Genomic DNA, 57,671 nt, shown 5'->3' with positions numbered 1-57,671 from the left:
CAACAGGGTTTCTGTCGCTGGGAGCAGTTATTATCTAACAAAATGGGTTTAGATGTTAAACCTTTAAATGCTGATCAACTATGGGAAGAGGTCTGGAAAAGATTTAATGAAACACCACCTATACCCATTCCCCAGTTAGTTCATTTAGATGAAAACGGACTATATGAGCAGGTTAATTCAGAGTTAAGCAGTAGTCAATTACTTATAGAAAATATCCACAGTACAACTTTACTGATGGAGTCTGGTGTACCCTGTGCTGACCGTCGTTGGGTAAATGTGAAAAATCGCTATATTGGAGCGTTGACATTTCTAGAAAAACCCGGAGGGTGGCCGAATAAATTCGCTCAGTTGCGTTATTTGTGGGAATTATTAGCCAGAGAAACTGTCACAGATACAGAGATTTTCTGCGAGTTAACCGCAGCCAACCCGGCTTTAGTGAAGACTACATTACAACGGGTGCTGAAGCAGTCGAATATGACAGCACTTATGGCCCAGGAAAAGAGTAAAACTATTGATGTCAGCGCTCAATTAAAGTTAAAGAAATCTGTAGCAGCCCAGGAGCAATTATATGAGGGTGCTATACCAATATACACGAGTATAGCTATTTTTGTACATCGTCCCAGCATAGACAAATTAGATGAAGCCACAAGATATATAGAAAACTGCTTTCAAAGACCCGCCCAGGTAATTAGGGAGGTAGAATATGCTTGGAAAATTTGGCTACAATCTTTACCGATAGTTTGGGAGGGTTTGTTAGTTAAACCGTTTAACCGCCGTCAATTATATTTAACCAGTGAAGTACCGGGATTAATGCCTTTAGTTTTAACCAAAGCTGGGGATAGTCGAGGGTTTGAGTTAATTGCAGAAGAGGGGGGAACACCCATACATCTGGATTTGTTTAACCAACATAAAAATTTAGCTCTGTTTGCGACTACCCGCGCTGGTAAATCGGTTTTGGTGTCGGGAATTTTAACCCAAGCCTTAGCTTATGATATTCCGGTGGTAGCTCTGGACTTTCCTAAACCAGATGGAACCTCTACTTTTACCGACTATACAAGGTTTATGGAGGGGAATGGGGCTTATTTTGATATTGCCAAAGAATCTAATAACTTATTTGAACAGCCTGATTTGCGATCGCTCAGTCCAGAAGCCCAGCGCGATCGCCTGTTAGATTATACTGCTTTTTTAGAGTCAGCATTAATGACCATGGTTTTAGGCTCATCCACCGAAAACCAACTGTTATCCCAAACCGTGCGTTCCCTGCTCAACTTAGCATTAAGAGCATTTTTTGCCGACCCAGGGATTACCCAAAGATATAAACAAGCGATCGCGGGGGGGTTTGGGAGTCAAGAGTGGGAAAAAACCCCCACCTTAAGAGACTTTCTTTATTTCTGTTCACCGGAACATCTGCAATTAAATGCTGTGAGTGGAAGAGTAGATGATGCTCTGAGTCAAATTCAACTGCGGTTAAGATTTTGGCTTTCCAGTCGAGTTGGACAAGCTATTTCTGCACCTTCGAGCTTTCCCACCGACGCGCAGCTGTTAGTATTTGCGCTGCGGAACCTCTCGGACAATGAAGACGCTGCTGTATTATCCTTAAGTGCTTATTCTGCAGCTTTGCGCAGGGCGTTAAGTAGTCCAGCTTCCATCTTTTTTATTGACGAAGCCCCGATTTTATTTGAATTTGACCAAATATCTGATTTAGTGGGGAGAATTTGCGCCAATGGTGCAAAAGCGGGAATCAGAGTTATTTTATCAGCCCAAGACCCTGATACCATCGCCAAATCTAAAGCCGCATCCAAAATTTTACAGAACTTATCTACCAGATTAATCGGGAGGATTCAGCCAGTAGCAGTAGATAGTTTTGTCAACATCTTAAAATATCCCCGCAATATTATTTCTCGTAATGCGACAGAAAGCTTTTTCCCTCGTAAAGAAGGAATTTACAGCCAATGGTTATTAGATGACAACGGGATTTATACCTTTTGTCGTTACTATCCAGGTTATGAACAATTAGCAGTAGTTGCTAACAACCCCCAGGAACAAACCGCACGTCAACAAGTAATGCGACAACATGACAATAAATATGAAGCAATTTCCGTATTTGCGCGACAATTAATAGCTGCTATCCGTGGGGGGTAATCGGCGTAATCATGTCCAATTTATTCAGGTTGAAAGATATGCACAAAACTACTGTTCTCACCTTGGGCTTTTCCTGGTTATTACTCCTCCCAGCAACAGCACAATTAGGCCAAGTTTGGACTGAGTTTCAATTTTATTCTGTAGATATGCAAAATTACCTGAGAAATCATCTGAGCGAAACCTTAACACCTTTAGAAATTAGGGGTCAAACTGCTCTCAATAATGCCACAGGAGCGGCGAATATACCTAACCCAATTGATGCGGGGAATAATTTTAACCAAGATATGATATTTAACCCCACAACAGATAGATTTGAAAATAATCCAGTACTGCGCAGTAATGGTGTGAACCAGGAAATGAATCGCCTAATTACTAGGGGTTCCATAGAAAGTTATATGGGGAGAGATGGACAAATCCGATTAAAATCTAAGTTACAAAATACTGAAACCACCTTAAATAATATTTCCGAACTTTCCCAAAGTTCCAATAACATCTTTCAAAGACTCGCTGATACTCTCGGCGCATCTGGCGATGCTTTTCTCCCACTGATGACGATACAGAAAGACCAAGCGGGTTTACAGTTACAAGGTATTAGAATCCAACAGGAACAAGCAAAAATCAGCGCTGAAACCCTAGCGCAAAGTATCCTCACCCATCAATCTTTACAATACTCCAATTTAAATTTAGTCAACATTTCCCAGCAGATGGAAGAAATGAATCGTACTCACAGGGTAGACACAGCTACGGAAGCAGCGAGATTTATCCGTAATACTTCTCAAACAGATTTGTTTGGTAGATAATTACTATATGGTCAATGAAAATGCAGGTTTATATTGCGCAAATCTTCCCAGAAATTGGGATTAATGAAACTTTTGATAGTGGTGCTGTAACTGCTAGAAGCATGGCTGAAAGTTGGGATAACCAATGGCTAGATTTATTACAAAATAATACAAGTAATAACTTATATGGGGCGTTAACAAACCTGGGTATATTTTTGGCTGTGGGGACGCTATTGTTTTTTATGATGCAATGGCTCAAAGATGTGATCAACAGTGAATATTCCCGTCCTATAAGTGGTTTAATTTGGCCTTTTATAGTGGTGCTGTTTTTGAGTAATACCGGAAATGGTAGCCTACTTTCTAGTTTAACGCTGGGGGTAAGAAACTTGATTAACACAGTCAATCAACAAGTAGTTAGTACAGCAGATGCTGAACAAACTTATCAGCAAGCATTAAATATGAGTTTAGCTGAAGAAGTAGCGGGTTCTTTACTTCGTCCTTGTCAATCCCTCAATGGGGAACAACAAACCCAATGCTTGGCCAGAGCAAGCGACCAAATTGATAACCTGTGGAGGGAATATAGAAACTTATATGGGAATAGAATTTGGATTGAAAGGCTAGAAAATCAAGTCAGTTCCTTGAAATTTAATACAGGAAATATCTCGGATATTACCTTTAACTCTTTATTAGGGAATACCGCCCAAACCAGAATTAAAAATTTCTTAATTTCTTTGCAATATGCGTTTCAAAACCTTATAGAAGCTACTATGTTACTTATAGCAGCTTTAGGACCATTAGCCCTAGGCGCATCTTTATTACCTGTAGGGGGTAAACCGATTTACGCATGGTTTACAGGTTTTTTTGCGGCGGGAATTACTAAGATTTCATTTAATATCATTGCTGCTGTGACTGCAGCAGTAATTATCAATGGACCTGCAGAAAACCCCAATGCTAACCCTGATTTAATGTGGTTTATTATCTTTGTGGGAATTTTAGCGCCAGTATTATCCTTAGCTGTCGCAGGTGCGGGAGGATTTGCGATTTTTAGCGCCATTAATAATAGTACAGCCTTAATCAAAAATAGAATCTAAACATCCCATCGGTGTGCAAATGACGAAACTACTCCGAAAAAGAAAATCTAGTATCAATTTTCTCACAATTTTTGCGATCGCCACTTTCAGCTTACATCTAGCAGTATTATTTCTGTTCATTTTACAAGGGTTAAATATTCGCCAACTTAGTCTGAGAAAACCCCCCAACTTTGTGGAAATGGTTGATGGTCAACCCATAGGCGCTGTGGATGATTTAGCTAGGGACCCCGAAGCGATTCGCCAATTCATCAGTAAAACCATGACATTGATGTTTAATTGGTCAGGAACCCTCCCCCCACAAACCATTACAGAAGCTGCAAAACCCCAACCAGACCCAGGAATACCCATCAGAACCCCCCAAGGAGGTAACCAACGAGTCACTACCAGCAGTTGGGTAGGGAGTTTTGCGATCTCAGAAGATTTTCGTCCGGGTTTTTTAAGTGCGATCGCCCAAATGACTCCACCAGAAGTATTTTCAAACAATCCTAATCAAATTATCTCAGCAGAATTAGTCATTCAGAGAATTTACCCCCCAGAAACAATAGCTCCGGGGAAGTGGCGAGTAGGGATGATAGCTGACCTAATTCAGACCAGAAAAGATGATGGGAGAAAAGCAGTCACACCCTTTAATAAAGATTTTTTAGTGCGTGCGATCGATTATTTTCCTTACCCCCTAAGAGATAGTAGTACGGACATCCAAAAAGCAATTTCTAGCCATCGCGCTGACAAACTAGAGATTTACGAAATTCATGATTTTTGTTTAGTGGACAACTCCATTATTGTCAGGGAGGATAAATCAAACCGTTGTAGAAATTAAAGTAACAAGTGACTATCTATTTTAAGTAAATTATTCTCAAATTTATCAAGGCAAATATTTATGCAATTAGTCAAGCCAGAGAAGAGAAAAAGTAGTATATTACCACTATTAGCGGTGGGAACATTTGGGCTAAATTTATTTAGCTTGCTCTTGATTTTGTTTCATAGTTCCATGATTCAAGATTTAGAACAGCAACTGACACCCCAAAGCTTGGCCCAACTTGCTGATGGTCGAGCGATTACCTTAGACCCTCAACAAAGTGATGAAAGACATCCAGAAACAATTCGCCGATTTGTCGGTGAAACCATGACCTTAATGCTTACCTGGTCACAAAAACAGCCGCCAATCACAGCTTGGGAAATTAGTTCCCAACTTTTAGCTAATAATTTGAAAACCAAGTTTCAGGAGGAAATTACTAAATTAAGTCCGACGGGAAAATTTATCACTAACAAATCTGAATATATATTAGTAGTACAAAGAGTATCTCAACCGGAAAAAATAGGTAATGGTAAATGGAAAGTTGAAATGTTAGCTAATCAATTAAACTTTAGTGGTTCTAATAATCTAGGAACCTCAAATGAGTTCAATAAACAAATTTTAGTCAGAGCCATAGATAAACCTGTAACTTCAATTCCACCCCAAGGGTCATCTTGGGATTTAGCAGCATACCGCTTAGGAGAAGCTAGGCTAGAAATTTACCAGATATGCGACATTACAGACACAAACTGTTCTTGAAATTAAAACCAACTAAAACACCATGAATACTTATTCAATTCACCCAGAAATTTCTCCACAATATACAGTGGAACCAACCCCTGAGCACCATGAACCAGAAATAGACTTGTTAGATTGGGAGTCTAGAATAGCTCAATTGGTGGGTTTTGAAGAAGAGTCACCACAACAAGATTCAATTAGCTTTGAGTTTGACTATTCCCAACCCGAAGAAGTAGAAACCGAGCAGTCACTGTCATCTAATCCCTTTGCTAAGTTAGCCTTAGTAGGTGGTGCTACCTTAGCTGTAGTGGTAGTTGCTGGGGTGTTTTTATCCCAAATTATGAATAGCAGTAATCAAAGACCCAGAAGTAATTTAGTTTCCTCAACGGTTCCATCACCGGCTATTAGTGAAGCTCCTGAAGTAAATTTAGCACAAGAGGTGGAGATACTCAAGACAAAGTTAGCCCTTGCAGAACAAGTACAGACCGTCAGAGCAGCTCAAGAAAATCTCAGAAATAGACCACCTGCGCGGGTGGAAACTCCACAGGTGAGAGCAAGTACACCTACAACACTGGCCACATCTCCACAGAAAATAGTCAGAGTTGAGCGGACTATTCAAGAACCCGCACCTCCTTCAGTTCCTATTATTGAACAACCCGCGTCTCCTTCAGTTTCTATCCCACCAATAGCTATGGACTCTACACCCCCACCGATTGTTATCCCAGCAGTATCGCCACCAGACCCCCTGAAGGAATGGACAAGGTTAGCCAAGTTAGGTAGTTATGGTCAGGTAAATACCACCGGTCAATCAAGAGTAAATACAGCTTTATCTGTACCAGAAGTTAATACTTATGCAACGAAGTCGCAACCGGGACAAACACCACCACAACCAGAGATTTTAGTCAGTCAGGCACAACCACAAAACCCGAAATCTGTCAAGGTAGGAACTAATGCTAAAGCCGTATTAGCAACGGCCATCTTTGGGGAAACTACTAGAGCTAGGAATAATGACGCTCAAGAAGAAGATAATCTATTTGTGGTACAGTTGCAAGAACCACTAAAATCTATAGATGGGGCGATCGCAGTACCTGCTAATACAGAATTATTGGGTGAAGTTCGTTCTATTTCCGAACAAGGTCTACTACAGTTAAATTTAGTCAAAATCATCTCAGAAGAGAACGGTGAGTTGATAGAAAGAACCTTACCCAAGAATGCAATTGTACTTCGCGCTCCTCAAGGTAAACCTTTAATAGCAAATCAATATCCCGATCAAGCAGGATCAATAGCAGGGATGGACACAGGTCTATTCATTTTAGGAGGTATTGGTAAAGCTGCGGAATTATTCAATCGTGCTGAAACCGAAGTTTCTATAGAAGGTGGTAGTACCGTCGTCACCAACACCAATAACAGACGCAACATACCAGCTGGAATATTGGAAGGCGGATTAAGGTCAATAGTACCCCAAATATCTCAACGCAATCAACAAGCGATTTCTCAAATGATGCAAAGAACTAATATTTGGTTTATACCAGCTGGCCAAGAGGTAGAAATATACGTCAATAGAACCGTAAAACTATAATTCGTTATTTCTAATAATAGCAATATTCTGGGTTGGGCATCCTACCGGACTTAATTAACCCCAGTCACCCTAATCGCCGTTTTCCCATTGGTAGCTATGAAACACATTCTCAAATATGCTAATTTTTGGACTCTCACCCCTCTAATTTTCTCAGTTGCCATCTTACTATATGCAGGGCGAACTTTAGCTAATAATGCCGTTTTGCGTTCCCTGTTTTCCTGTCAAGCGCAAGGTTTAGGGGGAGTAGTACCTACTATCAAAGTTTCCTATCAACAAGGGACAAACTTAAGCTTTCTCCCAGCAGGGGAAACAATTAAGAAAGTTTGGTTAAACGACCCATCACAAGTAACAATGGACTTTGATGGTCCGATGTGTATGCAATTGGGAGCAGAACGTAACTTAAATTCCGGAGACTGTAAAAACTCAGCCGCAAATGTCATTCAACTGCGGCGCATTCCCCGGCTCAATATTCCCGGAATACCCAAAACAGATAATACACTTTTAACAGTAATTACCGAAGAAGGAAACAGGAGTAAACTCTATACCTTCAGAATATTATATCAAGACACTGCTCCTGATTATCACACTTTAGCAATTTATCCCGACCCAGCCCCCACGGAAATAGCTTGTGTCAGTACATCCAATGAATTAATTTAACCCTTTGACACACCCCAAGCTTCTTGGGGTTAAGACCTTTGATAAATCTCAAATTAATCGGGACATAAGTGTAACTATTTTGTCCCTTTTATTTTATGTAAATTTATAGCCAGAGTGGTTTAAGTGTAATAATATGCCATCAATAACTACATTGAGTAGTTAGTCGGAAAAATGGTGATTAAAAATATGACATTTATCTTAAATTCCGATAATGCTTTTGATTATTTGCTGACACAAGGGTTATTGGATAAGTCCCAACAACCTCCCACTAAGATAGAACCACTCACAACCAAGAATTTCAACCTATTACTTACCTTTACAGAGCAACACAAATTACTGATTAAGCAAGAGCGACTGAATCAAAAAGGTGTAGCAGCTGGTGAGTTTATCGTTGAGTGGCGCATTCAAGAGTTTTTACAGCGATTTCCAGAACTGGAAAAATACCGTCAATTTTTAGCAGAGGTACTGCACTTTGATGTAGAAAATTCCATTATTGTTTGCAGATATCTGGATGATTACCGGGATTTGATGGATTTCTACAGGACTGAAAAAAGCTTTCCTACTGAAATTGCGATCGCAATTGGTAATCTCTTAGGAACCATCCACCGTGATACTTTTGACCATCAAGAATATCAAGAATTTTTCACTCAAGATTCTGTGAACTTTGATCTGGTATCAAATTTGATTCTGGGATTTGAACGTGTGGAGCCAGAAATTTTTGGTTTAGTACCCGATGATGGGTTAAAATTCTTTGCGCTTTATCAACGTTATGATAGTTTAGGGCAGGCTATAGCAGAATTAGGTAAATCTGTCAAGCCTGCTTGTGTGACTCACAACGACTTGAAACTAAATAATATTTTAGTGCGAAACAACTGGCAAGATGACCATGATCATTTGATCAGGTTAATTGATTGGGAGCGATCGCACTGGGGAGATCCCGCCTTTGACTTAGGGACAATCATCGGGAGTTATGTACAGATTTGGTTAGGTAGTTTAGTTATTAGTAAATCCCTCACCATTGAAGAATCCCTGCGATTAGCGATTACCCCCTTAGAAATGCTGCAACCTTCCATAGCCGCATTAACCCAAGGTTATTTAAGCAGCTTTCCAGAGATTATACAACACCGTCCCGACTACTTACACAGAGTAGTACAATTTGCCGGATTTGCCTTAATTCAACAAATCCAATCCATGATTCAATATGAAAAATCCTTTAGTAATACAGGAATTGCCATGCTGCAAGTAGCTAAAGCATTATTAACCCGCCCTGTACAATCAATACCGACAATTTTTGGTCATACCTTTAATATTACCGCAGTTTAGCTCATACTTTACCCCTCAACTTATGCTAACTAACAACTTACTAGAAACCCTGGAAGACATCGTTAAAAAAATAGAGATTAAAACTGATTTTTCAGTTCATCATCCCGACTATAAACCCTTAGAATTGCCTCTAGAAGTAGTAGAACGGTTTCAAAAAATGCCCAAGCAGATGCAGCAAAAATATTTAAGTTTACAACTGCGAAGTTTTCTGTATGGCATTTATTATAACGGTTCTCTGCGGAGTGTATTGGCGCTAGATAGAGAAGAAAATAACTTACCCCAAGACTTAGAGAATAATACTCTTTTAGGCGTGGATTTAGAATTTTACGAACATTTACATAATAGCAATCAAGGAGATGGGTATTTTGACTATGGTTGGTATGTTATGGGAGAAGAACCAGACGATACATTAGCGGTGACACAAGGCGGTTTAAGGCTACATATTCACCGAGATAAACATCTATCACCAGCCGAACAAAGCGCAAGAGTGGGTGATACTGTTGCTATTCGGTTACCAAAAAATAGAGTACAAAATGGCTTTTACATGGCTGTTGGGAATCAGGGTTTTACTCGTGTGGAGGATGAGCCAAAGAACTCAGTAACCGTGAGAATTTATTTTAATTTCACTCCTGAAGGTGCTGTAGGGGTAATGGGTAGTTTAACCCAGCAACTAAATGATTTAGGGATTCCCTTTAGTTTTAAAGTTTTGTACAATCCCCAAGATTACGGAAGACATGACTCAGGTGTATTGTACTTTGATAAACCAGATTATCAACAAGTTAAAACTACTCTACAGGATATATATCTGACAAATCAATCCTACTTTCACCGAGAAATTCCCCTATTTACCATGCAATTAGCACCGGGGTTAAGTTTAGCTGAAGAACCAAATCAAAAGTTTGTAGAAAAAGAAAGCTTTGGGATGAATCGTTGTCAGATTATCGCCAATGGATTATTAAAAGCTTGGTATCAGGGGGATAACTCCATTCAGGGGAGGATGCAAGCCATTAATACAGAATTTTCCCAGTTAGGAATAGATTTAGCAAAAGCATATTTAAATGCTGGCTCTGAGGATATTTATCAATCCTGGGAATAAAGCCTTTTTCAGGCTCATGAAGTACACACCAATTCCCTATTCCCTATTCCCTGTTCCCTGTTCCCTCAAACTAAAAAAAAATGTACCTCACGAGCATGGGAAATGCTATAATTATGAACGAGCGCGCTGACTTTGATAGCCCTTGGAAAGAGATACTTACCGAGTATTTTCCCCAAGCCATACAATTCTTTTTCCCAGCCACCGCCACCCTAATTAACTGGGAGCTACCCCATGAATTTCTCAATCAGGAATTTCGGCAAATTGCCCGTGATGCGGAGCAAGGTAAACGTTATGCTGACCAATTAGTCAAGGTTTGGCAACTTAACGGCGAAGAAATCTGGCTATTAATTCATGTAGAAATTCAAGCACAGAAAGAAAATGATTTTAGTCAGCGGATGTTTACCTATAACTTTCGCATCTTTGACCGCTTTGGTAAACCAGCCATTAGCTTGGCAATCTTGTGTGATAATAACCGCAACTGGAGACCGCATAATTACAGTTATAACTACCCCCAGACAAGATTAAACTTTGAATTTGGCATAGTTAAACTGTTAGATTATGAACAACGGTGGCAAGAATTAGAAAATAGTCATAATCCCTTTGCTACAGTGGTGATGGCGCACTTGAAAACCCAGCAGACACGCTCATCACCAGCAGAACGGAAAACCTGGAAATTTAGCTTAATTCGTAGGTTGTACGATTTAGGACTAAAAGAACAAGATATCCGGAATCTCTATCGCTTTATCGACTGGGTTATGATTTTACCAAAAGCACTGGAAAATCAATTGTGGTCAGAATTTAAGCAATTTGAGCAGGAGCGGACTATGAGGTATGTTACCACCGGCGAGCGCATAGGTTATGAACGGGGAATACAAGAGGGTAGACAAGAGGGAATACAAGAGGGAATACAAGAGGGTGAAGTAACCCTGATTCTCAGACTCCTAAAAAAACGATACGGTGAATTATCCCCAGAATTACAGCAACGTATCCAGTCTCTTTCCCTCAACCAATTAGAAGCTCTGGGGGAGGTTTTACTAGATTTGGGTAGTATGGCGGATTTACTGGCTTGGTTGGAATCCCAGTAATTACTGTGGGGTGGGTATCCTACCCCTTTTCAGCCTAAATGGTTTATATCTGCCATTAAGTCATTAATAACATGAACGAGCGCGCTGACTTTGATAGCCCTTGGAAAGAGATACTTACCGAGTATTTTCCCCAAGCCATACAATTCTTTTTCCCAGCCACCGCCACCCTAATTAACTGGGAGCTACCCCATGAATTTCTCAATCAGGAATTTCGGCAAATTGCCCGTGATGCGGAGCAAGGTAAACGTTATGCTGACCAATTAGTCAAGGTTTGGCAACTTAACGGCGAAGAAATCTGGCTATTAATTCATGTAGAAATTCAAGCACAGAAAGAAAATGATTTTAGTCAGCGGATGTTTACCTATAACTTTCGCATCTTTGACCGCTTTGGTAAACCAGCCATTAGCTTGGCAATCTTGTGTGACAATAACCGCAATTGGAGACCGCATAATTACAGTTATAACTATCCCCAGACAAGATTAAACTTTGAATTTGGCATAGTTAAATTGTTAGATTATGAACAACGGTGGCAAGAGTTAGAAAATAGTCATAATCCCTTTGCTACAGTGGTGATGGCGCACTTGAAAACCCAGCAGACACGCTCATCACCAGCAGAAAGGAAAACCTGGAAATTTAGCTTAATTCGTAGGTTGTACGATTTAGGACTAAAAGAACAAGATATCCGGAATCTCTATCGCTTTATCGACTGGGTTATGATTTTACCAAAAGCACTGGAAAATCAATTGTGGTCAGAATTTAAGCAATTTGAACAGGAGCGGACTATGAGGTATGTTACCACCGGCGAGCGCATAGGTTATGAGCGGGGAATACAAGAGGGTAGACAAGAGGGAATACAAGAGGGTAGACAAGAGGGTAGACAAGAGGGTGAACTAACCCTGATTCTCAAACAACTAAAAAAACGATACGGTGAATTATCCCCAGAATTACAGCAGCGCATCCAGTCTCTTTCCCTCAACCAATTAGAAGCTCTGGGGGAGGCTTTACTAGATTTGGGTAGTATGGCGGATTTACTGGCTTGGTTGGAATCCCAGTAATTACTGTGGGGTGGGTATCCTACCCCTTTTCAGCCTAAATGGTTTATATCTGCCATTAAGTCATTAATAACATGAACGAGCGCGCTGACTTTGATAGCCCTTGGAAAGAGATACTTACCGAGTATTTTCCCCAAGCCATACAATTCTTTTTCCCAGCCACCGCGGCCTTGATTAACTGGGAGCTACCCCATGAATTTCTCAATCAGGAATTTCGGCAAATTGCCCGTGATGCGGAGCAAGGTAAACGTTATGCTGACCAATTAGTCAAGGTTTGGCAACTTAACGGCGAAGAAATCTGGCTATTAATTCATGTGGAAATTCAAGCACAGAAAGAATATGGTTTTAGTCAGCGGATGTTTACCTATAACTTTCGCATCTTTGACCGCTTTGGTAAACCAGCCATTAGCTTGGCAATCTTGTGTGACAATAACCGCAACTGGAGACCGCATAATTACAGTTATAACTATCCCCAGACAAGATTAAACTTTGAATTTGGCATAGTTAAATTGTTAGATTATGAACAACGGTGGCAAGAGTTAGAAAATAGTCATAATCCCTTTGCTACAGTGGTGATGGCGCACTTGAAAACCCAGCAGACACGCTCATCACCAGCAGAACGGAAAACCTGGAAATTTAGCTTAATTCGTAGGTTGTACGATTTAGGACTAAAAGAACAAGATATCCGGAACCTCTATCGCTTTATCGACTGGGTTATGATTTTACCAAAAGCACTGGAAAATCAATTGTGGTCAGAATTTAAGCAATTTGAGCAGGAGCGGACTATGAGGTATGTTACCACCGGCGAGCGCATAGGTTATGAACGGGGAATACAAGAGGGTAGACAAGAGGGTGAAGTAACCCTGATTCTCAAACTCCTAAAAAAACGATACGGTGAATTATCCCCAGAATTACAGCAGCGCATCCAGTCTCTTTCCCTCCACCAATTGGAAGCCCTGGGGGAGGCTTTACTAGATTTGGGTAGTATGGCGGATTTACTGGCTTGGTTGGAATCCCAGTAATTACTGTGGGGCGCTCTTGTCTCCCTATTTTCAAATACTAAATAGAATGCAGGGGCGATCGCCACTTACTCCTTCTATGGTTTATGAGGATAGAGATGGGGTATTTACGGTTTATAGGAGAAAAAATCATGACAGTTACAACCCCCAAGAACATGACCTTGGAAGAGTTTCTGCAATTTGATGATGGTACAGATAATTTATATGAATTGGAGAACGGCAAATTAATTTCTATGCCTTTAGAAAGTGAGCTAAATCGTCGGATAGCCATGTTTTTATTGGCATACTTCCTAAAATTAGGTATTCCCTATTACCGCTTGAGTATGAAAACAGAAATGGCCGTATATAGTCGCCAGGTGGGGGTGCGTGTTCCTGATTTGGTCTTGTTTTCTGAAGAATTGGCTCAGGTAATGCAAAGTGCTACACGCTCCCTAATTTTAATGGATATGCCGCAGCCGTTGTTGGTGATTGAGGTAGTCAGTCCAAATCAAGAAAATCGGGATTATCGTTACAAGCGCTCTGAGTATGCAACGCGGGGAATCCCTGAGTATTGGATTGTAGATCCCATACAGCAAAAGGTGACGGTTTTGCAGTGGGTAGAAGGTTTGTATGAGGAGCAGGTTTTTACTGGTGATATGGTGATTTGTTCCCCCTTGTTTTCTGAAATTAAGTTAACGGTAAATGATATTTGGCACTGTTAACTCAAATATTTATAAAGTCGGTGCGCCAGGCGATAACTACAATATAGCATTTCCCATGCTCGTGAGGTACAAAGTTGTTTAGTTTCAGGGAACAGGGAACAGGGAACAGGGAATAGGGAATAGGGAATAGGGAATAGGGAATAGGGAATAGGCAATTGATGTGTACTTCATTAGCCTGAAAAAGGCTATAAGGACTAACAGGATGTTTTAAAAGTTATGATTAAGGTATCAAATATTGTTTTACCCCGCCTTCGGTGTGTTCCCCCGTTCCGGTGTTCCCTAAGATGAAAATTACCTGTTGAAAAGTTATAAACCAACCTCTAACTAATCAGGGAAAGACAAAATCTTCCCCTGATTTTTATATTTAAATCATCAAGTAAATAAACTACACACCTTAATATCATAAATCTTGTGGGGTGGGCAGGAAAGCCCGCCCTTTTGTACCTAACTCAAATCAAAGGCGCTGTAAATCTCAAATTAATTGGGACATAATTGTAACTATTTTGTCCCTTTTTTCTGGGTTGTAATTCCGTATTATGTCTGTTTATTTGTATAATATGTGACTTTTAAGCCATAATTACGGCTGTTTTATGTAATATACCGTTACAATTGCGGAAATTTTAGTGACAAAGCTGTAACTATTTTGTCACTTTTATTTAGTAAAAATATCTAGACATAAGTGTTTTACTTTCATACACTGCTATCAATCGAGGTTTTAAACCTTGGGTTTGATTGTTGAAGATAATAAATGGAGGAACAACTCTCATGGCTGATATTAAGATTAATGACATTCAACCCGCTGGTATGGAATTATTTGGGGGTGATGAAAGCTTTATAGATGATCTAGATGATCAAATGTCTCAAGAAATCTATGGAGGGGGCAGGGCGGTTTTTGTAGTTTGTTTTCAATAGTATGTTCTCGGGCAGCATTAAAAGAAGCTGACCATAAAGTATAATCTCAGACTATACTTTAAGTCGACTATTGTGTAGAGACTATCATCCTTATCTGTGATGGGTCTCTGCATAGTCGTGAGGGAAAATATCAAAAGAATGGAGATAATTGATGCAGGAAAGGTTAACTTATAAAAACTTATTTTATTACCTGTTGAATAATGGAATTTGTACAGAAAAAGATATAGATAATGTGAAAATTGACACTATCTACAGCAGCAATTACCATTGGAAGCTTACCATGCAAAATCAAAATTTAATTGTCAAGAGTGGATATGGTAAATACATGGAGGAATCCGTGGTCAATGAACATTATATTTACGAATATTTAGATAATTATGATAATTTGAAAACTTCACTTCTTACTCCTACTATTTTAAATTTTGATCCAGTTAATTGTACTTTGATATACAAGTACTCAATGGAGTATATTGATCTAGCCAGTTATTACAAAAACAATCCTATTCTTCCAACATCGATTGCCGAAATATTAGGCTGTACTCTGGGTACATTACATCATGAAACTGGCAACTCTATTCACTGCTCCCAATTTTTAGCTAAGTATCAGGATAATTTTGAATTCAGTTTCCCTTATTATGATTATATTATTAGTCGAATGCAACCAGAAAAGCTAAGTATTTTTCCAGCAGAAGGTCTCAGATTTCTCACTTTTTATCAACGCTATGAAAATCTAAGAAGTGCAGTGTTAGAACTTGTAACAAAACGGTGTAACTGCTGCTTAATTCATAACAATCTTGAATGGAGCAGAATATTGATTCACAAAGACTATGAAAAAATACTAGGTTCAAAAAATGATTACTCTAATATAAGTTTAATGAAATTTATTGATTGGGGAAGTTTTAGCTGGGGTGAACCTGCTTGCGACCTAGGAATAGCAGTTAGTAGTTACTTGCTGATATGGCTTAACAGTCTAATAATACATCCTTCAATTGGAGTTAAGGAATCTTTGTGTCTAGCTAAAGTACCACTAGAAAGTGTTTCACCTTTAATTATGGCAATGACAAAAGCTTATATTAAAGCTTATCCGAAAATTTTAGAGCATCATCCTAACTTTCTGATAAAAGTTATTCAGTTTGCTGGCCTTCGTTTAATTTATACAGTTCTCAAGTTATTAGAAAGTCATTTTTACTTTGAAAACAAGTCAATTTTTATAATGGAGGTTGCCAAAAATTTGCTCTGTCAACCAGAAAAATCCTTTAAATCCGTTTTTGGATTAGGAGAATCAGACATAATTTCCGCTACATTACACTCTCATCAATAGGATTAATTATGGAATTAATTAAGATATTAAAACATATTTCTAGTAATCTAAGAATAGATGCTGATTATTTTCAAATAAACTATGATAATTTTTTGGTTGAAGAATTAACACCTGATACTCTAAAACAGATACAAAAACTATCTCCTGAATTTCAGTATCAATATTTGAGTTCACAGTTGTTAGATTTATTATTTAGTATTTACTATACAGGTTCACGAAAGAAACAGGCAAAAAAAGAACTGGATACCAATGAGGTCATCTTAGAAAGAATAGCTTCTCAAGGAGTTGATTGGGAGTTTTACGAAAAACTAGAGAAAAGTAACACAGGAACAGGTTGGCTTCATCCTGATTGCGAAGTTATCCGAGCAGAAACTGATGGCAGTCTTGCTATATATTACGATGGTGTCACTATACACGTTGATCCTAATAAGCATATTGATTCAGTAAAGGAGTCGCCAAAGGTAGGTGATTTTGTATGTATGTGGGCTCCTCCAAGCTTTATTAATAATGGATTTTATTCGGCAGTGGGAAATACAAGTCGCGATTTCCAACAAAATACACAAAATACTTTTAAGCAAGTAGTATTTGTTTACCTCAACTTCAGTTCTCAGGCAGCAATTAAGTCCATGGAATCTATAACTAGAACACTAAACGATATGAGTGTTCCTTTCAAGTTTGAAGTGTTATGTAATCCTTTGAACTACAAACGCTATGACTCAGGTGTTCTTGTTGTATTTAATAATGATAAATATGAATTAATCAGGGAAGTTTTGGCAAATATTTACACAGATAATCAGTCCGAATTTGACTGTAACACTCCTTTATTTACCAAAAGGCTTGCACCTGGAATTGGATTAGCGGAACACCCTAATCTACAATTTACATATCAAGAAACTTTTGGTGTGAACAGATTTAGAATTGTGGCTAATGCCTTATTGGAAGCGCATAAAAATGGTGATGAATCGCCAGAGATTCGTATGAAATATATACTGCAAAACTTTGAAAAGTTGGGAATTGATATAGAACGCCCTTATCTAAATCCTAATTCTGAAGATATTTATACACCAATTTGCTAAACCAAATTACCTATTATAGCAAGGTTAGTGTACGTCATTACCAGTTTATGTAATGACGTACACTGGTTATATTATTTAAGGGTGGAAATTGGTTAACAATTCAACCTTAAGCATTTTGGCATTGAACCACTCAAGAAACAAATCCCTAATTTTTTAAATTCAATCACTCCAGATTAAGATTAATCGCCACTTGATTAACTTTATCCTTTAACCAACTTAATAATAAATCCCTCAAAATTTCTTGCTTTAACTCATCATTCAAATGCGGCTGGATAATCTCCTCCACAAAAATCAAACGCACACCCTTAGCTGTAATAATAGGTTTAAGCAACTGAGGAGGTTTCGCAGCAAATACAGCAGCAGATATTTCTGGCTTTAAATCCCGGCGACGCTGTACCCCCAAATATCCACCCTGACGGCGCAATTCCACATCTTTAATATATTGGTGCGCCACATCATAAAAACTCATCTCCCCTTCTTTAATGGCGTAAAAAAGTTCTATCGCTAAATCTTCATCTTCTAACACCACTTCATACATCACCACACCGGCATAATTTAGCTGGTTTTGCCAGAAATACGGCTCGATTTTATCGGCAAATAAATGCTGTCCTAACTTACCACTAATTAAGTTTGTATATATAATCTCTTCAAAATCATCTACAGATAAACCATGCTTCTCTAACCATTTATAAGTATCCTCAGCACTGGTGAGTTTATTTGTTAAGCGTAAAAAATCTGCTGCTTTTTGTAATTCTTCAACTTCTACTTTGATTCCCGCTTCCTCTGCGGCTGCTAAGATAATCTTGCGGTTGACAATCTGTTCTACTAGCTCAGGAATTTGTAGGGAAAGCTTGACTTGTTGCCAAATATCTGCTTGGGTAATGGTGATGGATTCTAACATGATTTACTCCTGAAATTTGATTGATTTTGGTTGATAAAATTTAAACCCCACCCTAACCCTCCCCTGAATAAGGGGAGGGGACTGGCTCACAGGGGTAGGTTTTTAATATTAACTGTGAAGGCAAGACCACCGAAGACAAGGAGGGAAAGTAGACAAGGAAGATTTTCTACAAAAAATGGTCTGTTGATCGTCAGTTTTTGTTACCAATTGTACATTATTTGTACGGTTTTCCTCCCTTGTCCACTGTCCTTCCTTGTCCCCCAAGTCTTGCCCTGACGACAATGTAAAAAACCTACCCTTGTAAGGAGGGGACTGGACGCACCGACGGGGTTGATGTTGATTTGAGTAGTTATGGTGGGTGGCGCTGTGGGAGAACAGACCCTTACAACTTGACACCCCCCTGCTGTAACTGCTTAAAGGGATCAAGTATAAAATCAATAATCCGGCGCTGGCGCACAATTACCTCCGCCGTTACAGTGTCGCCGGGATTTAAAGGGATACATTTATCCTGACTAGGAATACAATCTTGATTCATGGAAATTTCTAACTCATAGGCTGCTACCCTCCCATTAGGTGTATCTATTTCTGTAGTTGTGGGAGAAATCTTGAATAATTCACCACTAATTATCCCGTAGTCTTGGAAAGGATAGGCATCAAATTTCAGCTTAACCGGTAAACCCTGACTCAGGGAACCGCTCTCAGTTGTGGCCATTTGTCCCCGGACAATTAACGGTGAACCTGTGGGAGCAATTTCGGCAATTAAGGTACCTGGTTGCACCACAGAACCAGCTTTTTCAATAGGTAACTGAAATAAGGTTCCGCTGACGTTGGCTTTTAACACTCGTTGATTAAGTTGAAATTCCCAGGACTGAATTTGGCTTTTAGTTTGAGCAATTTCTGCATTTAGGGTAGAAATTTCGCTCTCTATATTTTTCAGTTGTTCTTCGCTTCTGAGTACCGCCAGTTTACCAGCATTAGTGACTATTTTGTAACTATTTTCTTGTTCATTGACTCTTAATTGGGCTTGTTTAATATCAGCATCAAATTGCTTAATGGTGCGCTGATAACTACTTTGTTGTTCTCCTAACCGTAACTGGGCTTGTTGAATATCTGATTTACTCTGTTCATATAATCTTTGTTGTTCTTGGGCTATATCTTGCTTTTCTACCAGTGTGATTTCTGGTATAACTCCTGATTCCCGGAGTTGACCATAGCGTTTAACTTCTCGTTGACTGCTAGCTAAACGGGAAGCCATTAATTTATTAGCAGTTTGACTATGTTCTAGGCTTTGTTTAGCTTGATTAACTTGGGATAATTTTTCCTCTTTTTGTAAATTAGATAAACTCTGTATGGCGTTTAAATTTTGTCTAGCTTGGTCAATTTGAGATTGTTTTTCTAACTCTTGAAATTGATTTTGTTGGCGCTGGGTTGCCAAAACTACAACTAACTGATTTTTTAACAGGTTTAACTGAGATAACCGGTTTAATTGACCTTCTAATCTATCTTTGGTTTGTCGTAATTCGCCTTTGACTAGTTCTGATTCTAGTACCAATAAAGTCTGTCCAGCTGTAACTACATCACCTACTTTGACTTGAATTTCCGCCACGGTTCCAGCAACGGGTGCATCTAGTCTGACTGTTTTACCTTGGGGTTCTAATCTTCCCCTAGCTGTACCTGTTTCATCGACGCGGGAAAACATCGCCCAGGGTAAAACTATGGATACAAATATAATCAGGAAGTATAGTAATCCCCTTGTCCACACTTGGGGTAAACTATCTAGTAGGTCTTTGGTGACATGAGACCAATCATCTATTAAGTTGGCTGGTTGTAGTGGTTCATGTTGCTCATGATTGATGCTATTTGGCATAATTCCCCTGGATATAGTTGTGAAATTTAAATGATTTGGCAAAAAAATTGATTATGGTAGTTATATCCCCGACTTCTATGATAAATGTTGAAGGGATGAGAAGATGGTGTTCAGAAGTCGGGGATATTACCTGCATTATCTAACTGTTGTTGATTGAGATAGTAATAATGTCCCCGTTTAGCCATTAACTCGTTGTGGGTACCACTTTCAATTAATACGCCTTTATCGAGTACCAAAATTAAATCCGCATTGCGCACTGTGGAAAGACGATGAGCAATTACTAATGTGGTTCTACCTTTGAGGATGGTGTTTAAGTTGTTTTGAATTATGCGTTCTGATTCAGCATCTAAATGGGAAGTGGCTTCATCTAAAATCAGCAGTGAGGGATTACCTAATAAAGCTCTTGCTATGGCAATTCGTTGTCGTTGTCCACCAGATAACATTCCCCCACCTTCACCGATTTGGCTTTCATAACCCATGGGTAACTTTTTGATAAACTCATCAATCCCTGCTAACTCTGCCGCTTCTATAATTGTTTGTAAACTTGCCCCTGGGTGTGCTAAACTAATATTTTCGCGAATCGTACCGCCAAACAGAAAAGTATCTTGGTCAACTACCCCCACCTGTTCCCGTAGGGAACGTAAGGACAGACTGGTAATATCATGTCCATCAATTAACACCTGACCATCTGTAGGGGGATACAAGCCTAAAACTAACTTAGAAATAGTTGTCTTTCCTGAACCACTGCGACCTACTAAAGCTACCATTTGCCCTGGTTTAACGGTAAAACTGAGATTTTCTAAAACGTTAATATCACTTTCTGGGTGATAACGAAAGGTGACATGATCAAAACAGATATGACCTTGAATTGGTGGTAAAGATTGCCGGACTTGATGCTGTAAATCCTCTTCTGGTTCTGTATCCAAAACATCGTTAATCCGCTCTACAGCGATGGTTACTTCTTGTAACTCATTCCACAAAACAGTTAATCTTTGAAATGGGGCAATCACATTACCCAAGAGCATATTAAATGCTACTAATTGCCCAATAGTTAACTGATTTTGAATTACTAGATATGCCCCATACCATAGTAACCCAGTAGTAACAACCGCGTCAATCAAATTACTAAAAATTTGCAGGCGATTACCGATAACTTGCCCAGAAAAGCTGGTTTTCACTCTTTTATTTAGTAAGTCTTCCCAATGCCAACGTACCGTTTGCTCCACTGCTGTAGATTTAACGGTTCTCACCCCAGTTAAAGCTTCGATTAAATAACTACTTTCAGTAGCATAGGCGTTAAAAATCTCCCGAGATATCCGGCGTAAAAACGGGGTAGCAATCAAGGCTAATAGGAAAAAAGGCGGCACAATTACTAAAGCTAAAAGTGCCATTTTCCAGCTATACCAAAACATCAACCCGACATAAATAAATACGGTGATTAAATCTAGTACAATAGATAAAGCCTCACCGGAAAGAAAGCGTTGAATCTTGGTATTTTCCTGAACACGGGAAATAATATCCCCTACATAACGAGACTCAAAGAAATTGAGGGGGAGACGCAGGGTATGGCGAATAAAAGCCACAATTAAAGCCACATCTAATTTATGGGCTGTGTGGTCTAATAAATATTGCCGTAACCCCATCATAGCCACACGGAATAAACTAAAAATTAGCAGCCCTAAACCCACAGCAAATAAAGTTAATTCCGAACGTTGAACTACGACCCTATCTAAGATTAACTGAGTGAATAAAGGGGTAACTAAACCAAAGATTTGAATAAATATAGAAGCAGCAAATACTTCCAACATCACCAAGCCATGGGGCTTGATTAATTCAAAGAATTGCCAGAAGGGTGTGACGGTTTCGGGGGTATCTTTGAAAAATGCTGTGGGTTGTAGCAGCAGTGTGTAACCCGTCCAATTGTCTTTAAATTCGGCGTAGGTGAGGGTACGTTGACCAATGGCGGGGTCGGCGACAATGACGGATTTGCGGGTAATTTCATAAACAACAATGTAATGTTTACCTTCCCAGTGGACAATGGCGGGTAATTTTTGCTTGGCTAGTTGATCTAAACTAGCTTTTACTGGTCTGGTACTAAAGCCTATACTTTCAGCAGCGGTGGATAAACCCCGTAAAGATGAGCCATTGCGGTCAACATTAGCGATATCTCGTAAACGATTGACACTAAAGCGTTTACCCCAATAACGAGATACCATGACTAAACAAGCAGCACCACAATCTGAAGCACTTTGTTGAGCAAAAAACGGGTAACGGCGAATAGTTTTCTGTAGTAAATGTCCGACGCGCTGTGTAGGACTGGGGAGGTAAGCTTTACCGATCTTTTTTGATGTCTGGGTTGGTGTGACAGGTGGGGGGGTGATTTCCTCTTGGGGATATGTAGGTGGTGAATCTGAAGTTACCAGTAAAGAATTAACTGCACGGGCTTGGGTGAATAAATGGTTTTGAATGTGGGGATATTTCTGCATCAAGGCTGACAAAACTGTAGCCGGAATGAAGCATAGTTGTAAATTAACACTAGCTCTAGCTCCATAGGGGTAAAAGTCAGCTTCTGGGAATAGGGTAAATTCCCCAAATGATGCTCCTGGTTCTAAGGTAGTAATTAACTCATCTGCGTGATTCAACAGCCTGACTTTACCAGTGATGATAATGTATACACCAGCATCTACATCTTTTCCTTGCCAAAACTTACCGACCCTGGGGCTTTTGAATTTAAACTGTGAGTAGTAGTTGTGAAATTCTGCTGGGGAGAAAGAATGACCTAGAACCTGGTTGAACTGTTCTAGAGACAGCACAGAAACCGGTAGATTTTGCACCATAAGTTTTTAAATGAGTATCTAAAGTGGGTGAAATATAGGAAATTACGGGATCTTCTAGAGGGGTATCTGACTTCAAATCTTGAATCAAGATGCTAGGATTCCCAGTATTTACCTTAGTTGTTTGTTGGTGATGATTGATTTGGTGACAAGTGGATAATCCCAATTGTTTGAGTAGTCGCTTAATGTGTCTATGGCTCAATTCCACACCAAATTCCTGAGCTAAATGTTCACCCAGCCATTTAACAGTCCACCGTGTAAAAGCATAACCATAGTCACGGGGACTACTAACCACCAATTCTTGCAAACGCTGTAAATAGTCGTTATTGACCACTTTAGGACGACCCACGGGACAATCACCCCATTGATGCGCCATACCACTCCTGGCCATGTGCATCCAGTGTCTAACCATTGCGGGACTACAGCCCAAAATGTGACAAATAACTCCTTGAGATTTCCCCTCATCTGCAAGTAGCATAATTTGAATCCGTAGCCGATATAAATCAGGTAAATCTGTTTGTAAACTTTTTTGTAATAGGTCTCGTTGAAATGGTGTCAAAAACTTACCTGTATTAATGTCTTGAATTTGCTCCTCTCTCTTATATTTATGGACAGACATAAACAGAAATAGTGATAAAGAAACCCATTATATTATACAGAGTAATTTGGGCATCAACTCGAAATTATACAAATAATAATTTTGTGATAAAAAGATTATGAAAATATAAAAAAATTGAAAAATATTCAACCTGCTCCGGTGCTCCCCTGCATTCTTTATGATGATCTCACAAAATCGCGTTGCTCCCCTCTGTTAAGCCTGTGGGTCTGTGGGTGAGACGAATAACTTGATGGAATAACCCAGCCAACCCCAATAACAGAACCGTCAACCAATCACCCCAACGCACGTATAAAGTGCGAGTTTCCCGCTTGTAGATAGTTTCAGCATGAGTTGCATAAGTGTTATGTCCAGATATCCATAAGGTGTGACCGTGGGGGTCAACAAAGGCGGAATATCCGGTATTAGTCGCCCGCACTGACCATCTATCGGTTTCAATAGCCCGCATCATATCCAAGGCGTGATGTTGAAATGGCATAGAGGGGCTGTAATGAGCATCGTTAGAAGCACTGAGAATAAATTGCCCCCCGGTAGCAGCTTGACGGCGAAATATTTCGGGGAAAGCGGAGTCATAACATATACCAACTATAGCCCGACCAAAGGGGGTATCAAATATCTGGTTGGTTTTCCCTGGTACTTGGTGAGCATCCAGAGGTGATAAGCGCCCAATTATACCGCCTAAAATATCCTCAAAGGGTATATACTCCCCCAGTGGGACTAATTTAGTTTTGTCGTAACGGCTGAAAATTTCACCTTTCCCAGTGAAGGTAAATAAACTATTTGTATAACTGGTTCCCTGTTCTCCAAAAGCCCCAACCCAAGCAACTACGCCCTTTTCTTTCACTGCTTGCACTAAGCTAGTGTTGGGGAGGTCGCGCTGGAAATAGGGTAAAGCTGCTTCTGGGGTCAGGACTGCATCAACACCTTGGTCTACTAGATTGTAATATCCGGTGGTGTAACCTGCTAAAGCCCGCCGCAAACCTTGGGGTATAAGTTTTATTTCGTTGGGGATATTACCTTGGATGATTCCCACCTGCAAAGCTGCTGCTGGTGGTTGGGCGATGGGACGGCTATATAAATAAAATCCCAACAGGTGTAAAGTCATGAATAGTGAGATGGCGATCGCCAAGTGTTGCTTGACCACCCGACCAGGGGAGGAACTTCTACTGTGGCGGTTAATCCATGCTTCTGCAATTAAACCATTGACTGCAACTATGGCGGCGGTAACAGTGTTGGGTCCTGATAGTTGACCCAGGTGTAAAATTACGAGGTTGTGGGGACTTTGTGTATAAACCAAGGAACTCCACCACAGGGGTCCAGCACTCCAAAGACTTTCTAATCCGCACCAAATAGCCGTACCAAATAGAACACGTAGCCCCGATTTTTTCCCCCCCCAACGAGCCATAAGCGCCCCCCACAGGGTGAGGAGCAACCCCCCAAGTAGGCTAATAAATGACCAACAAAACAGGGTAATTGCTAAACTTGGTAACCAAGGAACGCCCAACCAGTTCATGGGATGAATCCCAGTAATCCAGGATAGGGCGACACCATGATAGCCAACACCCCAGGCGAGTCCCAGGAGGGGGGGAGATGCAGGAGAGGTAAAAACTAACACCCACAGGGGGGCGAGGGCAACCCAGGCGAAAAACCATGCACCCACGGGGGCTACGGTTAGCCCCATTAATACACCACTGGCGCAGGCGATCGCATAGGGGAGTAAGTTTTTTACCCTTTCCCTATATTTTTTACTCAGCTGCTTCCACATCTTCACCGGTATCAGGAGGAACTATAGCTACACCATTAATGGCATCATCTTCATCCAGACGCTGCACTCTCACCCCAGTGGCTGATCGCGATTGTATGGAAATGGCATTCACCGCTTGACGGATGATTATACCACGATTAGTCACCATCATAATTTCATCGTTATCATTGTTAACAATGCGTAAGGTGGCTAATTGGTCTTTAATCTTACGGTTTTTGAATTTGGTAGCCATTAAACCCTGACCAGCGCGGTTTTGCAGTCGGAATTGGGCGACTGGTACGCGCTTACCATATCCGCCCATGGTAATCACTAACACCCAAGGACCAATAATACCGTTACTTGGTACTTCTAGGGATTCCTCCTGGATGTCTATGTCTGCGTTGTCTATGTCTGCGGTTTCCTCTGTATTCAGGGTGTCCAGAATGGCGGCTGGGAGTATATCCATCCCTACGAGTTCATCGCCATTTTTTAGTTTCATGGCTCTGACTCCCCGAGTGGCTCTACCCAGAGGGCGTAGCTGTTCATGGGTACATCGAAAATGAATCGCCATCCCTTGACGAGAACCCACTAATATGCTGTCCTCTACTCTAGCTCGGCGTACCCAGCGCAGTTGGTCGCCTTCTTCCAGAGAAATAGCAATTAAGCCGTTAGCTCTGATGTTACTAAATGCAGCTAGTTCGGTTTTCTTAATATTGCCGCCTTTGGTGAGCATAACTAGATATTCTTCACTGCTAAACTCATCTACGGGGACAATTGAGGTAATTTTTTCTTCCTTGGGAATGGGTAGCATTTGCACAATGGGTGTGCCGCGACTGGTACGGGAACCTACAGGAATTTGATAAGCTTTTAAACAGTAGACGACACCGCGATCGCTAAAGAATAAAACACTGTCATGATCGCAGCAAGTTAAGAAATGCTCAATGGTATCATCATCTTTGACCTTAGCGGCGGCTTTCCCTCTGGTAGCGCGGCTTTGGGCTTCAAAGGTGTTGACAGGCATCCGTTTGATGTAGCCTTGTTCTGTGACTAAAATGATCGCTTTTTCGTTAGCAATCAGGTCACGCTCATCTATATCGCCTTCACCGGGTAAAATTACTGTACGCCGGGGTGTTGCAAAGCTGGTTTTTAGCTGAGTGACTTCGGTTTCAATGATTTCTAGTATCCGTTCTCGTCGGGCTAAAATATCCTGTAAATCGGCAATTTGGGTTTGTAAATCTGCGTGTTCTTGACGGATTTTATCTGCTTCTAAGGCTGTTAAACGCCGCAGCTGCATCTGTAGGATAGCATCGGCTTGGACTTCTGACAGGCCGTAATTTGTCATTAACTCGGCTTTGGCTGTGGGTGCGTCGGGTGCATGACGAATTAAAACAATAATTGCATCTAATTGAGATAAGGCAATTAATAACCCCTGGAGGAGATGATCACGAGCTTCGGCTTTTCGCAGTTCGTAGCGGGTGCGTCTGGTAATTGATTCAACGCGGAAATCTAGGAAGACTTCTAAGAACTTCTTCAGGGTGAGGATTTCCGGTTTACCATTGACCAGGGCCAGCATATTCGCCCCAAAGTTAGCTTGGAGGGGGGTTTGCTTGTAAAGGTTATTGAGGACTACACGGGGGTAAGCATCCCGCTTCAATTCAATCACGATTCTCATCCCATCGCGATCGCTTTCGTCCCGAATATCTGCAATTCCTTCCAGACGCTTTTCATTCACCATGTCGGCGATTTTTTCAATCAACCCCGCCTTATTAGTTTGGTAGGGTAACTCAGTGATAATAATTGCTTCTCTATCCGGTCGTCCTCGTTGTTCTACGGTTTCAATGGTAGCCACACCCCGCATAGTAATAGAACCGCGTCCAGTGGTGTAGGCTTCCCGAATCGCTGCTGTTCCCAACACCTGGGCCCTGTGGGGAAATCTGGACCGGGAATATACTCCATTAATTCCAGGTCAGTGATTTCAGTGTTGTGAATCAGCGCCACCAAACCATCAATTAATTCTCCCAAGTTGTGCGGGGGGATATTGGTAGCCATACCCACAGCTATACCGGAGGAACCATTGAGCAATAATTGGGGGATGCGTGATGGTAATACTGTCGGTTCTTGTTGGGAACCGTCGAAGTTATCGATAAAATCTACAGTTTCTGATTCAATATCTTGGAGGAGGGACAGACTAGTTAAAGCTTGTAACCGACACTCTGTGTATCGCATGGCCGCCGGTGGGTCATTATCTACCGAACCAAAGTTACCATGTCCGTTAATCAGGGGCGATCGCATGGAGAAGTCCTGGGCCATGCGTACCAAAGCATCATAGACCGCTGTATCACCGTGGGGGTGATATTTACCCAAAACTTCCCCAACTACACGGGCGCATTTACGAAATGGGCGATCGTGAGTCAGTCCCAGCTCGTGCATTGCGTAGAGGATGCGACGATGCACAGGTTTGAGACCATCCCTTGCATCTGGGAGCGCCCGACCCACAATCACACTCATGGCGTATTCCAGATAAGACTGGGACATTTCATTGCGCAGGTCTGTGGGGATAATCCTCTCCTGTGAGGTTGTCATAATCTAAAAAACTCCAAAAAATGTAGATTTTAGCCCTTACGCTTGTTGCCAGCGTCAAATTATTCTGAATTAATCTTGAATAATTTCCATATTTTTGTTAACATTATAACATATAATCTCATCTTTTGCACCTAAATTAACCAGCTAAAATATCGAGAAATAAACTGGAAAACTAGACTTTTTGCCTATGGTAATATAAAAAACATTATGAATGTGTTTTTAGTAACTATTTTATAGGAAAAAATAACTAGAAACATCTCATTTATAACTAATAGTTTATATTCAAATTAATTGCCAAAAAAAAGTTATTTTAGCCAGAAGATAGTCCTTCGATCCTAAGCAGTCTTACATCTGTAGTTAATCAACTTTTTCCCATACTGGAAATAAGACAGAACAGCCATAGATTAGAAACAATAATAGTAAATAAAGCCTTTTTCAGGCTCATGAAGTACACACCAATTCCCTATTCCCTGTTCCCTGTTCCCTCTTCCCTGTTCCCTCAAACTAAAAAAAATTGTACCTCACGAGCATGGGAAATGCTATATATTACCATTGAGGTATGGGGAAAATAGGAATTTAACTCCCACTGATAGTACCCCCTAACTACCACATATCTTAAGGTGAAGAGTAGGAGTTAAAATAAATTGCCATGAATCACCAAAAAGTTTTCAACTCAGGGGAAAAAGCTCACCCAGAAGATGCTGCATCTCAATTAAGTCCGGAGGTGCTAGACATGATCAAACATCCTCCCAAAATGGATGATGTCATCCGCGCCCAATCGCCAGCGGAACGGAGGGGGAACCCTGCTTTAGTACCGGAGATGCTAGAGCAACCAATTGATGAAACTCTTGAGGAGCATGAAGGCTAGAGCAACAATCAGGATAGAATAACCCAGAGTATTCTGCTGTGTCTCCTTATGCTATCAGTCATTTATTCTGATGAGTTTCTAGACCACAAAACTGGAAGATATCATCCCGAAAAGCCGGAACGCTTGACGGTAATAGTCAATGCTCTCAACTCAGCCACCTTTGGGGAAAAAATTACTTGGCTTACCCCTACGCCAGCATTAGAAAGGCCATCGCTTATACCCACACTGCTCAAAGCCCATGATCTAGCCTACATCAACAAAGTTAAAGAAATTGCCGCCAGTGGAGGGGGTTATTTAGACGGTGATACACCAGTTTCTCCCCGCAGTTATGATGTAGCATTATTAGCAGTAAGTGCCTGGTTGGATGGGGTGGATACTGTACTCACCTGTGCTAACCCGGCTTTTGTCTTAGCACGTCCACCGGGACACCATGCTGAACGTAATACTGGTATGGGCTTTTGTTTATTTTCCCATGCGGCGATCGCCGCTTTATATGCCCTGGAACAACCAGGAGTTAACCGCGTCGCCATTCTCGACTGGGATGTACATCATGGCAATGGTACCCAGGCGATCGTCGAAACTCACCCGCAAATTGCATACTGTTCTTTACATCAGCATCCGTGTTATCCCGGTACTGGGAGAGCTTCTGAGAAGGGATTATATGATCATGTCTTGAATTTACCGATACCCCCTGGTAGTAATATCACTGTATATCAGCCACTCATAGAAACTAGGGTAATACCGTTTTTAGCTGAGTTTCAGGCAGATTTACTGATTGTCAGTGCTGGTTATGATGCTAATCAGTCAGATCCTTTAGCCAATATTAATTTACAGCCTCAAGACTATGCCTTATTTACAAATGCTTGTCTGGGACTAACTCGGAAAATTCTCTTTGGTTTAGAAGGTGGTTATGATTTTACCTCCCTTTCCCAATCTGTATTAGCCACTATTGAAACCTGCTTAATTTAACTTAATATATCTTCTAGGGTGCGTCAGACCCTGTGAATTGTGGAAATCAAGAGATTTTTGATATCTGACGCACCTAAATATTAATTTATATATATTTCTGTATTCTAGGTCACAAAAAATGCATTAAATTCATCTCATGTCCAGAAAAAAAAAATCTCTTTACCCCTATAAACTGTCTAAAGTTTTGTTAAGATGCTAATGAAAGTCATTGTTCCATGAGAACTGTTAAATCAGGAAATGGAAACATGAACACTAACAACAGCACAGAGTTGAAAAGGTGAAATAATGAGCACCTATATGTTTTTTGAAGATGCCCTGAGAATGTTTGCTAATATCTATTTGCTATCAGCAGTCATGCTCATAGCAGCTTCTGGTGTTGGTTTAGCAGTGATAGAAACCATTGAAAAAACAGGAGAACGCTAAATAAACCCTCAAAAATGCAAGTTTTACAGACAGACCACATCTACTGGGAAATCACTGTAAAGCTACAGTAACTTAATTTTTACTAGCGATCGCCTTGCAAAACCCCACTTCATGGAATTGAAAACTATAATTCTCTGCGACCCTCCAAGGCTCTAGCTAGTGTCACCTCATCTGCATACTCCAAATCGCCCCCCACGGGTAGACCAAAAGCAATACGTGTCACCTTGGTAAATGGTTTAAGTAGCTGACCGATATACAGGGTTGTTGTCTCCCCTTCTATAGTCGGACTAATAGCCACAATCACCTCTTGGATTTTTTGTTGACTCACCCGCTGCACCAAAGCTTGAATAGTTAGCTGTTCTGCTCCAATACCATCCATAGGGGAAATCACCCCACCTAAAACGTGATACTTACCTTTATATTCGCGGGTTTTTTCCAAAGCAATCACATCACGAGAATCAGCTACCACACAAATAGAGGTATTATCGCGGTTAGGATGACGACAAATTTCACAAACAGGATCAGCAGATAGGTGAAAGCAAACAGAACACAAGCCTATCTGCTTTTTTGCATCAATCAAGGCTTGTGCTAAGGCTTCTACTTCGGCTTCGGGACGTTTTAAGATGTGCAACGCCAATCTTTGGGCTGATTTGGGACCAACTCCTGGTAGGCGTTGCAACTGCTCGATTAACCGTGCTAAAGGACGTGCGTAAACCGTGGTTTTATCTCCTGTATTTTCTCATCATCAACTATGATGACATTTTTCCGGTCATGTTTTTAGATTGTGCGATCGCTTCGTCAGCTGGAGTAATTAGGTTAAAAAACAAAAAAAGCCCCCTATCTCTAGGAGGCTTTTTTCGATTCAGCTAAAGTTTATGATTAGCCGTTGATTGCAGGAGCAGTCAAAGCAACAGGAGCAACTTCACCAGCAGCCAAGTCTAAGGGGAAGTTGTGAGCGTTACGCTCGTGCATTACTTCCATACCCAGGTTAGCGCGGTTGATGACATCAGCCCAGGTAGCGATGACGCGACCTTGAGAGTCAATTACTGATTGGTTGAAGTTGAAACCGTTCAAGTTGAACGCCATGGTGCTTACACCCAAAGCGGTGAACCAGATACCGATTACAGGCCAAGCAGCTAAGAAGAAGTGTAGTGAACGGCTGTTGTTGAAGGAAGCGTATTGGAAGATTAAGCGACCGAAGTAACCGTGAGCAGCTACAATGTTGTAGGTTTCTTCTTCTTGACCGAACTTGTAACCGTAGTTTTGAGATTCGGTTTCGGTTGTTTCACGTACCAAGGAGGAAGTTACCAAGGAACCGTGCATTGCAGAGAACAAAGAACCACCAAATACACCAGCTACACCCAACATGTGGAAGGGGTGCATCAAGATGTTGTGTTCTGCTTGGAACACGATCATGAAGTTGAAGGTTCCAGAGATACCTAAAGGCATACCATCAGAGAAAGAACCTTGACCGATGGGGTAGATCAAGAATACTGCGGTAGCAGATGCCAAAGGCGCAGAGTAAGCTACACAGATCCAAGGACGCATACCCAAGCGGTAAGATAGTTCCCACTGACGACCTAGGTAGCAAGCGCAACCAATCAGGAAGTGGAAAATTACCAACTGGTAGGGACGACCGTTGTACAACCACTCATCTAAGGAAGCTGCTTCCCAGATTGGGTAGAAGTGCAAGCCGATGGCGTTGGAGGAAGGAACAACAGCACCAGAGATGATGTTGTTTCCGTAGATTAAGGAGCCAGCTACTGGTTCGCGGATACCATCGATGTCTACAGGAGGAGCAGCGATGAACGCGATGATGAAGCAGGTGGTAGCAGCTAGGAGGGTGGGGATCATGAGTACGCCGAACCAACCGATGTAAATCCGGTTATCGGTGCTGGTGATCCACTCGCAGAAGCGATCCCATACGTTGGCGCTTTGGCGCTGTTGTAAGGTTGTGGTCATTTGTTTATGATTGCTTTTGTTTTAATGAGTTGAGTAGGTAAGCTTGCCTACTTGAATACTACCTTAGAGCAAAAGTTTTGATTTGTAAAGGGATTTTAATTAAAGTTTTCTGATGAACAAGATTTGTATTTCTAATGAATCGCATCCCAGACACGATTCAATCAGGTTTCATCAACCAGGGGCCACTCCATGGGTCTTCCTCCCAGGATATGTAAATGTAAATGGTAGACAGTTTGACCACCATCAGCGCCGTTATTGATGACCACACGATAACCGTTGGTTAATCCAGCTTCTGCGGCCACTTGTTGGACGGTTAATAGAAGATGTCCTAAAAGAGCTTGATCCTGAGGTTCAGCATCGGCTAATTTAACAATGGGTTTTTTGGGAATCACCAGAATATGAACTGGTGCTTGAGGGTTGATGTCTTTGAATGCTAGGGCTAATTCATCTTCGTAAACAATATCTACGGGAATTTCCCGGCGAATTATTTTGCTGAAAATTGTGTCGGTGGTTTCGGTCATAGGGATTTAGCTACTCATCTGCTAAAGATTTTAGTCGATCGCTTGAATTTTCCGCTCATATAAAATTGTCTATGTGGTTTCACTCATGGCAATATACTGAGTAATGTGCTAAAAGGTGAAAATACTGAATATATATAGAAAAAATGCTTGCTAGAGTCTGGAGTGCATCTATTGTAGGCATTGATGCCGTCAAAGTAGGCGTGGAAGTCGATGTCTCAGGGGGTTTACCGGGGATTGTCGTTTTGGGACTACCAGATTCGGCTGTGCAAGAATCTCGAGAAAGAGTCAAGGCGACATTAAAGAATGCTGGTTTTGCGTTCCCCATGCGGAAAATTGTGATTAACTTGACTCCCGCAGATTTACGCAAAGAAGGGCCTTGTTTTGATTTACCCATTAGTATAGGGATTTTGGCGGCTTCAGAACAGGTGAGTCCTGATTTATTGGGAGATTATCTTTTCCTGGGTGAAGTCTCTCTAGATGGTAGTTTACGCCCTGTGGCTGGGGTTCTACCCATTGCAGCTGCAGCACAAAAAATGGGAATTGCCGGTTTAGTGGTTCCGGCGGATAATGCCCAAGAGGCAGCAGTAGTAGAAGAATTGGCTGTTTACGGTTGCACAAATCTCGCCGATGTGGTACAACTATTAAATAATCCGGAAGGATATAAACCTGTAAAGCCAGAAAATTTACAGGGGTTACCAAAAACGCCTTACGCCGGACCAGATTTAAAGGATGTCAAAGGACAGGCTCATGCTCGTCGGGCTTTGGAAATTGCGGCGGCTGGTGGTCATAATTTAATCTTTGTCGGACCGCCGGGGAGTGGTAAAACTATGTTAGCCAGACGGTTACCAGGAATTTTACCACCTTTGCAGTTTGCCGAGTCCCTAGAAGTGACTCGGATTCACTCTGTAGCGGGGTTATTAAAAAACCGCGGCTCCTTAGTGCGCGATCGCCCCTTCCGCAGTCCTCACCATTCAGCATCGGGACCTTCTCTAGTTGGAGGTGGGAGCTTTCCCCGTCCAGGAGAAATTTCTTTATCCCATAGAGGGATTTTATTTTTAGATGAGTTAACGGAATTTAAACGGGATGTTTTAGAATTTCTGCGCCAACCCCTAGAGGATGGCTATGTGACAATTTCCCGCACCAGACAATCTGTAATGTTTCCGGCGCAGTTTACCTTAGTAGCTAGCACTAATCCCTGTCCCTGTGGTTACTATGGCGATACTATTCAACCATGTACCTGTTCACCGAGACAAAGGGAAAACTATTGGGCGAAGCTTTCGGGTCCGTTAATGGATCGCATTGACTTACAAGTGGCAGTGAATCGCTTAAAACCGGAAGAAATTACCCAAGAACCCACAGGAGAGGCTTCGGCTGCAGTTTTAGAAAGAGTCAAACAAGCGCGAGAAATCGCTAATACCCGTTTCCAATCCGAAGCAAATCTGCGTTGTAATGCTCAAATGCAAAGTCAGCATCTGCAAAAATGGTGTAAGTTAGATGATTCTAGTCGCGGCTTATTAGAAGCAGCAATTAGAAAACTGGGGTTATCAGCCAGAGCCAGCGATCGCATCCTGAAAGTAGCGCGGACAATTGCAGATTTAGCCGCAGAAGATGAAATTAAAGCCAATCATATCGCCGAAGCAATTCAGTATCGGACTATCGACAGAATGCAGTGAAATTTTTTGCCTATTAAACTGTAGAATATGACAGTTGTATTCTGCCGCGAACGTTGATTGAGCGTTATACTTTGCCCGAAATGGGCAACCTGTGGACTGAATCTTACAAATTAAAAACCTGGCTACAGGTAGAGATTGCAGTTTGTGAAGCCCAAGCTGAACTGGGTTATATCCCTGCTCAGGCAGTGGAGGAAATTAAAGCTAAGGCGAATTTTGACCCGAAGCGAGTGTTAGAAATTGAAGCTGAAGTCCGTCATGATGTCATTGCCTTTTTAACTAATGTCAATGAATATGTAGGTGATGCGGGACGCTATATTCATCTAGGGTTAACTAGCTCCGATGTCTTAGACACAGCTTTAGGACTGCAATTAGTTGCTAGCCTGGATGTAATATCCCAACATCTGGAAAATTTGATTCAGGCAATTCGCCAAAAGGCGCGAGAACACCGTAATACAGTCATGATTGGCCGTTCTCACGGTATTCACGCTGAACCCATGACCTTTGGTTTTAAGTTAGCTGGATGGTTAGCAGAAGTGCTGCGCCATCAACAAAGGCTCAAAGTCCTACGGGAAACCATCGCCGTGGGTAAAATTTCCGGTGCAGTGGGAACCTATGCTAATATTGAACCACGGGTGGAAGCCATCGCTTGCCAAAAACTGGGACTCAAAGCTGATACAGCCTCGACACAAGTTATTTCTCGCGATCGCCATGCCGACTACGTGCAACAATTGGCCTTAGTTGCTGCATCCATTGAACGCTTTGCCGTAGAAATTCGCAACCTCCAAAAAACAGACGTTTTAGAAGTTGAAGAATTTTTCGCCAAAGGTCAAAAAGGCTCCTCAGCAATGCCTCACAAACGCAACCCCATCCGTTCCGAAAGGCTAACAGGAATGGCGCGCCTAGTCAGAAGTCATGCGGGAGCAGCCCTAGAAAACGTCGCCTTGTGGCATGAACGGGACATTTCCCATAGTTCCGTAGAACGGGTGATTCTACCAGATGCTTGCATTTTAACACACTTTATGCTAGTTGAAATCACAGAACTGGTAAAAAACCTGCTAGTCTATCCAGAAAACATGGCGCGGAACCTCAACTGTTACGGCGGTGTGGTGTTTAGCCAAAAAGTCCTACTAGCCTTGATAGACAAAGGACTAAAACGAGAAGAAGCCTATGGGATTGTCCAAGAAAGCGCCCATGCTGCTTGGAACAAACCAGAAGGAAACTTCCACGACCTCATCACTCAAGACCCCCGTGTAACTCAAAAGTTATCACCCGCAGAAATTGCTACCTGTTTTGACCCACAACAACACCTGCGGCATTTAGATCAAGTTTACCAAAGACTAGATATTTAGAAACAAGTAGGCACAGACCACCACCAGAGCAAAGAGAAAGGGACAATCAAAAGTTTTCCTTCTCTTTGTTCCCTGGTGCGGTTCCCAAAAAAAAGATAAAACCCAGAATCAATACACCTCAACTCTAGCCAAACCATAGGGAACCTCGCGAGCAAAGCCCACATGGTCACCAGAAACTTGATAGTGGAACACTCCCTGGGGTGTCGGTACAAATCCTAAATCCCTGATAGCAATTTCTATGTTAGTTCCCGAAGCCACAGGTTGAGCAAAATTGATTTTCAAGCTGTCCTCTTCCCTAGAAACCTCTGCATCAATAGTTGCACCCGACTCATCAGTGACCTGAATATTATCACCAATATCCATAAGTTCCGACGGACGAATAGTAACGCTAGATAAAGGTTGTTCACCAGTATACAGACTAATGTAATGCCTATCAGTTAAACCAGTAGTACCGCTAATCCGAGGAGCATTCTGATCATACTCGATTTCTTGACCCTGAGCTATAGCGGGAACACCCATAGATGCGATCGCTAAACTTAAAGTCCATAAGCAAATCAATTTTTTCATCATCCAACTCCAATAAATAGAATTGTTCAGAATCAATCAACCTCACAGAAGACAGATCCCAAAAACATTGATCTGTGGTTAATTAATTCCGACAATTTGTGGAGACAAAAGAACTCAGTCATCTGAGAACCTGTTAAATTTCAAGTTACAAAACTTAAAAATAGATTACGTCTTACCAACGGGATATTTAGTGCGCAGTTATCATCTGAAAGTATGATTTTAATAGAAGCGGGGGCGTAAAGTGCTACGTCCCCATAGAGAGAATTACTATCACTGCAAAAGGCCAATCAGATGTAGCAAACCATGGCCAGTAACTAGCTCAATCATTAAAGCAATAAAACCAAGCATAGCAATACGACCATTCCAGACCTCGGCGCTGGTAGTCATACCCCATTCCCAGTTCTCCTGGGGATACATTTTCACCTTTTTCTTCATTTGTGCAGCTTGGGAAAGCTTGAAACTGGGCTTTTCCACGGACTCAATTACCAGTTCCGCCAGTGCTTGAATAAATACCGGATGAGTATTAGGAGCTGCAGCACGACGGAAGTTATGGATTCCTACATCTTCGGCTATTTCCCGATATTCAATATCAATTTCTTGCAGAGTCTCAATGTGTTCTGAGACAAAACTGATCGGTACAACAACCAAATCTTTTACACCTTGTGCGCCAAGTTGTTGCAGCGCATCTTCAGTATAAGGCTGGAGCCATTCTACCGGACCCACACGACTTTGGTAAGCTAATGTATAAAGATTGGGTCGATTGAGAGTCTGCATAATTAGAGCAGTACATTCCTCGATTTCTTGCTCATAGGGGTCTCCTGCTTCTTCAACATAGCTTTTCGGCACACCATGAGCGCTGAAAAAGATATGAGCCTCATCGGGGTTGGGACATTGGTCTAGTTCTTGGGCGATGAGTTCCGCCATCACCTGGAGATAGCTGGGTTGTTTGTACCAAGAGGGAATGACAGTATAGTCCGTGGGCTGAAGTTCTGGCTGTTCTCGCCAAAGTTTTTCTAACAGCCGAAAACTAGAACCACTCGTACTAATAGAAAATTGTGGGTAAAGTGGTAGAATTACTAGCTGTTCAATTTTATCTTGAGCAATTTGGGCGATCGCCTCCTCTGTGTAAGGATGCCAATAACGCATTCCTACATAGATATTCACTTCTTGTCCCAAATCACCCAACTTTTGTTTGAGAGCTTCTCCTTGAGCCTCCGTGATTCGCCGCAGTGGGGAACCGCCACCAATTTGCTTATAATTAGCTTGAGATGTTTTGGTGCGCCGTGAGGCAATAAACCAAGCTAGGGGTTTTTGCAGCCAGCGAAACGGTAGGCGAATAATTTCTGGGTCGGAAAACAGGTTATACAAAAACGGCCCGACATCCTCTAACTTATCAGGTCCACCGAGATTGAGTAATAAAACGCCTACACGACTCATAGCAGTTATTTTCCCCCAATCCTTTCAGATTTTGTACTAATGTTAACAATTATATCTTTATTAAATATAAAGCTTTCTAGTCAACAAAGATAGAATGTCAACAATCTTAAAACATTGGTGTCAACTATATCAACGGTTTGACAATGCTATGGCTAAAACAGCTTGCTGTGCGCCGTCATTAGTGGAGACTACCCTAATGGTTAAAAAGTGCAGTTTTTGATAATTAGTTTACATAAAGCCTTTTTCAGTCTCATGAAGTACACACCAATTCCCTATTCCCTATTCCCTATTCCCTATTCCCTGTTCCGGTGTTCCGGTGTTCCGGTGTTCCGGTGTTCCCTCAAACTAAAAAAAATTGTACCTCACGAGCATGGGAAATGCTATAATTTCACATATTGCCATGTAGGTTAAAAATAACGCTGTAATAGACCAATTAACACTTCTGGGGTTTCTAGATGGGGTAATACTCCTGTGTCGGCGATCGCATAAAAATCACCAATTGCGGCTGTATTGAGACTAGCTAAACGTCGCCCTAACTTAATGCTAGTAAATTGTGCCGCCTCTCCCCAAAACATCACCGTGGGAATTTGCAGTTGCTGGATGTACAAACTCAAATCAAAATAGAGGTCTCCCCGTAAAAACGCCAAAGCCGAAAACTTAGCATCAGGCTGTTGTGCTGAAGTTAAATAAGCGGCCACAATTTCTCGAGAAACCCGCTGTGGTTTAGCAAACAGAAAATTTTGCAAAAAATTTCTCACAGCAATTTCATTTTCAGCGCCCAGAGTATAAATGAAATTATCCAATAAGGGGGCATTAATAATTGCTAATGGTAACCTACGTCCACTCCCCTGGCCAAAGTCATCAAACCCAGATGGACACACCAAAAACAAGCTTTGAAATAAATCAGGATAGCTAATAGCCAGACGAATAGTCAAAGCCGCAGTCCAAGAAGAAGCCACCACCGTTACTGGTTGGCGGCAAGTTTGGCGGATAAACTCGTTAATAGTAGTCAAATAATCCCTAATTTGATAATTCCGCACTGGATGAGCAGAAGCACCCCAACCAATTAAATCAGGTGCCAAGACTCGGTGGGTAGCTGCAAAAGCCGGGTAAACCTTAGACCACTCATAAGCAGAAGCGCCACCGCCAAAATTATGCAGAAACAGTAAAGGTGGTAAATCTTCACTATCAGCATTTAACCAGGGTGCATTGGTCTGAGTATAGTAAACCATAGCCCCGAGGGATGTATTAATCACTTTCTCCCCAAAGCCTGGAGGTTGAAACTGCAGCATGATCAATTTTTTCCAGTCAAATGAACCAGTGTATCGAGTTGCTCACCACGAATTTGATAAGCTGTACCAAAACCAATCACAAAACGACCAGCACTAGGAGTTAAGCGAAAAATCCGAAAATCAGGTAAACTGCGGAAAACTGCAATTAATTCTCCAAAACGGGCTTGAAATTCAGCCACAACCTGGTTCCAACCCTCAGTTTCACGCTCCATCAAAGTAGCAGTACAATCAAAACTCAAACGGCGACGGGCAAAAATTTGGTCACATTTAGATTCATCTTCAATAAATAACACACTCACATGAGGATTCACATGGAGATTTTGGGTGTGGGTGGATAGACCACTCACATAGATATAAATATTTTTAGCTTCATCCATCACAAAAGGCGCATAACTGGCGTTAGGTATTCCTTCGGCGCTAACAGTACCAATGATTATACTTTCGACTGTTTGGGGAAAAGTTTCATACTCAGCTTGAGCTTTTTCAATTTGGCTCATAAATTAACGTTTAACCTAAGTTCCAGAGCGATCGCATTTATTGTACTGGCTATCTAGCCATGTGAGCTGAATACACGGTGATAACTGTTTTCACCTCACCCGCAGCTAAGGGTGGGGGCTGGTGATGGTTCGGTTATTATATATGTATGTAACAGTAAAAATTATGAGGACGCGATTGTGGCTGACAAAAATCGTTCTCAATGGGACCTAGGGAGGTTTATTGACACCCTAACCTATTTCGAGGTGTTTCCTTTGCTTAACTGGGTACAGCAGTTAATTAAGGGTCGTCCTAGTGATCATGGAAATCTACCCAATGGAGGAACAAATGTGGGTGTAATACTGGTAGCAGGTGCCACAGGTGGAGTGGGTAAACGAGTGGTGTCGCGACTCTTAGCCGCAGGTCATCAAGTCCGCGCCCTTGTACGGGATATTGACAGAGCCAGGTCAGTACTCAGTAATGATGTTGACTTAGTAGCTGCGGACATCACTAAACCGGAAACTTTAAACCCTATGGTGATGGCTAACGTCAAAGCCGTAATTTGTTGTACTGCAGTCCGTGTGCAACCAGTGGAAGGGGACACACCCGATAGAGCCAAATATAATCAAGGTATAAAATTTTATATGCCTGAGATTGTGGGTGATACTCCCGAAAATGTGGAATATCAAGGTGTGAAAAACCTGGTAACAGCTGCGGCTCAATATCTCCCCCCAGGTAATGAAAGACTCATCTTTGATTTTACTCACCCCTCGGCTGAATTAAAGACTATTTGGGGGGCAGTGGATGATGTGGTTATGGGTGGTGTGAGTACCAGTAATATGCAACTGTTGGAAAATACAGCGGTGTTTGCAGGGAATGTTTCCACGGCTAACTCTGGGGGGTTTGCTTCGGTGAGAACCAAGAATTTTCAACCTCCCTTTGATTTATCTGGTTGCGAAGGTGTAGAATTACGTGTCAAGGGTGACGGTCAACGTTATAAACTCTTTTTAAGAACAGATACTAAATGGGATGGTGTTGGTTACAGTTATTCCTTTGATACTGTAGATAATACTTGGATAAATATTCGTGTTGCTTTTAAAGATTTAGTTCCCGTCTTTCGCGCTAAGGTGCTGCAAGACTGTCCGCCTATTGATACTAGTAGAGTCTCCTCATTTCAACTGATGTTAAGTAAGTTTGAATATGATGGGGCTTTAAATCCCAAGTTCTCCGCTGGTGGTTTTGCTTTACACATTGAATATATCAAAGCATACGGCGGGGAGACTTTACCCCAGTTTGTCCTGGTTAGTTCCGCTGGTGTGACTCGTCCGGGAAGACCAGGAATTAATTTAGATGAAGAACCCCCAGCAGTCAGATTAAATGACCAGTTGGGAGGAATTTTAACATGGAAGCTCAAGGGGGAAGATAGTTTAAGAGCTAGTGGTATTCCCTATACGATTATTAGACCTTGCGCTTTAACTGAGGAAGTGGGGGGTAAGGAATTAATCTTGGAGCAGGGTGATAATATTAGAGGTAAAATTAGCCGCGATGATGTGGCGGAGCTTTGTGTGCGATCGCTAGAGCAATCAAAGGCGCGTAATATGACCTTAGAGGTGAAATCAGGAGAAAATATTGCTAATGATATCAATTGGCAACAGCTATTTTCTCATTTACAGCCGGATTGATCAATGCACCGAGGAGAAACAGACAAAGGAGGTTAGTTATAAGAATTAGCGGTAACAAGTCCATTTATCTATCGCCAAGAACTCTCAATATTCTCGGCACAAATAAGACTCATTACCGCGCTGCTTTGGTTAGCTATCCTAGCAAACTTGAAAAAGCAAGACCAATTAGGCTCTAACCTTCAACAGTCAACTTGCCAACCATACCAGCACCACGGTGAGGTTCGCAATAGAAGGTGTACACCCCAGCAGGTGCGTCTGCGGGAATTGTGGTGGTTTGGCGTTGACCAGGACTCATCAGTAATTGCTTGTGAGACAACCCTTTAGCCAAGTCAGCACTCTTAGCAGGGTTTTGGGCTGGGTCGAAGACAACGTTATGGGGAGGAACTTTGTTGTTTACCCACTCAATAGTGTCGCCTGCTTTAACTTTCAGTTCTTTAGGTTCAAAGGCAGCATTCCTTTGTCGCTACCTAGTTTGACCTGGAAGGTTTCAGCTGAAGCGCTGGGTGTGAAAATGACGAAGCTGCTAACAACTAAAAGAACTGTCAACACCGATAAAGTCAAACGTCGCCAGCTTGCAGCAAATAATTTCATGGCTTTCTCCTAACTATAGTTTTTATTTCCCTTTCCCATTTTAAATAAAATTAACGCCAAAATATGACAATCTGTCGTAGATAAAATTTTTTTTTTACAATTGGCGCTAAATCATGAGCATATCTTGTGTAATTACAGAGAATTACCCGGAGTCTTTACACTCAATAGTTTATGGCTAGATTGACGATTTTCACAGCAGGTTTTGCCAATTTTGAAGTAGGGACAAAATAAATTAATTGTCCCTACATAAACTCCATCCGAAAGGTTTGACCGGGAAATTAGACAGGCTTTTGACTTGATGTGTACTCAGTACCCGGCTAAAAGTTATCTCTTGGGAATTTAGTAATAAATCTTACCGCCTCCCCACTTATCACCAACTATCTTTGGTTGTAGCAGAATATGACCAGCGATCGCCACTAAGTCATCTTCGGTGAGATTTCTCATTTCTGTGAAAATATCCGCACTCTTGAGGCTGGGGTGTAACTCAGAAATTTCCTCTTCTCCATCATAGGTAGTGGGATTTTTCATATAGTCCACCAATCCCTCAATATTATCCCGCTTTGGTGTTGCCAGTGCCAGAGCTTCAGGTTCTAGTCCCACATTTTGGTTAGTCTTGGTAACACCCCCAGCATGACATTGGGCGCAAGCGTATTGAAATAAGCGTTTACCTTCTTTTACTTGTTTAAGGCTCAGTACAACCTGGTCACCCTGGTCATTTAATTTCACTGTTCTAATAGCTTCGTCCAGTTCCAATGCTGTGGCGCCACCGACCGCCAACTGAAACGTCAGCAAAATGGTAACAACAACACCAATTAGTCTTTTAAACATGTTTCCCCTCAAAGATGATAACGCTCAACACAGCTAATAAAGCGATGCTCAATCTCCATCTTGCCATTAGCTCAAGCCCGAAATAGCCCTTGACGTGACCACCCTTCGTGATGTGGGAAGTAATTCCCCTTTTGGCTTTTCTCGGCAATTTCCAGGTTATACAGAGAAAACACTCTTGCTACAGGACGACTGTAGTCTGTTGCTATCTCTGCGGTCAGTAGGTTTGCAAAACCCATAATAGTGATTAGCACAACAGATAGAGATTGAGTCGCTCTAATACCAATATCATGTTCAGAGTCCAATTTGTTGCCTAAAATCTGGTTATAGTTGACTTGGGATCAAAGGCTCATAAGTCAATATCAACTTCATATTATTTAATATTCCCATCAACCTTTTCCCCCGGTAAATGTCGCACCTTGAATAAAGTAGCGGTTAAAAAAACCATAAATCCCCAAAGCCGGTAAAGTGAAGACCATAGAAGCAGCCATAATGTAATTCCAATAGCTGATATATTGACCTTTGAAGCTGTTCAGTCCCAACGGGAGAGTAAACATTTCTGGGTCAAACAAGATGACAATGGGGAGTAAAAAATTATTCCAACTACTCATAAACACAAAAACCGCCTGTGCTGCTAATGCAGGCTTTGCGAGGGGTAAGACAATGTGGCGAAAAATTCCCCAGGTATTTAAACCATCTAATTGACCTGCTTCTTCTAATTCTTGAGGAAAATTTCCAAAAAACTGCCGCATCATAAAAATGAATGTAGCGTTGACCATGGCGGGAACAATCATACCCTGGTACGAATTTAACCAGCCAATAGCTTTCAAAATTAAGAATGTGGGAATCAAGGTAATTTGTGTCGGTACTGCTAACAGTGCCAAAATTAAGAAGAACCAGAAGCGGTTACCCGCAAAACTCAACCTGGCTAAAGCATACCCCGCCATGGAGTTGAAGAGCAAATTTAAGCCCGTGACACTCACAGCAATAAACACACTATTAAAAAACCAACGCCAAAACAGCGGTTCTTGCACAAATATCTGTCGGTAATTATCGAAAGTAAAATTTCTGGGCAAAAAATTTAACTCACCACTAATAATCTCTGATAGCGGTTTAAATGATGCTGACAGCGCCCACAGGAAAGGAACCAAGGTAATTACTGCATACAGCGTCAGCACCAAGTATAACAGTACTTTCCGCCAAGGCAATCGCCTAATATTACTCATGTCCTTTCCCCTCCAAAAATCCGTTGCTGCATCAAAGTCACGGCAATAATGATCACTGCCAGCAGAAAAGCCATGGCCGCAGCATAACCCATCTGTAGATTGCGGAAGACAGCCTGGTAAATTAGTAGTACCATAGTCAAAGTGGCATTATTAGGGCCACCACTACCAGCAGAAAAAATATAAGACTGGTCAAAAAGCTGAAAAGTCCCAATGATGCCAATAGCCACCACAAAAAAAGTTACAGGTTTGAGCAAAGGAATGGTAATATAAATAAACTGTTGCCATAAATTGGCTCCATCGAGTTCTGCCGCTTCATAGAGTTTTTGGGGTATATCCTGCAAAGCAGCCAAATAAATCACCATATAAAATGGTGCAGTTGACCAAATATTCATGATCATAATACCTTTGAGCGCCACTGCTGGGTCACCCAACCAGTTATAAGTAGGCAACCCCACAAAAGCCAGAACATGATTTAATAGCCCATCGGTGTTATAAATCCACATGAATATCAGAGTTAGCACCGCAGAGGATGTGACAGTGGGTAAAAAGAACAAGATACGCCAAGAGTTTTGACCCCGAATACCAGAATTGAGGGTTACTGCCAGCAATAAAGCTAAAATGGTTTGAGATGGTACCACAATTGCCACATATTCTGCAGTATTTCTCAAAGCAATTCCTACCCGTTCATCTGCAACTAAGCGGGTGAAATTGCGAAAGCCAATGAAATCGTACTCAATACCCCCTAGCAGTTGCACTTTGTGCAGGGAAAGAAACACCGCGTAAAAGATGGGGAGGATGACAAAACACCCTAAAACCAATATAGTGGGCATCATAAAGATGTAGCCAGTTAGGGTTTCGGTAAGATTCCATCTGCGATTGATTCGCCGCCAATTCATTTCAAACACAATTAAACCTCCGTCTCTAGTAGTCACCCGGTTGTAGGGATAGGGCGCATGGTCTTTATCCTAGCGCTGGGAAGTTAAACAAAGGATATACAGTTACAACAGAAATTGAGAGCTTAGGGGATGTTTGGAAAGTGTTAAACAGGTAATTTTTATATTAGGGAACAGGGAACAGGGAACACACAAAAAAACAATCAAATCCAGTCCCCTCCCCTTACAAGGGGAGGGTTAGGGTGGGGTCAAACAATAGTTGATACACTCATCATGACTTATCAAACATCCTCTTAATTTAAAGCAGTTTAAAGGAGTATTTCTTACAACCTATCCGACTCATGAAAAATCTGGTATTCTCTCCTTGATGTTGAGTTATAGCAACAGCCAAGGATGTGAGGATCAAAACAGATAATACAAGCAATATAAATGGATAGTTTCAACCCTTTTCCCTGCTCCCTGTTTCTTCCCATAATTCATCAATCAAAAAACACGAAAGTTCCCCAGCCTCAAGGGTGCATTACATTACATAAGTTTGAGTTATCAATTATTGGCTGGTACGAATTTGTGCATTAGCGGCATTTTGTGCGCGGAGCATAGCTGAACTTAAAGGTTGTTGACCAAGTAAAGCACTAATAAACTGATTATCAAAATTATTAGATATAGCAGCCGGATATTGACCTAACTGCCAAGTAGTTGCATAATCTATACCAGCCACCAAAGGCGATCGCAAAGGGTCTTGATCATAACCCAACCTTGCTGCTACTGATGTGCGCGTAGGCAATGCAAACCCTGTCCCCGTCCATTGTGCCATTCCTTCCTTCCCGGTGAGAAAAGAAATCAACTCCCAGGCGGCAGCTTTATGCTGTGACTGCTTATTCATCACATAGGCCACAGTAAACACCATCGTACCCTTTTTATCATTAATAGTAGGTATTTCCGCAGTGGCAAAGTCCAACTGAGGAAAAGTCGTTTCTAAATAAGGAATAGCCCAATTACCTTCAATGACCATTGCGACCCGGTTTTGACCAAACATTTCCGTACCTGAGTTAGTACCCACATCAGTAGCTTGGGCTGAACTCCCATCTTTTTGATACTGGTCTACCACCAACTGCAATCCCCGCACAGCTTCGGGACTAGCAAAAGCAGCATAACCATTCTCATCAACAACCCTTCCCCCAAAAGCAGCAATTTTGTAAGCTTGATAACTCAACTGTGGGGTAACACCAAAACCGTATCTGTTCAACTTACCCGTCAACTGCTGGGAGTAGGTGCGTAATTCATCCCAAGTAGTGGGGGGACTGCTCAAACCCGCGGCTGCAAAGGCTTTTTTATTATAAAAAAGTGCCAGGGTAGAATAATCCTTGGGAAGACCATAAATATCATCTTTATACTTAAAATTATCCAGCAAGCTCTCTTCAAAGTCCTCTAGGTCAAATTCGGGGGTAATGTAAGAATTTAACGGTTCTAGGACATTTTGGCTCATAAAGAAAGGAGCTTCTAGGGATTCCAGATAGAAGACATCCGGCGCTGCTTCCCCAATTAAGCGAGTAGTGATGACATCCATGTATTGGTCAGAAATCACTTCATATCTCACCTTAATGTCTGGATGTTGTAGCTCAAATTCTTTTAGTAACTGTTTTAATAATTGTTGCTCCAGGGGATTACCCGCCCAACCGCTCAGTTTGATAGTGACAGCGGTAGTTGGTGCCTTTAGTAGTGGTAAATTTGGGTAAGTAATCACAACCAAAGCGATCGCCACCACTAGCGCCAAAAATTTCACCCAGCTTTTTCTACTCACAAACAAATACCAGCTCTTTCATCTAACTTATCTCTTCTAGCTGAGTTAATCTATCTTTAAGGAATCTGTATTTTTGTGGAAAAATAGAATATAAATTAACGAATAATTATTCAGAAAAGTTAACTAGGGGATGTAATTTCCTCAATACATGAACTCATGCTAGGGTGTCCTACGGGTAAAAGTAAGCTATGACTTCTGCTAATTTTGAAACAGTTGCATCAGTAACTCTAGAAATCCCCCAGATTAGCTCACCGCCAACAGTAGTTTCTCCGTGTCCTCGAATTGGCAAAAATCAGATTCGCACTAGTTTAAAAGCCTCAACCCTGGATGGAGTGTTTGCAGCGATTTTTTCCCTCAGTACCGGCGGCATTTTACTGAGTAATTTTCTTGTAGAATTGGATGCCAGTCCAGTAGTGTTTGGGATGCTATCCTCAATCCCCATGCTGGTGAATCTCATACAACCCTTGGGCGCTTACTTATCGGAACGTAGTACTAGCCGCTTTCAATATTCCCTACGCACCCATGGAATTGGGCGGATAATGTGGCTGATTTTATTCATAGGTATTGCGTGTTTCCACTTTGGAGGTTTAAACTCCCATCAGCTGGTAGTTTTGACCTTATCAATTGTCCTGATCAGCCATCTTTTTGGGGGACTAGGAAGCGCATCGTGGCTGAGTTGGTTAGGGATGATAGTACCGCGACAACTACGAGGTAGGTATTTTAGTATACGCAACAGCGCTGCCAGTTTGACCAATTTGCTTTGTTTACCTTTGGCCGGTTTAGCTGTATCACATTGGCGAGGGGGGACTTTACAAGGTTATGGAATAGTGCTGCTCATTGGTATTGTATTTGGGATCATTAGTTTGGGATGTCAGTACTTTAAAGTTGATGTCAATCCCAAATTACAAAATACCATCTGTAATTACCGTCAAGAAAAATTAATTAATTCAACTGTAATCACTCCCGCAGCAAACCAGCCGAACATCTGGCAAAACTCTCGCTTTTTCATATTTGTGCTTTATTTCAGCTTTTGGATGTTTGCAGTTAATCTCAGCGCTCCTTTTTTTAGCCTCTATATGCTAGACACGCTGAATTTAGATATCAGTTTAGTATCACTCTACACCAGTTTACAGGCAGGAGCGAACTTATTGATGCTGATTATATGGGGGAAATTGGCAGACAAAATTGGGAGTCGGCGGATTTTGATATTTGTGGGAATTTCGGTGGCGGTAACACCAATTTTGTGGGTAGGAATTAATACTAACTACGTTGACTTTTGGCTATGGCTGCCACTGTTACATATTTTAACCGGAGGTACTTGGGCAGGGGTTGACTTATGTAATAACAATATACAGCTAGAGATTGCACCAGTTAAAAACCAGTCTATCTATTTTGCGATCGCGGCTGCTATGGCTGGAGCCGGGGGGGCTTTAGGTACAACCATTGGCAGCTTGATCGTACAATTTACTAATTGTGGCGGCTTACTGGGATTATTTACCCTTTCTGGTGTGTTGCGCTTAATAGCACTTGTACCACTGATATTTTTGGAAGATGGAGGGAAATAGGGATTGGAGATGGATCTGGTGCATCCCCAATTCCCAATGTTCTCTTATTTAGCAGCTTAGGACTAGCTCAAGGTCATGGTTTCCCATCGCATCATCGAGTGTGTAGTAGTTGGTATGGGTTGGTGCAAAGCAATTAACTGGGCTAGGGTGTTCTTTAATTGCGTACGGGGTACGATATCATCAACAAAACCATGCTTTAACAAATCTTCTGCGGTTTGAAAATCTTCTGGTAGTTTTTCCCGCAGGGTTTGCTCAATCACTCGCCGACCTGCAAAACCAATGGTTGCTTTCGGTTCTGCAATAATAATATCTCCCAACATGGCAAAACTAGCAGTAACCCCTCCCGTGGTAGGATTCGCCAAGACGGGAATATACAGTAATTTACATTGACGGTGACGTTCCAAAGCGCCGGAGATTTTAGCCATTTGCATTAAGGAAAGCATTCCTTCTTGCATTCTGGCTCAGCCGGAGGTACAGACAATGACTACAGGGTAACGTCGCTGGGTGGCTTGCTCAATCAAGCGGGTCAGTTTTTCTCCCACTACTGAACCCATACTACCGCCCATAAAGCGGAAGTCCATAACGCCCAGGGCTATGGGTAAACCGTTGATTTGACCTAAACCGGTTTTAACTGCGTCTACTAAACCTAGTTTATCTTCCATTTCCCGCAGGCGATCGCTATAGGGTTTGCGATCGCGAAATTGCAGGGGGTCTGTGGGGCGCAGATGCTCATTAATTGCTTCCCAGGTGTTGTTATCTATCAACTGGCGGATACGCTCATCGCTATCCACCCGATTATGATGTCCACATTCAACGCAGACCATCTGGTTAGCCTTCAGGTCTTTTGTATAGGTCAATACGCCACATTTGGGACACTTGTGCCACAGCCCATCAGCAATTTCCCGTTCTTGGGGTTCTAAATGGGTAGATCCTGATTTCCGTCGATTTGCAAACCAATCTAACAGAGACTTTAAACCACGTGATTCTTCGTTGTTTGCCATTTTTATCTTTTTTTTAAGTGGGTATGAGGTTGAAAACATATCAAGCCACTATGGGATATCTAGATCAAGAAGTTTCAAGTCTAGAGCGACACAATGGTGGCTCTTGTGACCTACGCTTTCAAAGTCTCCAGATTTGCTCTTGTACAAACGCAAATAACACCCCATTTTAGCTTTTGACTTTTGACTACATCTCAAATTACGCTTATAAGCAGTTCAGGCCTGATCAAAACATCTTTGGTTGTCAGCTTAACGAAAATGCTGATGCTAACACAAGCCTTATGCTCACGGGAATTTTGTAAATTGATTGCCGTAGTCACAGTCATATAAAAATCAACCCCTCAATTAGATGCCGTTTCCTCAACCCAATACTGAACCACTCGCCTTAAATAAATCATTTCCATTGCTAAGTTAACGGTGAGCATCCATAGGGTCTGGTCATCTGCTCAGTACTGAGTCTTCTCCGCAGGGGAGAGACTATGGCCTAACTACTTAGACTAGAAATGCTATATAGACAAACTTATCCTAGCTAATGGTTCTGCTTGATCATAGAGAGTGATACAATTCACAATCTGATCTTAACAAAAGGTAAAAGCTGCATGGGGTAATCACCGTTACAAACAGGAGACAGAAGGGGACTGTTGACAATCCCCCTTTAGTGAAGCGGATTCGGGGGATTCTTGGTTCATACAGCCACCCCTGTCTAAACTTGGAAACAAGTTTAGACAAGTCGGCTTTGCGCAGCTTCAGACGCACCCAGCGCCGAGACAATGATACTGGTGGCGAAGAGCATCAAAACGTCTATATATTCCTTGTCACTTTGTACACAGTACAGAAATGTTAAGACATTTTGATCGGTTATATTGGCGGGTAAAGAGTTAATCAATGAGCAATGACTAATACATATGTGATTCAATTTGACTTAATGGGACAAAACATTCTTGCGGTAAAAGTACTGGCTGCTGAGTAAAAATTACTTTACCCCGATGAGTAACGTAATTAATTGCTACTCCTGAAGGTTGTCCAGCTATTTCAGGATGTACCTCACAGTGGGTGTAGTAAATCTGCCCTGCTGCTCTGATTAAGGCTGGATCAATCAAAGGAGACTTGTTTTTGGGGGCAGTATATTTTTCTTTTTCTTGTCGTAATGCGTGCACTATCGACTATTTTATATTTACTAAATTTGTCTTTAGTCTATCTAATGGCTTGGGCAAAGGTTGCCAAAATGCCAAACTTCAACAGAAAATTATGATTTTTCCATGGCTCTCATTAATGATTCTCCCATAGCGCGGCAACCTAAAAGATTCATATTAGGAGACATAATATCACCTGTGCGATCGCCTTGGGCTAAAACTTGCAATACGGTTGCTTCTATTTTGTCTGCGGCTTGGGGCTGGTTTAAACCGTAGCGTAACATCATGGCCGCACTCAAAACCTGAGCCAGAGGGTTGGCTTTATCCTCCCCGGCGATATCGGGAGCCGAACCGTGGACTGGTTCAAATACACCAGGGCCAGAAGCACCTAAACTCGCAGATGGTAACATCCCAATACTACCGGTAAGCATGGCAGCAGCATCCGAGAGGATATCGCCAAATAAATTCCCGGTCACAATAGTATCGAACTGCTTAGGAGCGCGTACCAGTTGCATGGCGGCGTTATCGACATAGAGGTGAGACAATTCCACATCAGGATATTCTGTAGCCAATTTAGTCATGCGATCGCGCCACAACTGTGATACTTCTAATACATTGGCTTTATCTACCGAACAGAGTTTCCCCCCTCGTTTTCGCGCTGTTTCAAAGGCTACTCGCCCAATGCGGTCAATTTCCGACTCAGTGTAGACCATGGTATTCACACCGCGTTTCTCACCGCTATCAGTAGTAAAAATCCCCTTGGGTTTACCAAAGTAAATACCACCGGTGAGCTCTCGCACCACCATAATATCTACACCTTCCACAACTTCCCGTTTTAAAGTAGAAGCGTCAACTAACTGGGGTAAAATTTGGGCTGGGCGGAGATTGGCAAATAATCCTAGTCCGGCACGCAACCCTAACAAACCTGCTTCTGGGCGTAAATTGGATGGTAGGGAATCCCACTTGTAACCACCAATCGCCGCCAGTAATACCGCATCACTGTTACGGCAAATATCTAGGGTAGCAGATGGCAGGGGTTCACCGGTAGCATCAATTGCCGCACCACCGATGAGGGCTTCGCAGAATTCAAATTGCAGATCAAACTGCTTACCGACGACTTTCAGCACGTCTACCGCTACGGCCATAATTTCGGGCCAATGCCATCGCCGGGGAGTAGAGTAATGCGGTAGTTCTGGGACATAGTTATTTTTTCAAAGGGTAAATGCTTGCCGATTCCATATCATACTAAATTAGGTTCTCGATGGGAACTCAAAACACACCAACATCACCCATATCCCACAAAACAGCAGTTTTTGATTACCACTTCCACATCACGGGATTTTCATCGAGATGGTCAGTAACAATACGCCCGATGACATCGATTTGTGCTAGTTCTTCCCCAGAAAGTTGAATCTGTGCCGCCCTGGCGTTGTCTTGTGCTTGTTCAGGATAACGCGCCCCGGCGATCGCACTGGTTTGAGGTTGGGCAATTAGCCAAGCTAATGCTAACTGCGCCAGGGTACAATCATGACGCGCCGCTATGGGGCGCAGTTTTTCTAAAGCTTGTTGGGCGCGTTGAAAGTTTTCACCTTGAAATAGGCGATTTTTAGCACGGTTATCTGCTGGGTCAAACTGATGACCAGGGGCAAATTTTCCCGTTAACAGTCCTTGGGCTAAGGGTGAATAAGCCAAGATAGAAATATTATTTTCTAGACAATAAGCCATGGCATCCTTTTCTACCTGCCGCCAAAATAAAGAATAAGGCGGTTGTAAACTGTCAATCCGTCCATACTGTGAAGCTGCTGCTAATTGGTCGCGGTTAAAATTAGACACACCTATTGACCGGATTTTACCCTGTTGTTTGAGTTGGTTGAGAGCCAGCATGGTCTCCTCAATGGGGACTATCTCACTATTGAAAGAACCGGAAGGCCAGTGTATTTGATACAGGTCAATGTAATCAGTCTGGAGATTTTTTAATGAGCGATCGCAAGCTTCAATCACTAAATCATACTTGAGATGGTTGGCGAAAACTTTCGAGGCATACTCAACCCTGTGGCGGACATCAGATAAAGCCGCAGCTACAATTTGCTCAGAATGTCCTTGTCCATAGATCTCAGCAGTATCAACTGTAGTGATACCAGCTTCAAAGGCGGCTCGGATGGTTTTAATGGAATCAGCATCCTCAATTCCTGTCCACATGGCTTTACCAGCTTGCCAAGCCCCCATGAGGATGGGTGTAATGTAGATGTCGGATGTTCCTAGTCTGCGCTTTTCCATAATGCTTAATTGATCAATATATCCGAATAGTTGATACTCTAAAGGGTTTTGGGGTCAATTGAATCAGAATAACGGTAGATTAATTAATTGACAGTGACCAGAAAATTTTGCATCTGTGGAAATCCTGCAAATGCAGGTAATGTCAGCAATTTGCGCCGGTGTAGCTATGAAAACAACTGGAATATCTGCCTAAATCGTAGTTATTGCTACATACATTTACAAAAACCGTAGATAACATAGGAAAAATCTCAACCTCATAATCAGGTAAAAAAAATATTGGTTTTTCCTTACCTCCTACAGGAAGCCATTGATGACAACCCATTAGTAATAGTAGTTAAACAAGTTTACTCTTCTAAGTAAATAAAATCGCGAATACTACCGGGATAAGTAATTATCCCACAAGACTGAGGCAGGTATTGACAAAATCCTGCCAATATGCAAACAAGCAAAACTTAAAGGAGTTTGCCATGCAAGGTAAAATGTGCTGGTTATCTAAGTCTGGCAGCGATGGAGATAAAATATTACATCTGCAAGCCTCACCCAATCAACCTTGGCGACCCTACACAGCTTTTCCCCAAGCAGTCCCAGATTATCAGATTCCTGGTGGTTCTAAAGGTTGGGCAACTTATCAAAAACTTCTCAAAGCCGGCTGGACTTTAGTACATAGCGCCAGAGCTAATGAGTTTGTCAGTCGGGATCTAGAATTAATATCCCCAGGACAAGGAAATTAGAAAGCACTAGGAAAGCCTTGACCACGAGGTCCGCCGCTGCTTCTAAAACTCCCTCTGGGGTGATAGTAATTGCATTAGCATTACCCCAGGAGTTACTTTCCCTAATCTTATGTCCGCGCCGGCGTAATTCTTGCAGGGTGAGAGCACCCAAACCCCAACGTTCCACACGTAGCTCATCGGGTAACCACTGGTGATGTATGCGTGGAACGGAAACAGCAGCACCTACATCCATCTGGTATTCTAACACATTGAGGATAATTTGCAGTACCTGAGTAATGATGGTGCTACCACCCGGAGTACCTACGGCCATCCTCAGACGGCCATTCTCAGTGACTATGGTGGGGGTCATGCTGGATAAGGGGGTTTTGCGTGGTGCGATCGCATTAGCTCGGTTACCCACCAAACCAAAAGCATTAGGTATTCCCGGTGCGGAAGCAAAATCATCCATTTCGTTGTTGAGTACGATCCCTGTTCCCGGTGTCACCACACCAGCACCAAAACCTAGATTAATAGTGAAGGTGAGACTAACAGCGTTATGTTGCTGATCCACAACTGTTAGATGGCTGGTTTCGATCCATTCATTTCTAGCTAACAGGGGGGGAGGAACAAGACCTAAATTAACTGGTTTCACCTCACTTGCAGGTTTTGCCCATTCCAGATCAATTTCTTGACGGCGTTTGCGGGCGTACTCTGGGCTAATCAGTTGTTCTACAGGGACTTTGATAAAATCTGGATCGCCTAAATGTTGCGACCGGTCAGCATAAGCGATTTTCATGGCTTCAACCATCAAATGCAATGCATCCGGGTGATGCCATCCTAAAGATTGTAAATCAGTCTCACCAATAATATTTAACATCTGTAATAAATGTACACCTCCTGATGAAGGTGGTGGCATGGAACAGATTTGAGCTTGACGGAAATTCCCACAAACGGGAGTCCGCCAAATTGGTTTGTAGGCTTTCAGGTCTTCTAGAGTAATTAAACCGCCATTTTCTGCCATGTCAGAGGCGATCGCCCGGGCAATATTTCCGGTGTAAAAACTGTGGGGATTACGGGCAATCTCTGTTAAAGTTTTTGCCAAATCTCGCTGTACTAGCCTTTCCCCCGGTTGATAGAAATCACCATCACGAGTGAAAATTGCCCGCGCTGCTGGATGATCAAAAATCCGGTGTCTGGGTCTGTCATTAACTAGGAGATAACCAGGGGATAGGCTACGTCTGATGATAAAGCCATATCGGGCTAGGGCGATGGCGGGTTTGACTACCTGCGCCCACGGTAATTTACCATAACGACTATGCACCTCATACATCCCGGCCACAGTTCCAGGTGTGGCTACGGCTAAGTACCCAGCTACACTTGCAGAGGGACGTACTTTACCTTCTGCATCTAAGTACATATCTTGTGTGGCTTTCAGGGGGGCGCGTTCCCGAAAATCTAAGGCTTTGATTTGGCGAGTTTCTCCGGAGTGCATTAATAAAAATCCGCCGCCACCAATTCCTGCTGAATAAGGTTCAACTACAGAAATTGCCAAGGTTGTGGCTACCGCTGCATCAATGGCGTTACCACCTTGGCGTAACATGGTAATTCCCGCGTCACTGGCTAAGGGATGGCTAGAAACTACCATTCCTTGTTTACTCCGTAGGGTTGATGCAATGGTGGCGATCGCAGCTTGGCTGTGGATGATGAGGGTACAGGAGAACAGGGCGATCGCGAAGCGCTGCTGCAAGCAGATAGCAATAGGTTTGTATGCAGTAAAAATACCCATGGGATGAATTATTAATCAGTTATATCTAGAGTTGTTTTGATTTGCGAAAACGGGATTCCTTGCCAAAATCTCAGCCTAGCCTTTCTAGTTCAGTGCGTTTATTAATTTTGTTCCCAGCGAAGGATCTGCTTAATCGTCAAGATAATCAAATACATGATCTTTGGTGTCACACAGATCCCCGACTTCTAGCTAAATTATCCTAGATTATCTCTGATTATGTAAGAAGTCGGGGATCTTACTCATGCAGGTGCGATCTGCTTGCAGCAGCGCTTCGCTATCGCCTCAGTGTAGCAGCGTTTCCCTATCGCATCCGGTTAAGATCATCAAATACATGATCTTCGGTGTCACACAGATCCCCGACTTCTAGCTAAATTATCCTAGATTATCTCTGATGATGTGAGAAGTCGGGTATCTTACTCATGCAGGTGCGATCTGGTTGCAGCAGCGCTTCGCGATCGCCATAGGTTTGTATGCAGTAAAAATACCCATGGGATGAGTTATTAATCAGTTATATAGCAATTCTAAATGATTCATGAACAATTTCTGTTCCCTGTTCCCTGTTCCCTGTTCCCTTTCCTCACTGGTAATTTCTCGACTCAAATAGGATGACTATATCTAGAGTTGTTTTGATTTGCGAAACTCGCTCACGACTGTTTTAATATCTTGTAATTCCCCTTCCACGAGGTTATTTAATTGTCGTATTTCTTGCTCCGTAATTTTCCCGGTCAGTTGATTGATAGCTGCTCTTAATTGTGGATATTTCTGTAAGGTTTCTTTACGGACAATGGGCACTGCTTCATAATGTGGAAAATACTGTTTATCATCTTTAAGGACTACTAAACCTAGTCGGGATATTTGCCCATCTGTAGAATTACCCGCCACCATATCCACTTGTTTTTGAGTCAAGGCTCGATAGATTAAACCTAAGTCCATAATTTGGGGAGGTCTAGCAAACTCCATACCATAGGTTTTAGCGAATCCGGGGAAACCATCTTCCCGTTCTAAAAATTCGTAACCGAACCCACCGCGCCATTTAGGTGTATATTTAACTGCATCTGAGATGGTTTGAAGATTGTACCGTTGAGCATCTTCACCACGCACAATTATGGCATAATTATTTTCAAAACCTAAACTGGGCATTACTTCTAAGTTAAACTTTTCTGCATAGGCCCGTGTTAACTTTTCGCTAACTAGCTTGGGGTCATGTACTACTTTCTCTTTTAAAATGGCATTAAACGCTGTACCTGTATACTCAATATAAGCATCAATTTGTCCAGCCAGAAGCGCATTATGACAGACAAAGGTCCCACCTAAACGAGGTCGGCGAGTAACTGTTAAATCAGTGTGATCCTCAATTTGCTGGGCTAAAAGTTCCCCCAAAATATCTTGTTCAGTAAAATTCTTAGAAGCAACAACAATATCACCAGTATCGCTAGAAGTAGAATTGAAATTACAACCAGCGATCGCTACCAACATCAAACAAGTTAAAACAGACAACAACAACAATCTTTTCATTTGTTCCCAAAGCCATAACCACCATAAACCATCAAAAATTTAAGTTTTAACTGTTAATTTTCTTTCTAACCAACCAATACCCCCATGAGCCAGCAGAGCAAGAATTGCCGCCGGGACAGCCCCAGCTAAAATTAATTGATTATTTACCACGGCAATTCCGCGAAAAATAAACACCCCCAAACCACCAGCACCAATAGCGGCGGCGATCGTCGCAATACCGATAGAAATTACTGTTGCTACCCGCACACCTGCCAAAATCACCCCCATAGCCAAAGGAATTTCTACCTGTGACAATAATTGTCTATCTGTCATTCCCATACCTCTACCAGCTTCCCGAATTGCGGGATCTACCCCTGTGATACCAGTGTAAGTATTACGGATAATGGGCAAAAAGGAGTATAAAGTTAGGGCAACTATGGCGGGAATCATACCAATACCCCCAATAATCGGCACTGGAATCAGTAAACCAAATAATGCTAGGCTGGGGACGGTTTGCAAAATATTGGCAATACCGAGAACCCCCTGGCGCAGGTGAGTTTTCCGGGTGATGACAATACCTAAGGGGATACCAATGACTGTCGCCGTGGCCATGGCAATGCTGACCATAAATAAGTGTTCTAGGGTATGTTGGAGGATTTCCGGAGCATACTTAAACAAGAAAAAGTCATTCATAAATTTTCCAGAGATTGCAGACATTTGAGAAAAGCTAGACTTTCAGGATGTACAGATCCCTTAAATTCATCCTTTGTCCCTAATAGTACTAGTTCTCCCTGAGACATTAACCCAACTCGGGAAGCCAAAACAAAGGCTTCTTGAATATCATGGGTAATAAACACCACAGTCTTATTTAATTCTTGTTGTAACCGGTGAAATTCTTGTTGTAGTTCTAAGCGCGTCATGGGATCAAGGGCGGCAAAGGGTTCATCCATCAATAATACTGGCGGGTCGGCAGCTAATGCCCTAGCTACACCTACCCGTTGCTTTTGTCCCCCCGAAAGTTCATGAGGATAACGCCCAGCAAATTGTTGAGGCTCTAACCCTACCATTTGCAACAATTCATACACCCTGATTTTAATTTGTTTAGATTGCCAACCCAGTAAAGTCGGCACTAAAGCTACATTACGTTCTACGGTAAAATGGGGAAATAACCCAGTTTCTTGAATGACATAACCAATATTGCGCCGTAATTTAATTTCATCCCATTCAGTGGTGGGAATGCCATTAA

46 protein-coding genes and 5 pseudogenes (2 of these 51 only partly in view) are annotated in these 57,671 nt (G+C 42.0%); 24 read left to right on the top strand and 27 right to left on the bottom strand.

The genetic code is table 11. The features are described 5' to 3' along the window. The 16 genes from AC6IZ0_RS19490 to AC6IZ0_RS19415 form a co-directional block, all read left to right on the top strand. Positions 1–2,142: the 3' portion of a putative type IV secretion/conjugal transfer ATPase gene (locus AC6IZ0_RS19490; RefSeq protein ID WP_497724472.1), read on the top strand. It extends 606 nt beyond the left edge of the window; only the last 2,142 of its 2,748 coding nucleotides appear in the window; the start codon falls outside the window, past its left edge; the stop codon is at positions 2,140–2,142. 38 nt (positions 2,143–2,180) lie between these two features. Then, complete coding sequence (locus AC6IZ0_RS19485; RefSeq protein ID WP_271733103.1) at positions 2,181–2,942, top strand: hypothetical protein; 762 nt, start codon at positions 2,181–2,183, stop codon at positions 2,940–2,942. Between the two features lie 20 nt (positions 2,943–2,962). Next, a complete protein-coding gene (locus AC6IZ0_RS19480) occupies positions 2,963–4,012 on the top strand; it encodes a hypothetical protein (RefSeq protein ID WP_280791809.1) in 1,050 nt (349 codons plus the stop codon). A gap of 19 nt (positions 4,013–4,031) precedes the next feature. Next, positions 4,032–4,829: a hypothetical protein gene (locus AC6IZ0_RS19475; RefSeq protein ID WP_497724470.1), complete on the top strand. Its 798-nt coding sequence runs from the start codon at positions 4,032–4,034 to the stop codon at positions 4,827–4,829. A gap of 60 nt (positions 4,830–4,889) precedes the next feature. Further along, positions 4,890–5,564: a hypothetical protein gene (locus tag AC6IZ0_RS19470; RefSeq protein WP_497724469.1), complete on the top strand. Its 675-nt coding sequence runs from the start codon at positions 4,890–4,892 to the stop codon at positions 5,562–5,564. A 22-nt stretch (positions 5,565–5,586) separates the two neighbouring features. Continuing rightward, a complete protein-coding gene (locus AC6IZ0_RS19465; RefSeq protein ID WP_497724468.1) occupies positions 5,587–7,122 on the top strand; it encodes a TrbI/VirB10 family protein in 1,536 nt (511 codons plus the stop codon). Between the two features lie 96 nt (positions 7,123–7,218). Then, a complete protein-coding gene (locus AC6IZ0_RS19460; protein WP_497724467.1) occupies positions 7,219–7,779 on the top strand; it encodes a hypothetical protein in 561 nt (186 codons plus the stop codon). A gap of 186 nt (positions 7,780–7,965) precedes the next feature. Then, entirely contained in the window at positions 7,966–9,102 is a 1,137-nt protein-coding gene (locus AC6IZ0_RS19455) for a phosphotransferase (protein ID WP_497726109.1), read from the top strand. Between the two features lie 22 nt (positions 9,103–9,124). Further along, entirely contained in the window at positions 9,125–10,198 is a 1,074-nt protein-coding gene (locus AC6IZ0_RS19450; protein WP_497724466.1) for a T3SS effector HopA1 family protein, read from the top strand. Positions 10,199–10,311: 113 nt separating this feature from the next. Further along, entirely contained in the window at positions 10,312–11,283 is a 972-nt protein-coding gene (locus AC6IZ0_RS19445) for an Rpn family recombination-promoting nuclease/putative transposase (protein WP_497724465.1), read from the top strand. Positions 11,284–11,354: 71 nt separating this feature from the next. After that, positions 11,355–12,338: an Rpn family recombination-promoting nuclease/putative transposase gene (locus tag AC6IZ0_RS19440; protein WP_497724464.1), complete on the top strand. Its 984-nt coding sequence runs from the start codon at positions 11,355–11,357 to the stop codon at positions 12,336–12,338. 71 nt (positions 12,339–12,409) lie between these two features. After that, the gene (locus AC6IZ0_RS19435; protein ID WP_497724462.1) at positions 12,410–13,357 is read left to right on the top strand and encodes a DUF4351 domain-containing protein; all 948 of its coding nucleotides are present in this window, start codon (positions 12,410–12,412) and stop codon (positions 13,355–13,357) included. A gap of 128 nt (positions 13,358–13,485) precedes the next feature. After that, entirely contained in the window at positions 13,486–14,055 is a 570-nt protein-coding gene (locus AC6IZ0_RS19430; RefSeq protein WP_497724461.1) for a Uma2 family endonuclease, read from the top strand. A 765-nt stretch (positions 14,056–14,820) separates the two neighbouring features. Next, entirely contained in the window at positions 14,821–14,967 is a 147-nt protein-coding gene (locus AC6IZ0_RS19425; RefSeq protein ID WP_497724459.1) for a hypothetical protein, read from the top strand. A 151-nt stretch (positions 14,968–15,118) separates the two neighbouring features. Then, positions 15,119–16,288: a hypothetical protein gene (locus tag AC6IZ0_RS19420; protein WP_497724457.1), complete on the top strand. Its 1,170-nt coding sequence runs from the start codon at positions 15,119–15,121 to the stop codon at positions 16,286–16,288. Between the two features lie 8 nt (positions 16,289–16,296). Beyond that, positions 16,297–17,364 (top strand): T3SS effector HopA1 family protein, encoded by a 1,068-nt coding sequence (locus tag AC6IZ0_RS19415; protein ID WP_497724456.1) that lies wholly within the window; start codon positions 16,297–16,299, stop codon positions 17,362–17,364. A gap of 163 nt (positions 17,365–17,527) precedes the next feature. On the opposite strand, the gene AC6IZ0_RS19410 is transcribed toward AC6IZ0_RS19415, so the two are convergent. From AC6IZ0_RS19410 to gyrA, 6 genes and pseudogenes are all read right to left on the bottom strand, one after another. Then, positions 17,528–18,265, bottom strand: a complete 738-nt coding sequence (locus AC6IZ0_RS19410; protein ID WP_497724454.1) for a peptidylprolyl isomerase — start codon at positions 18,263–18,265, stop codon at positions 17,528–17,530. Positions 18,266–18,647: 382 nt separating this feature from the next. Beyond that, on the bottom strand, positions 18,648–20,132 hold the full coding sequence (locus AC6IZ0_RS19405; protein WP_497724452.1) for a beta-barrel domain-containing protein: 1,485 nt from the start codon (positions 20,130–20,132) through the stop codon (positions 18,648–18,650). Positions 20,133–20,242: 110 nt separating this feature from the next. Further along, entirely contained in the window at positions 20,243–22,969 is a 2,727-nt protein-coding gene (locus AC6IZ0_RS19400; protein ID WP_497724451.1) for a peptidase domain-containing ABC transporter, read from the bottom strand. After that, positions 22,863–23,585 (bottom strand): helix-turn-helix domain-containing protein, encoded by a 723-nt coding sequence (locus tag AC6IZ0_RS19395; protein WP_497724450.1) that lies wholly within the window; start codon positions 23,583–23,585, stop codon positions 22,863–22,865. The genes AC6IZ0_RS19400 and AC6IZ0_RS19395 overlap by 107 nt, the downstream gene beginning before the upstream one ends. 166 nt (positions 23,586–23,751) lie before the next feature. Next, positions 23,752–25,347, bottom strand: coding sequence for an apolipoprotein N-acyltransferase (gene lnt / locus AC6IZ0_RS19390; RefSeq protein WP_497724448.1), 1,596 nt, complete (start codon positions 25,345–25,347; stop codon positions 23,752–23,754). Continuing rightward, positions 25,328–27,909, bottom strand: a pseudogene (gene gyrA, locus AC6IZ0_RS19385) (DNA topoisomerase (ATP-hydrolyzing) subunit A). The gene lnt and the pseudogene gyrA overlap by 20 nt, the downstream one beginning before the upstream one ends. Positions 27,910–28,558: 649 nt before the next feature. Between gyrA and AC6IZ0_RS19380 the strand changes: the two are divergent. The 3 genes from AC6IZ0_RS19380 (at position 28,559) to AC6IZ0_RS19370 (ending at position 30,169) form a co-directional block, all read left to right on the top strand. Further along, positions 28,559–28,777, top strand: coding sequence for a hypothetical protein (locus tag AC6IZ0_RS19380; protein ID WP_271733530.1), 219 nt, complete (start codon positions 28,559–28,561; stop codon positions 28,775–28,777). A gap of 48 nt (positions 28,778–28,825) precedes the next feature. Next, positions 28,826–29,746, top strand: coding sequence for a histone deacetylase family protein (locus AC6IZ0_RS19375; RefSeq protein ID WP_497724446.1), 921 nt, complete (start codon positions 28,826–28,828; stop codon positions 29,744–29,746). A gap of 285 nt (positions 29,747–30,031) precedes the next feature. Next, positions 30,032–30,169, top strand: a complete 138-nt coding sequence (locus AC6IZ0_RS19370; protein ID WP_271733528.1) for a hypothetical protein — start codon at positions 30,032–30,034, stop codon at positions 30,167–30,169. Between the two features lie 124 nt (positions 30,170–30,293). Here the strand turns inward: AC6IZ0_RS19370 and recR are convergent, their stop codons facing one another. The 3 genes from recR to AC6IZ0_RS19355 all read right to left on the bottom strand — a co-directional run bounded on the left by recR (position 30,294) and on the right by AC6IZ0_RS19355 (position 32,652). Beyond that, entirely contained in the window at positions 30,294–30,848 is a 555-nt protein-coding gene (recR, locus tag AC6IZ0_RS19365) for a recombination mediator RecR (RefSeq protein WP_417006604.1), read from the bottom strand. 200 nt (positions 30,849–31,048) lie between these two features. Beyond that, complete coding sequence (gene psbA / locus AC6IZ0_RS19360) at positions 31,049–32,131, bottom strand: photosystem II q(b) protein (RefSeq protein WP_497724445.1); 1,083 nt, start codon at positions 32,129–32,131, stop codon at positions 31,049–31,051. A gap of 161 nt (positions 32,132–32,292) precedes the next feature. Further along, complete coding sequence (locus AC6IZ0_RS19355; RefSeq protein WP_497724444.1) at positions 32,293–32,652, bottom strand: histidine triad nucleotide-binding protein; 360 nt, start codon at positions 32,650–32,652, stop codon at positions 32,293–32,295. A 143-nt stretch (positions 32,653–32,795) separates the two neighbouring features. On the opposite strand from AC6IZ0_RS19355, the gene AC6IZ0_RS19350 reads away from it, so the two are divergent. Then, complete coding sequence (locus tag AC6IZ0_RS19350) at positions 32,796–34,325, top strand: YifB family Mg chelatase-like AAA ATPase (RefSeq protein WP_497724443.1); 1,530 nt, start codon at positions 32,796–32,798, stop codon at positions 34,323–34,325. A 53-nt stretch (positions 34,326–34,378) separates the two neighbouring features. Beyond that, on the top strand, positions 34,379–35,674 hold the full coding sequence (gene purB / locus AC6IZ0_RS19345) for an adenylosuccinate lyase (protein WP_271733185.1): 1,296 nt from the start codon (positions 34,379–34,381) through the stop codon (positions 35,672–35,674). A 108-nt stretch (positions 35,675–35,782) separates the two neighbouring features. Here the strand turns inward: purB and AC6IZ0_RS19340 are convergent, their stop codons facing one another. The 4 genes from AC6IZ0_RS19340 to AC6IZ0_RS19325 form a co-directional block, all read right to left on the bottom strand. Next, a complete protein-coding gene (locus AC6IZ0_RS19340) occupies positions 35,783–36,244 on the bottom strand; it encodes a hypothetical protein (protein WP_271733186.1) in 462 nt (153 codons plus the stop codon). A gap of 267 nt (positions 36,245–36,511) precedes the next feature. Then, positions 36,512–37,678 carry a ferrochelatase gene (gene hemH / locus AC6IZ0_RS19335; protein WP_271733187.1) on the bottom strand — a complete coding sequence of 389 codons (1,167 nt, stop codon included), beginning with the start codon at positions 37,676–37,678 and terminating at the stop codon, positions 36,512–36,514. A 407-nt stretch (positions 37,679–38,085) separates the two neighbouring features. Beyond that, positions 38,086–38,970, bottom strand: a complete 885-nt coding sequence (locus tag AC6IZ0_RS19330; RefSeq protein ID WP_497724441.1) for an alpha/beta fold hydrolase — start codon at positions 38,968–38,970, stop codon at positions 38,086–38,088. Between the two features lie 2 nt (positions 38,971–38,972). Next, on the bottom strand, positions 38,973–39,467 hold the full coding sequence (locus tag AC6IZ0_RS19325) for a HugZ family pyridoxamine 5'-phosphate oxidase (RefSeq protein ID WP_497724440.1): 495 nt from the start codon (positions 39,465–39,467) through the stop codon (positions 38,973–38,975). Between the two features lie 177 nt (positions 39,468–39,644). Here AC6IZ0_RS19325 and AC6IZ0_RS19320 point away from each other — a divergent pair, with 177 nt between their 5' ends. Further along, positions 39,645–41,126: a CIA30 family protein gene (locus tag AC6IZ0_RS19320; protein ID WP_497724438.1), complete on the top strand. Its 1,482-nt coding sequence runs from the start codon at positions 39,645–39,647 to the stop codon at positions 41,124–41,126. A gap of 172 nt (positions 41,127–41,298) precedes the next feature. Here AC6IZ0_RS19320 and petE read toward each other — a convergent pair. The 6 genes and pseudogenes from petE to AC6IZ0_RS19290 all read right to left on the bottom strand — a co-directional run bounded on the left by petE (position 41,299) and on the right by AC6IZ0_RS19290 (position 46,462). Continuing rightward, positions 41,299–41,717 (bottom strand): annotated as a pseudogene (gene petE / locus AC6IZ0_RS19315) (plastocyanin). Positions 41,718–42,056: 339 nt separating this feature from the next. After that, complete coding sequence (gene psbV / locus AC6IZ0_RS19310) at positions 42,057–42,545, bottom strand: photosystem II cytochrome c-550 (RefSeq protein ID WP_271733193.1); 489 nt, start codon at positions 42,543–42,545, stop codon at positions 42,057–42,059. 71 nt (positions 42,546–42,616) lie between these two features. Next, complete coding sequence (locus AC6IZ0_RS19305; protein WP_271733194.1) at positions 42,617–42,847, bottom strand: hypothetical protein; 231 nt, start codon at positions 42,845–42,847, stop codon at positions 42,617–42,619. 84 nt (positions 42,848–42,931) lie between these two features. Next, entirely contained in the window at positions 42,932–43,768 is an 837-nt protein-coding gene (locus AC6IZ0_RS19300; protein ID WP_497724436.1) for a carbohydrate ABC transporter permease, read from the bottom strand. Then, complete coding sequence (locus tag AC6IZ0_RS19295) at positions 43,765–44,664, bottom strand: carbohydrate ABC transporter permease (protein ID WP_497726108.1); 900 nt, start codon at positions 44,662–44,664, stop codon at positions 43,765–43,767. The genes AC6IZ0_RS19300 and AC6IZ0_RS19295 overlap by 4 nt, the downstream gene beginning before the upstream one ends. A gap of 544 nt (positions 44,665–45,208) precedes the next feature. Next, positions 45,209–46,462 carry an ABC transporter substrate-binding protein gene (locus AC6IZ0_RS19290; RefSeq protein WP_497724435.1) on the bottom strand — a complete coding sequence of 418 codons (1,254 nt, stop codon included), beginning with the start codon at positions 46,460–46,462 and terminating at the stop codon, positions 45,209–45,211. A gap of 188 nt (positions 46,463–46,650) precedes the next feature. On the opposite strand from AC6IZ0_RS19290, the gene AC6IZ0_RS19285 reads away from it, so the two are divergent. After that, positions 46,651–48,027: an MFS transporter gene (locus tag AC6IZ0_RS19285; RefSeq protein ID WP_497724433.1), complete on the top strand. Its 1,377-nt coding sequence runs from the start codon at positions 46,651–46,653 to the stop codon at positions 48,025–48,027. A 62-nt stretch (positions 48,028–48,089) separates the two neighbouring features. On the opposite strand, the pseudogene accD reads toward AC6IZ0_RS19285, so the two are convergent. From accD to AC6IZ0_RS19265, 4 genes and pseudogenes are all read right to left on the bottom strand, one after another. Further along, positions 48,090–49,028, bottom strand: a pseudogene (gene accD / locus AC6IZ0_RS19280) (acetyl-CoA carboxylase, carboxyltransferase subunit beta). 893 nt (positions 49,029–49,921) lie between these two features. After that, positions 49,922–50,182, bottom strand: a complete 261-nt coding sequence (locus AC6IZ0_RS19275) for a hypothetical protein (protein ID WP_271734269.1) — start codon at positions 50,180–50,182, stop codon at positions 49,922–49,924. A gap of 89 nt (positions 50,183–50,271) precedes the next feature. After that, positions 50,272–51,359: pseudogene (gene leuB / locus AC6IZ0_RS19270) on the bottom strand (3-isopropylmalate dehydrogenase). Positions 51,360–51,475: 116 nt separating this feature from the next. Then, the gene (locus AC6IZ0_RS19265) at positions 51,476–52,435 is read right to left on the bottom strand and encodes an aldo/keto reductase (protein WP_497724432.1); all 960 of its coding nucleotides are present in this window, start codon (positions 52,433–52,435) and stop codon (positions 51,476–51,478) included. A gap of 467 nt (positions 52,436–52,902) precedes the next feature. Here AC6IZ0_RS19265 and AC6IZ0_RS19260 point away from each other — a divergent pair, with 467 nt between their 5' ends. Further along, on the top strand, positions 52,903–53,166 hold the full coding sequence (locus AC6IZ0_RS19260) for a hypothetical protein (protein WP_497724430.1): 264 nt from the start codon (positions 52,903–52,905) through the stop codon (positions 53,164–53,166). Here AC6IZ0_RS19260 and ggt read toward each other — a convergent pair. The 4 genes and pseudogenes from ggt to AC6IZ0_RS19240 form a co-directional block, all read right to left on the bottom strand. Further along, positions 53,163–54,931: pseudogene (gene ggt / locus AC6IZ0_RS19255) on the bottom strand (gamma-glutamyltransferase). The gene AC6IZ0_RS19260 and the pseudogene ggt sit on opposite strands and share 4 nt — an antisense overlap. 615 nt (positions 54,932–55,546) lie before the next feature. After that, positions 55,547–56,446: a glycine betaine ABC transporter substrate-binding protein gene (locus tag AC6IZ0_RS19250; RefSeq protein WP_497724429.1), complete on the bottom strand. Its 900-nt coding sequence runs from the start codon at positions 56,444–56,446 to the stop codon at positions 55,547–55,549. A 39-nt stretch (positions 56,447–56,485) separates the two neighbouring features. Further along, a complete protein-coding gene (locus tag AC6IZ0_RS19245) occupies positions 56,486–57,118 on the bottom strand; it encodes an ABC transporter permease (RefSeq protein ID WP_497724428.1) in 633 nt (210 codons plus the stop codon). Then, positions 57,115–57,671: the 3' portion of an ATP-binding cassette domain-containing protein gene (locus tag AC6IZ0_RS19240; RefSeq protein WP_497724426.1), read on the bottom strand. The gene runs 199 nt beyond the window's last position; the window shows 557 of its 756 coding nt (coding positions 200–756); its start codon lies off the right edge, out of view; its stop codon occupies positions 57,115–57,117. The genes AC6IZ0_RS19245 and AC6IZ0_RS19240 overlap by 4 nt, the downstream gene beginning before the upstream one ends.

The organism is Anabaenopsis sp. NIES-4685 (genome assembly GCF_059725405.1).
This window is presented reverse-complemented; position numbering and strand designations above follow the sequence as displayed.

Excerpts from the sequence above, each read along its gene's own strand:
- AC6IZ0_RS19405 (WP_497724452.1), bottom strand. The coding sequence starts at position 20,132 with ATGCCAAATAGCATCAATCATGAGCAACATGAACCACTACAACCAGCC.
- AC6IZ0_RS19475 (WP_497724470.1), top strand. The coding sequence starts at position 4,032 with ATGACGAAACTACTCCGAAAAAGAAAATCTAGTATCAATTTTCTCACA.
- AC6IZ0_RS19480 (WP_280791809.1), top strand. The coding sequence starts at position 2,963 with ATGCAGGTTTATATTGCGCAAATCTTCCCAGAAATTGGGATTAATGAA.
- AC6IZ0_RS19250 (WP_497724429.1), bottom strand. The coding sequence starts at position 56,446 with ATGAAAAGATTGTTGTTGTTGTCTGTTTTAACTTGTTTGATGTTGGTA.
- psbA (WP_497724445.1), bottom strand. The coding sequence starts at position 32,131 with ATGACCACAACCTTACAACAGCGCCAAAGCGCCAACGTATGGGATCGC.
- AC6IZ0_RS19455 (WP_497726109.1), top strand. The coding sequence starts at position 7,966 with ATGACATTTATCTTAAATTCCGATAATGCTTTTGATTATTTGCTGACA.
- AC6IZ0_RS19285 (WP_497724433.1), top strand. The coding sequence starts at position 46,651 with ATGACTTCTGCTAATTTTGAAACAGTTGCATCAGTAACTCTAGAAATC.
- AC6IZ0_RS19380 (WP_271733530.1), top strand. The coding sequence starts at position 28,559 with ATGAATCACCAAAAAGTTTTCAACTCAGGGGAAAAAGCTCACCCAGAA.
- AC6IZ0_RS19245 (WP_497724428.1), bottom strand. The coding sequence starts at position 57,118 with ATGAATGACTTTTTCTTGTTTAAGTATGCTCCGGAAATCCTCCAACAT.
- AC6IZ0_RS19350 (WP_497724443.1), top strand. The coding sequence starts at position 32,796 with ATGCTTGCTAGAGTCTGGAGTGCATCTATTGTAGGCATTGATGCCGTC.
- AC6IZ0_RS19430 (WP_497724461.1), top strand. The coding sequence starts at position 13,486 with ATGACAGTTACAACCCCCAAGAACATGACCTTGGAAGAGTTTCTGCAA.
- AC6IZ0_RS19425 (WP_497724459.1), top strand. The coding sequence starts at position 14,821 with ATGGCTGATATTAAGATTAATGACATTCAACCCGCTGGTATGGAATTA.
- AC6IZ0_RS19460 (WP_497724467.1), top strand. The coding sequence starts at position 7,219 with ATGAAACACATTCTCAAATATGCTAATTTTTGGACTCTCACCCCTCTA.
- AC6IZ0_RS19445 (WP_497724465.1), top strand. The coding sequence starts at position 10,312 with ATGAACGAGCGCGCTGACTTTGATAGCCCTTGGAAAGAGATACTTACC.
- AC6IZ0_RS19400 (WP_497724451.1), bottom strand. The coding sequence starts at position 22,969 with ATGGTGCAAAATCTACCGGTTTCTGTGCTGTCTCTAGAACAGTTCAAC.
- AC6IZ0_RS19465 (WP_497724468.1), top strand. The coding sequence starts at position 5,587 with ATGAATACTTATTCAATTCACCCAGAAATTTCTCCACAATATACAGTG.
- AC6IZ0_RS19415 (WP_497724456.1), top strand. The coding sequence starts at position 16,297 with ATGGAATTAATTAAGATATTAAAACATATTTCTAGTAATCTAAGAATA.
- AC6IZ0_RS19375 (WP_497724446.1), top strand. The coding sequence starts at position 28,826 with ATGCTATCAGTCATTTATTCTGATGAGTTTCTAGACCACAAAACTGGA.
- AC6IZ0_RS19355 (WP_497724444.1), bottom strand. The coding sequence starts at position 32,652 with ATGACCGAAACCACCGACACAATTTTCAGCAAAATAATTCGCCGGGAA.
- AC6IZ0_RS19410 (WP_497724454.1), bottom strand. The coding sequence starts at position 18,265 with ATGTTAGAATCCATCACCATTACCCAAGCAGATATTTGGCAACAAGTC.
- AC6IZ0_RS19470 (WP_497724469.1), top strand. The coding sequence starts at position 4,890 with ATGCAATTAGTCAAGCCAGAGAAGAGAAAAAGTAGTATATTACCACTA.
- AC6IZ0_RS19370 (WP_271733528.1), top strand. The coding sequence starts at position 30,032 with ATGAGCACCTATATGTTTTTTGAAGATGCCCTGAGAATGTTTGCTAAT.
- lnt (WP_497724448.1), bottom strand. The coding sequence starts at position 25,347 with ATGTGGAAGCAGCTGAGTAAAAAATATAGGGAAAGGGTAAAAAACTTA.
- AC6IZ0_RS19260 (WP_497724430.1), top strand. The coding sequence starts at position 52,903 with ATGCAAGGTAAAATGTGCTGGTTATCTAAGTCTGGCAGCGATGGAGAT.
- AC6IZ0_RS19265 (WP_497724432.1), bottom strand. The coding sequence starts at position 52,435 with ATGGAAAAGCGCAGACTAGGAACATCCGACATCTACATTACACCCATC.
- AC6IZ0_RS19450 (WP_497724466.1), top strand. The coding sequence starts at position 9,125 with ATGCTAACTAACAACTTACTAGAAACCCTGGAAGACATCGTTAAAAAA.
- AC6IZ0_RS19325 (WP_497724440.1), bottom strand. The coding sequence starts at position 39,467 with ATGAGCCAAATTGAAAAAGCTCAAGCTGAGTATGAAACTTTTCCCCAA.
- AC6IZ0_RS19300 (WP_497724436.1), bottom strand. The coding sequence starts at position 43,768 with ATGAGTAATATTAGGCGATTGCCTTGGCGGAAAGTACTGTTATACTTG.
- AC6IZ0_RS19395 (WP_497724450.1), bottom strand. The coding sequence starts at position 23,585 with ATGTCTGTCCATAAATATAAGAGAGAGGAGCAAATTCAAGACATTAAT.
- AC6IZ0_RS19420 (WP_497724457.1), top strand. The coding sequence starts at position 15,119 with ATGCAGGAAAGGTTAACTTATAAAAACTTATTTTATTACCTGTTGAAT.
- hemH (WP_271733187.1), bottom strand. The coding sequence starts at position 37,678 with ATGAGTCGTGTAGGCGTTTTATTACTCAATCTCGGTGGACCTGATAAG.
- AC6IZ0_RS19340 (WP_271733186.1), bottom strand. The coding sequence starts at position 36,244 with ATGATGAAAAAATTGATTTGCTTATGGACTTTAAGTTTAGCGATCGCA.
- AC6IZ0_RS19330 (WP_497724441.1), bottom strand. The coding sequence starts at position 38,970 with ATGCTGCAGTTTCAACCTCCAGGCTTTGGGGAGAAAGTGATTAATACA.
- AC6IZ0_RS19435 (WP_497724462.1), top strand. The coding sequence starts at position 12,410 with ATGAACGAGCGCGCTGACTTTGATAGCCCTTGGAAAGAGATACTTACC.
- AC6IZ0_RS19440 (WP_497724464.1), top strand. The coding sequence starts at position 11,355 with ATGAACGAGCGCGCTGACTTTGATAGCCCTTGGAAAGAGATACTTACC.
- psbV (WP_271733193.1), bottom strand. The coding sequence starts at position 42,545 with ATGTTTAAAAGACTAATTGGTGTTGTTGTTACCATTTTGCTGACGTTT.
- AC6IZ0_RS19295 (WP_497726108.1), bottom strand. The coding sequence starts at position 44,664 with ATGAATTGGCGGCGAATCAATCGCAGATGGAATCTTACCGAAACCCTA.
- AC6IZ0_RS19485 (WP_271733103.1), top strand. The coding sequence starts at position 2,181 with ATGCACAAAACTACTGTTCTCACCTTGGGCTTTTCCTGGTTATTACTC.